Genomic DNA, 57,671 nt, shown 5'->3' with positions numbered 1-57,671 from the left:
TGCCGCATTTCTTACAGCGGCGTTTGGCGCGCAGTGCGTTGGTCTCCGCATCGTCACCTTCCAGCACGTTGAGAACTTCGTTCTCCGGCACGAGGTTGATGGTGGTTTTGCAACGCTCTTTCGGCGACAGCGCATAGCCAGAGCAACCGAGGAACACGCCCGTGGTCGCGGTACGGATCCCCATTTTACGGCCACAGGTTGGGCAGTCGATGCTCGTCAGTACCATCTGGTTAGGCAGCATGCCGCCCTCTTCAGGATCTTTCTCGGCTTTCTCAAGCTGATTGGTAAAATCGCTGAAGAAGCTGTCGAGAACTTTCTTCCATTCTGCCTTATGGCTGGCAACCTCATCGAGGCTGTCTTCCATCTGCGCGGTGAAGTCATAGTTCATCAACTCACGGAAGTTCGCTTCCAGACGGTCGGTGACAATCTCACCCATTTTTTCAGCATAGAAACGACGGTTCTCGACGCGAACGTATCCACGATCCTGAATGGTCGAAATAATTGACGCATAGGTGGACGGGCGACCGATGCCGCGTTTTTCCAGCTCTTTCACCAGCGATGCTTCGCTGAAGCGCGCAGGTGGCTTGGTGAAGTGCTGAGCCGGGACCAGATCAACCAGCGACAGCTCGTCACCTTTGTTGACTGAAGGCAGCGTTCTGTCTTCATCACCTTTACGCAACGCTGGCATCACTTTTGTCCAGCCGTCGAAGCGCAGAATGCGGCCGCGCGCTTTCAGGCGGAAATCACCCGCGCCGACGGTCAGCGTGGTGGAGTCGTATTTCGCTGGCGTCATCTGGCAGGCTACGAACTGGCGCCAGATCAGCTGATACAGCTTCTGGGCGTCCGCTTCCATATCTTTCAGCGATTCAGCCAGAACGGAAACGTCAGAAGGACGAATCGCTTCGTGCGCTTCCTGAGAATTCTCTTTGCTGGCGTACTGATTAGGCCCGTCCGGCAGGTATTTCTTACCGAAGTTGTCCTCGATATAGCCACGCACCATGTTGACAGCGTCCTGGCTCAGGTTGGTGGAGTCAGTACGCATGTAGGTGATGTAACCCGCTTCATACAAGCGCTGGGCCATCATCATGGTTTTCTTCACGCCGTAACCCAGACGGGTACTTGCCGCCTGCTGGAGAGTTGACGTGATAAACGGTGCGCCAGGCTTGCTGCTGGTTGGTTTATCTTCACGATCCAGAACCTGATAACGCGCTTTTTCCAGCAGCGCCACGGCGGCCATGGTCTGATCGCGATTTTCAGGACGGAACGGTTTGTCGTTGTGATGGCTCACCTGCAACGGCAGCGCATCGCCGCCCGGCGTGGTGACATTCGCATCCACTTCCCAGAACTCTTCCGGGACGAACGCTTTGATCTCGCGTTCACGCTCAACAACAAGACGAACAGCCACAGACTGCACACGCCCCGCAGACAGGCCGCGAGCGACCTTTTTCCACAGCAACGGCGAGACCATGTAGCCTACAACGCGGTCCATAAAGCGACGCGCCTGCTGAGCGTTAACACGGTCGATATTCAGTTCACCCGGCTTTTCAAACGCCTGACGAATCGCATTCTTTGTAATTTCGTTGAACACTACACGGCTGTAGCGTTTGTCATCACCCCCGATCACTTCCCGCAGGTGCCATGCAATGGCCTCCCCTTCGCGGTCAAGGTCGGTTGCGAGATAAATGTGGTCTGCTTTTTCAGCAAGCTGTTTCAGCTCGTTAACGACTTTTTCTTTGCCTGGCAGCACTTCGTAATGTGCATCCCAGTTGTGCCATGGGTTAACACCCATGCGGTTGACAAGCGCGCTACGTTCATCCTTTTTAGGCTTTTTAGCCCCTTTGGTGGAGGTAGAGTCTGCGCTCTTTTTGCTGGCTGAGCCACTGGTCGGCAAATCGCGAATGTGACCAACGCTGGACTTAACCACGTAGTCATTGCCCAGATATTTATTGATCGTTTTGGCTTTTGCCGGGGACTCAACGATGACGAGAGCTTTACCCATATTCACCTTTACCTAATTTAATTCTTCCAGGAATACGCCGCACGTTGATTTCCCTTCCGCTGACGACGAGCCATTGATATTGCGACATCGTCAGGGGATATCAACCCCTATGTGTTACCGAACGTCAGAATGGCGACATCCAGGTCATTGAGTTTTCGGGTATTTTTCTCACATCAAAGTTCATTCGTGACGAATTCCCGGTCGAATGTCAAGCAATTCTGTTGCCAGAATGACGAAAGCGCACACTGTACCTGATAAAATTCGTTACGCAACTTTATTAGCATGCAAAAGCAAATCCCGCCAGCCAGCCCCTGTTTCTTATCCCCTCGGATAACAGGGAAAATTTGCCCCCGAAGCGACCCAGGCGTAGACTATTGTCACTGTTTAAGGAGTGGAATATGCAGAATACGACCCAACCCATTGACCGAGCTTCATTGCTTATCGAAGCAAACAAACTCATTCGCGACCATGAAGACACCCTGGCGGGAATTGAAGCGACTGGCGTGGAACAACGTAATGGCGTGCTGGTGTTCAGCGGTGAATACTTCCTTGATGAACAAGGGCTACCCACCCCGAAAAGCACCGCCGTGTTTAACATGTTTAAATACCTGGCGCATACCCTCTCAGAGAAGTACCACCTGGTCGATTAAAACGAAAACGCGAGGCATCTGCCTCGCGTTTTTCTTTACAGCAGCGGCTTTTGGCCGCGCTGCAACCAGCGTAGCAGCAGGCGATCCGCGCTTTCTGCCGCGCTATTGGTAAAACGGTCGAGCAGGCGCTTGCGTCGGGTGAAGCGCACCCCCACCAGCTCACGGCCTTCCATCAGGTTGAGCAGGAGGTCGTCGCTGGTACCCACTTCATCCACCAGCCCTTTCTCCTGCGCCTGCGTGCCGTACCAGTGCTCGCCCGTAGCCACCTGCTCAATGTCCAGCGTTGGGCGCATGCGGTGCACGAAATCTTTGAACAGATGGTGGGTTTCGTTCAGATCTTCCCGGAATTTCTGCCGTCCCTCTTCGGTATTTTCGCCGAGCAGCGTCAGCGTACGTTTGTACTGACCCGCCGTATGCAGTTCGATGTCGATCTCTTTATTTTTCAGGAAACGATTGAAGTTAGGGATCTGCGCGACCACCCCAATCGAGCCGATAATGGAGAACGGTGCCGCGACGATTTTATCCGCCACGCACGCCATCATATAGCCGCCACTCGCCGCGACCTTATCTACCGCAACAGTGAGCGGGATCTGTTTATCCCGCAGACGTTGTAACTGCGAAGCCGCCAGTCCATACCCATGCACTACGCCGCCCGGGCTTTCAAGGCGTACCACCACCTGATCCTGGGCTGTCGCCACGGCCAGCACCGCCGTCACTTCTTCACGCAGAGAGGAGACTTCATGCGCATCCATGCTACCTTTAAAATCGAGCACATAGACGCGCGGTTTTGCGTCAGCCTGTGGCGTGGCGAGCTTAGCTTTCGCCTTCGCGGCTTTGGCGTCCTGCTTATGTTTTTTCTTCTGGGCTTTTAGCCACAGCTTCTGTTGATGGTCGTCAAGCAGCGCCAGAGACATCTCCTCCTGCATCTCTTTATACTGCTCGCTCAGGCGGGTAATGCGTAACTCACCACGCTGACGCTTACGCTGCGTCAGGTTGACAATCAGGACGGCAATCACCGCGACAGCAATAACCACCGTCGCGATTTTGGCCAAAAACAACCCATACTGAGAAAGTAATTCCACGCGTTCCACCTTGATTTAACCACGAATCTTTCACGCCAGTGTACAACAGCCCTGCGCAGGCGTCTCGCTCTGGACATTACCTCTGCGAGGCGGCTTCAGGAATCCCCCGCTTCTGGTTTAAATCTTTGCAAATTGTTAATTTCCCAGCGTTCTGTCCTGTAGACTGATTGAATTCTGACGCTGTTTCGGGCATAAAGCCGAAAAGTCATAAATAAAGGTGCAAGTCACGCCCAATGCGCCTGAGGAGCCACCGTGCATTATCAGCCACAAAAAAACCTTCTACAGAACCGCATCATTCTGGTTACCGGTGCCAGCGACGGGATTGGTCGCGAAGCGGCGCTGACCTATTCTGAATACGGTGCGAGCCTTATTCTGCTGGGACGTAATGAAGAAAAGCTCAAGGCCGTCGCCCGTGAAATCGAAAACGCCGGCGGTACCCCCACGCCCTGGTATACGCTCGATCTGCTGACCTGCACGCCAGCGTCATGTCAGGCCCTTGCCCAGCGGATCAGCACACATTATCCGCGTCTGGACGGCGTACTGCACAACGCGGGGTTACTGGGCGAAGTGCGCCCGATGGATGAACAGGATCCGGAAATTTGGCAACAGGTGATGCAGGTTAACGTCAACGGGACGTTTTTCCTGACCCAGGCCTTGCTTCCTTTATTACTCAACTCCGATTCCGGCTCGCTGGTATTTACCTCCTCCAGCGTGGGGCGTCAGGGGCGTGCGAACTGGGGGGCTTACGCCGTCTCAAAATTTGCCACCGAAGGAATGATGCAGGTGCTGGCCGAAGAGTACCAAAGCCGCCACCTGCGGGTTAACTGTATTAATCCAGGCGGTACGCGCACCAAAATGCGCGCCAGCGCCTTCCCGACAGAAGATCCGCAGAAGCTTAAAACCCCGGCCGATATCATGCCCCTTTACCTGTGGCTGATGGGTGACGACAGCCGTCGCAAAACCGGAATGACCTTCGATGCCCAGCCAGGCCGCAAACCGGGGATATCGCAATGAGTGATGATCGTCATCAGCAGCGCCAGCAGCGTCTGAAAGAACAGGTTGATGCACGCGTGGCGGCCGCTCAGGACGAGCGCGGTATCCTAATCGTGTTCACCGGCAACGGCAAAGGCAAAACCACCGCCGCATTTGGGACCGCCACCCGCGCAGTCGGGCATGGGCAGAAAGTGGGCGTGATCCAGTTTATCAAGGGTGAATGGCCCAACGGCGAGCGTAATCTGCTCGAGCCGCATGGCGTTGAGTTTCAGGTAATGGCAACCGGTTTTACCTGGGATACCCAGAACCGGGAAACCGATACCGCAGCCTGCCTCGCCGTCTGGGAGCATGCCAAAAGAATGCTTTCAGACCCGTCGCTGAACATGGTGTTGCTGGATGAGATCACCTATATGGTGGCGTATGACTACCTGCCGCTGGAAGCCGTGCTGGAGGCCCTCAGGAACCGCCCTGCACACCAGACGGCGATTGTCACGGGGCGCGGGTGTCATCGGGACATTCTGGAGCTGGCCGATACCGTCAGCGAGCTGCGTCCGGTTAAGCATGCGTTCGATGCGGGTATCAAAGCGCAAATTGGGATTGATTACTGAAAAAAAAAGCCCGGTATATTCACCGGGCTTTTCAATTAACCGTTGTTATTACGGCTGCCAGAGCGGCGATTGCTGCTGACCTGGCTGTGACGTTTCACCGCACGGCGGATTTGATTCGCCTTCATGCGACGACGATCTTTCTCTACCGCCACTTTCGACGTGGTTTCTGGCGTCAGGCCAACCAGATCGCGCAGGTAGTTGGTTTGCGTCAGATCCAGTTCGGTATAGCCGCCACGTGGCAGGCCTTTCGGCAGCAGAATGTCGCCATAGCGGACGCGAATCAAGCGACTCACCTGGACACCGACCGCTTCCCACAGTCGACGCACCTCGCGGTTACGTCCCTCTGTCAGGGTAACGTTGTACCACTGGTTAATGCCTTCACCACCGGTAAACTTGATGGTTTTGAACGCCGCAGGGCCGTCCTCCAGCTGAACGCCACGCGACAGGTCGCGCAGTTTATTCTCATCAACCTGGCCGAAAACACGAACGGCGTATTCACGTTCCACTTCACGACTCGGGTGCATCAGACGGTTTGCCAGTTCACCATCGGTGGTGAACAGCAGCAGGCCGCAGGTGTTCACGTCCAGACGCCCTACGGCAATCCAGCGGGCGCCACGCAATTTTGGCAGACGGTCAAACACCGTCGGGCGACCTTCCGGGTCGTTGCGGGTACACAGTTCGCCTTCCGGCTTGTAGTAAGCCAGTACGCGGCAGATCTGTTCAGCAGACTCTTTCACGGAGATAAGATGGCCGTCAATGCGGATCTTCAGCCCCGGTACGATTTCAACGCGGTCACCGAGCGTGGCGATTTTACCGTCCACACTCACGCGGCCTGCTTCAATAATGGCTTCGATTTCACGGCGCGAACCGTGGCCGGCGCGCGCCAGCACTTTCTGTAACTTCTCGCTCATTGAGCTTCCTCAGGTGTCGCCTTCACAGGCGTCGAATCAGGTCAAAAACAGGGCGGCGCCCTGCTTTGATGGCCGCGTAGTATATCTGCTTACACCCTTACAAGAAAGGCTTAACATCGCCCACGCCTTCACGAATCACTTCTGGCGCGTCTTCGGTGAGATCCACCACGGTGGTCGGCTGCTGGCCAAGATAGCCGCCATGAATAATCAGCTCCACCACCTTCTCCAGACGATCTTTGATCTCTTCCGGGTCGGACTCGGTAAACTCACTGCCCGGCAGCATCAGCGATGTGGAGAGCATCGGCTCGCCGAGGGTTTCCAGTAGCGCCTGGGCAATCGGGTTCGACGGCACGCGCATGCCGATGGTTTTACGTTTTTCCTGCAACAGACGACGCGGCACCTCTTTTGTCCCCTTCAGAATGAAGGTGTAGTTACCCGGCGTGTTGTTTTTAATCAGACGAAAGGCCACGTTATCAACATAAGCATAGGTCGACAGCTCAGAGAGATCGCGACACATCAGGGTGAAGTTGTGGCCATCCGGCAGCTGGCGGATGCGACAGATGCGCTCCATCGCCCCTTTATCCTCAATTTTACAGCCCAGCGCGTAGCCAGAATCGGTTGGGTAGACAATAACGCCGCCTTTGCGGACGATCTCCACGGCCTGATTAATCAGACGTGGCTGGGGGTTATCCGGATGGATATAGAAAAACTGACTCATACTTCCCTCTCTTCAATTTGCTGTGGCTGTTCCCAGAGCTGCCAGACAGGCTCAACGCCCGCGGGTAACCAGAGCTTGCGCCCCAGTTCAATCCACGCGCAGGGCTGATGGAAATCTGAACCCTGTGACCCAAGCAGACCAAACTGACGGGCGTAGGTCGCAAGCTGCGAACGCTCATTGGGTGCCTGCTGACACTGGGCAACTTCCATCGCCTCACCGCCGCAGTCGGCAAAGTGTGCCAGCAGTCTTTTCAGCCATTTAGCAGAAAGATTATACCGCCCCGGATGGGCCAGCACGGCCTTACCGCCAGAATGATGAATCACATCAATAGCTTGTTTTATTGTACACCACTGTGGGGGAACGTATCCGGTTTTCCCGCGCGCCAGATACTTTTTAAAGACATTCGCCATGGTCGTCGCCTTACCGGCATCCACCAGAAAACGGGCGAAATGGCCGCGCGTCACCGCCCCACCGTTCGCCAGCGTTCGCGCGCCTTCCAGCGCACCGGGAATATGCGCTTTTTCCAGACGTTCGCCAATCATCTCCGCGCGTTGATTGCGGCGTGTTTTTTGTTCTTGCAAAAAAGCACGCATGGCCGGATGTTCTGTATCGATATTCAGGCCAACGATATGAATTTCGTGGTTTTCCCAGACCGTCGAGATCTCAACCCCGGCCACCAGATCCAGCGCCAGTCCGCTGCGGGCAATCTCGGCGCGCGCGGCGGGAATGCCGTCAGTGGTATCGTGATCGGTTATTGCCAGCGTGCCGACACGCATTTCAACGGCGCGATGGACCAGGGCTTCGGGTGTCAGCAGGCCATCTGAAGCCTGCGTATGGCTGTGTAAATCATAAATTACGGCGTAGGTGGTATCGCTCAAAGCACTTCCCATAACAGGTTGGAGACATCCGAAGCCCCTATGATACCGACTAACCGTGAAATACTGAAATCAGGGGTTGACAACACGCCATCGAACTAGTTAACTAGTACGCAAGTTCACACGAGAAAGGTATCTGAAAATGACAGCACATTTCGCTCTGCACGGTTGGTGGCGTACTTCCTGATCTTCGGGCAGTGTCACGCGTCTGCGAAATGCAAACAGATACCCGGCCCGCTACCCAGCGGGCTTTTTTTTGAACAGAATATGAGAACAACAACATGCAAACAGCCAAACCTCATCTCGAACTGCTGACCTGCGAGGCGGCCTATCGCCATAACCCTACCGCGCTGTTTCATCAGGTGTGCGGCGCACGTCCCGCGACGCTGCTGCTGGAGTCAGCTGATATCGACAGTAAGGACGACCTCAAAAGCCTGCTGCTGGTTGACAGCGCGCTGCGCATTACCGCGTTAGGTGACACCGTCACTATCAGGGCGTTGTCTGACAATGGCGCGTCGCTCCTGCCGCTGCTGGATGCGGCGCTGCCTTCAGGCATTGAAAATGAACGCCACCCGGACCTGCGTATTCTGCATTTCCCGCCGGTGAGCCAGCTGCTGGATGAGGATGCCCGCCTCTGCTCGCTCTCCGTTTTTGACGCCTTTCGCCTGCTGCAAAATCTGGTGGCCGTGCCGGAAGTTGAGCGCGAAGCAATGTTTTTTGGCGGGCTGTTTGCTTACGACCTGGTTGCTGGCTTTGAAGATTTACCGGAAACCGAGCAGGGAAACCGCTGCCCGGACTACTGTTTCTACCTGGCCGAAACCCTGCTGGTGATCGACCATCAGAAAAAATATACCCGCATCCAGGCCAGCCTGTTCACGCCGTCTGAGTCTGAGAAAAATCGCCTCGCGCAGCGCATCGCCCAACTGCAACAGCAGATGTCAGAAGCACCGCCCGCGCTCCCGGTGCAGCGTGTTGAAAAGATGACCTGCGAGGTGAGTCAGACCGACGATCAGTACGGCGCGGTGGTACGTCAGATGCAAAAAGCGATTCGTGCCGGGGAGATTTTCCAGGTAGTGCCGTCCCGTCGCTTCTCACTGCCCTGCCCGTCGCCGCTGGCGGCTTACGATGTGCTGAAAAAGAGCAACCCAAGCCCGTACATGTTCTTTATGCAGGACAATGATTTCACCCTGTTTGGCGCGTCGCCGGAAAGCTCCCTCAAGTACGACGCCACCAGCCGCCAGATTGAGATCTACCCGATAGCGGGAACCCGTCCACGCGGCCGTCGTGCCGATGGCTCCCTGGACCGCGATCTCGACAGCCGCATCGAACTGGAAATGCGTACCGACCATAAAGAGCTCTCCGAACACCTGATGCTGGTTGACCTGGCGCGTAACGATCTGGCACGCATTTGTACGCCTGGCAGCCGCTACGTGGCGGACCTGACCAAAGTCGACCGCTACTCCTTCGTCATGCACCTGGTCTCCCGCGTGGTGGGTGAACTGCGCCACGACCTCGACGTTCTGCATGCCTACCGCGCCTGCATGAACATGGGCACCCTGAGCGGCGCGCCGAAAGTCCGCGCCATGCAGCTGATCGCCGAAGCGGAAGGACGCCGTCGCGGCAGCTACGGTGGTGCAGTGGGCTATTTCACCGCTCACGGTGACCTTGATACCTGCATCGTGATCCGCTCCGCCTACGTTGAGGACGGCATTGCGACCGTCCAGGCCGGGGCCGGGATTGTGCTGGATTCTGTTCCGCAGTCGGAAGCCGACGAAACCCGCAGTAAGGCGCGCGCGGTACTGCGCGCTATTGCTACCGCACACCATGCACAGGAGATTTTCTGATGGCTGACATTCTGCTGCTCGATAATATCGACTCCTTTACCTACAACCTGGCAGATCAGCTGCGTGCGAATGGTCACAATGTCGTTATCTATCGCAACCACGTTCCGGCCCAGACGCTAATTGACCGTCTGGCGACCATGCAAAACCCGGTGCTGATGCTCTCCCCGGGCCCAGGCGCACCGAGCGAAGCAGGCTGTATGCCTGAGCTGTTGACCCGTATGCGCGGCAAGCTGCCGATTATCGGCATCTGCCTCGGCCACCAGGCGATTGTCGAAGCCTACGGCGGTTACGTGGGTCAGGCGGGGGAGATCCTCCATGGTAAAGCGTCAAGTATTGAACATGACGGTCAGGCGATGTTTGCCGGTCTGCCGAACCCGCTTCCGGTAGCGCGTTACCACTCGCTGGTCGGCAGCAACATTCCGGCCGGGCTGACCATTAACGCCTCGTTTGAAGGGATGGTGATGGCGGTGCGTCACGATGCGGATCGCGTCTGCGGGATGCAGTTCCACCCGGAATCTATCCTGACGTCCAACGGCGCGCGTCTGCTGGAGCAAACGCTCGACTGGGCGCTACAAAAGCTGGAGCAGACCAACACCCTGCAACCGATTCTGGAAAAACTGTATCAGGCTCAGACCCTGAGCCAGCAGGAGAGCCATCAGCTGTTCTCCGCCGTCGTGCGCGGCGAGCTGAAGCCTGAGCAGCTGGCCGCTGCGCTGGTGAGCATGAAGGTACGCGGCGAAAGCCCGCAGGAGATCGCCGGCGCGGCAACCGCGCTGCTGGAAAATGCCGCCCCGTTCCCGCGCCCGGACTATCCGTTTGCCGATATTGTCGGGACCGGTGGCGACGGCAGTAACAGTATCAATATTTCCACCGCCAGCGCCTTTGTGGCCGCGGCATGCGGTCTGAAGGTGGCGAAACACGGCAACCGCAGCGTGTCTAGCCGTTCAGGATCGTCCGACCTGCTGGCGGCTTTCGGTATCAACCTGGACATGAACGCCGAGCGTTCCCGTGAAGCGCTGGATGACCTGGGCGTCTGTTTCCTGTTTGCGCCGAAGTATCACACCGGTTTCCGCCACGCGATGCCGGTTCGCCAGCAGCTCAAAACCCGCACGCTGTTTAACGTGCTCGGTCCACTCATTAACCCGGCGCACCCGCCGCTGGCGCTGATTGGCGTTTACAGCCCGGAACTGGTCCTGCCGATTGCGGAGACGCTGCGCGTCCTCGGTTACCAACGCGCCGCCGTGGTACACAGCGGCGGGATGGATGAAGTTTCCCTGCATGCGCCCACGCTGGTGGCGGAACTGAATAACGGCGAAGTGCTGAACTATCAGCTTGAGGCCGCTGACTTCGGGTTGACCCCGTACCATCAGGACGCCCTGGCGGGCGGCACGCCGGAAGAAAACCGTGACATTCTCACGCGCTTATTACAAGGTAAAGGTGAGGCCGCCCATGAGGCCGCCGTGGCGGCCAACGTAGCCATGCTGATGCGTTTACATGGCGAGGAAGATCTGAAAGCCAACGCCCAAAAAGTTCTGGACGTACTGCGCTCCGGTGCAGCTTACGATCGCGTTACCGCACTTGCGGCAAGAGGGTAAATAATGCAGACCGTTTTAGCGAAAATCGTCGCCGATAAGGCCATCTGGGTGGAAGCCCGTAAGCAACAGCAGCCGCTCGCCAGTTTTCAGAATGACGTCGTTCCGAGCAGCCGTCGTTTTTATGATGCGCTCCAGGGCGCGCGTACCGCGTTTATTCTGGAGTGTAAAAAAGCGTCTCCGTCCAAAGGCGTGATCCGCGACGATTTCGACCCGGCGCGTATTGCCGGTATCTACAAGCATCATGCGTCTGCCATTTCTGTGCTGACGGATGAGAAATATTTCCAGGGCAGCTTCGATTTTCTGCCCGTTGTCAGCGGCATCGCGCCGCAGCCGATTCTGTGCAAAGACTTTATTATCGACCCGTATCAGATCTGGCTGGCGCGCTTTTACCAGGCAGATGCCTGCCTGCTGATGCTCTCCGTTCTGGATGACGAGCAGTATCGCCAGCTCTCCGCCGTCGCGCACAGCCTGAATATGGGCGTGCTGACCGAAGTGAGCAACGAAGAGGAGCTGGAGCGCGCCATCGCGCTGGAAGCCAAAGTGGTCGGCATTAACAACCGCGACCTGCGCGACCTGTCGATTGACCTCAACCGTACGCGCCAGCTTGCGCCGCGTCTGGGCGCGGGCGTCACGGTGATCAGCGAATCCGGGATTAACAGCTACGCTCAGGTGCGCGAACTCAGCCACTTTGCCAACGGTTTCCTGATCGGCTCCGCGATGATGGAACACGACGATCTTAATGCGGCCGTGCGCCGCGTGCTGTTGGGTGAGAACAAAGTCTGCGGCCTGACCCGTGAACAGGATGCGCAGGCCGCATATGAAGCGGGCGCAATCTATGGTGGTCTGATCTTTGTCGAGTCCTCTCCTCGCACAGTAAATGAAGAACAGGCGCGCAAGGTGATCGCGGCTGCGCCACTGAGCTACGTGGGCGTGTTCCGCAATGCGGATATTAACGACGTTGCGGCAAAAGCGGACGCGTTATCCCTGAGCGCGGTCCAGCTGCACGGCGATGAAGATCAGGCGTACATCGATGCTCTGCGACATGTTCTGGCGCCTCAGGTTCAGATCTGGAAAGCGCAAAGCGTTGGCGCCACCCTGCCCGCGCGTAACCTGAAGCATGTTGATAAATACGTGCTCGACAACGGCCAGGGCGGCACGGGGCAGCGTTTTGACTGGTCACTGCTGCGTGGCGAAGTGCTGGACAATGTCCTGCTGGCAGGGGGATTAAGCCCCGATAACTGTGTGGAAGCGGCCAAAACCGGCTGCGCAGGCCTCGATTTCAATTCAGGCGTAGAGTCCCAACCGGGCATTAAAGACGCCAGCAAGCTGGCATCGGTATTTAAAACTCTGCGTGCATATTAAGGAAGAGAAGATGACGACATTACTTAACCCGTATTTTGGTGAGTTCGGTGGGATGTATGTCCCACAAATCCTGATGCCCGCGCTGCGCCAGCTGGAAGAAGCGTTCGTGAGCGCACAGAAAGATCCGGCGTTTCAGGCGGAGTTTACCGACCTGCTGAAAAACTACGCCGGTCGTCCGACGGCGCTGACAAAGTGCCGCAACCTGACCGAAGGCACTAAAACTACGCTGTATCTTAAGCGTGAAGATCTGCTGCACGGTGGCGCGCATAAAACTAACCAGGTGCTTGGCCAGGCGCTGCTCGCGAAGCGGATGGGTAAAACCGAAATCATCGCCGAAACCGGCGCGGGACAGCACGGTGTGGCCTCAGCGCTCGCCAGCGCCCTGCTCGGTCTGAAATGCCGCATTTACATGGGGGCGAAGGACGTTGAGCGCCAGTCGCCAAACGTGTTCCGTATGCGTCTGATGGGGGCGGAAGTGATCCCGGTGCACAGCGGTTCTGCCACGCTGAAAGATGCCTGTAATGAAGCGCTTCGCGACTGGTCTGGCAGCTACGAAACCGCCCACTACATGCTCGGTACCGCCGCGGGCCCGCACCCGTTCCCGACCATCGTGCGTGAATTCCAGCGCATGATCGGCGAAGAGACTAAAGCGCAGATCCTCGAAAAAGAGGGTCGCCTGCCGGATGCGGTGATCGCCTGCGTTGGCGGCGGATCTAACGCCATCGGCATGTTTGCCGATTTTATCGACGAAACCAGCGTTGGGCTGATTGGCGTTGAGCCTGCCGGCCACGGTATTGAAACAGGCGAGCATGGTGCGCCGCTGAAGCATGGCCGCGTGGGGATCTACTTCGGCATGAAGGCCCCGATGATGCAGACCGATGAAGGGCAGATTGAAGAGTCTTACTCAATCTCTGCCGGGCTGGATTTCCCGTCCGTAGGGCCGCAGCACGCGTTCCTCAACAGCACCGGCCGCGCGGATTATGTCTCCATCACCGATGACGAAGCGCTGGAGGCCTTCAAAACGCTGTGCCGCAATGAAGGGATCATCCCGGCGCTGGAGTCTTCCCACGCGCTGGCGCACGCGCTGAAAATGATGAAGGAAAACCCGGAAAAAGAGCAGCTGCTGGTGGTAAACCTTTCCGGTCGCGGTGACAAAGATATCTTCACCGTTCACGATATTCTGAAAGCACGAGGGGAAATCTGATGGAACGCTACGACAACGCATTTGCACAACTGAAAGCTCGCCAGGAAGGCGCCTTCGTTCCCTTCGTGACGCTGGGCGACCCCGGCCCGGAGCAGTCGCTGAAGATTATCGACACCCTGATTGATGCCGGTGCCGACGCGCTGGAGCTCGGTATTCCGTTCTCCGATCCGCTGGCGGATGGCCCGACCATTCAGAACGCAACGCTACGCGCGTTTGCCGCGGGCGTGACGCCGAGCCAGTGCTTTGAAATGCTGGCGGCGATCCGTCAGAAGCACCCGACCATTCCGATCGGCCTGCTGATGTACGCCAACCTGGTGTTCAGCCGCGGTATTGATGCGTTTTACGCAGAGTGCGCCCGCGTGGGCGTTGACTCCGTGCTGGTGGCTGACGTGCCCGTTGAAGAGTCTGCGCCGTTCCGTCAGGCGGCAATGCGCCACAACGTCGCGCCGATTTTCATCTGTCCGCCGAATGCCGATGACGATCTGTTGCGCCAGATTGCCTCTTACGGACGGGGTTACACTTACCTGCTCTCCCGTGCGGGCGTCACCGGTGCGGAAAATAAAGCCGCGCTGCCGCTGCATCATCTGGTGGAGAAGCTGGCAGAATACCATGCTGCACCGCCGCTTCAGGGCTTTGGCATTTCTTCACCGGATCAGGTTACTGCGGCGATTGATGCGAAAGCCGCCGGGGCTATTTCCGGTTCGGCTATCGTGAAAATCATCGAGAAGAACGTGGATAAACCAGAGCAGATGCTGGCTGAGTTACACGCATTCGTCACATCTATGAAAGCGGCCACGCGCAAGGCGTAACCGTTAACACCGTCTGGCCCCGGCGTCAGGCGGTTTTCCCTTCTCTCTTCCTGAAAGAAGCAGGTCAAAATTGATCCTGTCGATATTTTCGGTGTGAATGACTTTCCAAACTTTCGCGTAAGCGTATGATCTGGGCTCTTTTTAGCGTTACCCTTCTGAGTTCAGAGGTTATTCATGTCATGGCATTCCTTCAAACAGACTTATCTGGTTAAGTTCTGGTCACCTGTTCCGGCCGTTATCGCGGCAGGCATTCTTTCTACCTATTATTTCGGTATTACCGGCACCTTCTGGGCTGTTACGGGCGAGTTTACCCGCTGGGGTGGGCAGCTATTACAGTTGGCTGGCGTTCATGCCGAAGAGTGGGGCTACTTCAAACTGATCCATCTTGAGGGCACTCCGCTGACCCGCATCGACGGGATGATGATCATTGGCATGTTCGGCGGCTGTTTTGCGGCTGCGCTGTGGGCCAACAACGTTAAGTTGCGCATGCCGAAAAGCCGCATCCGCATTTTGCAGGCCGTGGTCGGCGGCATCATTGCCGGGTTTGGCGCCCGCCTGGCGATGGGCTGTAACCTTGCCGCGTTCTTTACCGGCATTCCGCAGTTCTCGCTGCATGCCTGGTTCTTTGCCGTCGCCACCGCCATGGGCTCCTACTTCGGTGCTAAATTCACCCTGCTGCCGCTGTTCCGCATTCCGGTGAAAATGACGAAAGTTAGCGCTGCCTCTCCGTTAACGCAAAAACCCGATCAGGCGCGTCGTCGCTTCCGCCTCGGTATGCTGGTCTTTTTTGCCATGGTTGCCTGGGCGATTTGCACGGCAATGAATCAGCCCAAACTCGGCCTGGCCATGCTGTTCGGCGTCGGCTTTGGTTTGCTGATTGAACGTGCGCAGATCTGCTTTACCTCCGCATTTCGCGATATGTGGATCACCGGACGCACCATGATGGCGAAGGCGATCATTGCTGGTATGGCCGTGAGCGCAATTGGCATCTTCAGCTATGTTCAGCTCGGCGTGGAGCCGAAAATCATGTGGGCGGGCCCAAATGCCGTCATTGGCGGACTGCTGTTTGGTTTTGGCATTGTGCTGGCGGGCGGGTGTGAAACCGGCTGGATGTATCGCGCCGTGGAAGGCCAGGTGCATTACTGGTGGGTGGGTCTGGGTAACGTGATTGGCTCTACAATTCTGGCCTACTACTGGGATGACGTCTCGCCGGTACTGGCAACAAACTGGGACAAGGTCAACCTGCTGAAAACCTTTGGTCCACTCGGGGGACTCCTGGTGACCTACGCCCTGCTGCTCATCGCCTTCTTACTGGTTGTTGCACAAGAGAAGCGCTTTTTCCGACGCGCCACCGCCAAAACTGAAACTCAGGAGAATGCCGCATGAAAGAGATCGTGCCTGATTATCGTCTCGATATGGTGGGTGAACCTTGTCCTTACCCGGCCGTCGCCACGCTTGAAGCGCTACCGCAGTTAAAGAAAGGCGAAATTCTGGAAGTGGTGAGCGATTGCCCCCAGTCGATCAATAACATTCCGCTTGATGCCAAAAATCACGGCTATACCGTGCTGGATATCCAGCAGGACGGACCAACCATTCGTTATTTAATTCAGAAGTGATTTCACGATCGAAAAAGGCCTCTCTGAGGCCTTTTCTAGTTTACTGGCTTTGGCCATCGCCGTCGTCTGAGCTTCGGCAGGCATGAATGAATGGTGAGACGTGTTCCGCAAACGGAACAGATAGCACCGTGAGGTAGGCTATGTGCTGGGCTGAACGTCGTGAACTGAAACTGTTTACCTGCACAAACCGGACACTCAAATTTGATGTTGGGGATATCCCCTCCAGCCAGGTGTGTGGAACAACCACCATACAGCAATCACCGACTGGCAGGGGATATATCTTCTGTCAGAAACGATAGCCGGCTGAGAACATAAATACCCACGGATCCAGACGGGTATTGATACTTTGCTGCTGGCCGCCCGCTTTAAAGCGCACGTCCGTATCAATGTCCATATACCAGACCGAGGCGTTGATCAGCCAGTCACGGTTAATCAGATAATCCAGACCAACCTGCCCCGCCATGCCCCACGAGTCTTTCAGGCTGAGATCGGAGAGCCCGGCCTCTTTACCGGTATCGTTAAATTTCTCATCAAAGAAGGTGGTGTAGTTAACCCCTGCACCAATATAAGGGCGCACCTTGCTGCTGGAATCGCCGAAGTACCACTGCGCCATCAGCGTTGGTGGCAAATGGTGCACCGTGGCAATGTCCCCGGTCGGTCCTAAACCGACGCGGTGACGGAATGGCGTGGCGGCTAAAAGCTCGACGCCAACGTTATCCGTTGCCATATACGTAAACGTCAGGCCTAACTGGGTGTTATTGCTGACGTTAAACCCGCCCATATCCAGTACATTATCGGACCCTTCCGTTGGACGTACCGTTGCCGAACCGGCACGAATAAAGAATTCGCCTGCTTCATGCGCGTACGCGCCGCCAGAGAGACTGCTTAAGATAAGGGCTGCCACCGCTAATTTTTTCATATCCGCTCCATCGTTGTGGTTTTAATTGCGGAGGAGAATATACTCACAAATGAGTAATAAGTGATCTAACACAGATCACATTAAAACCAGTAAGTTAACATTCATTGATCTAGGTTAATTTTTGGTGACGCCTCATAAAGCAATAAGTTGTTACCGCGTCAATTTTTGGCATTTCATGGTTACAAAATTTTCTGTCTTCCCTCTCTTGCGCTTCCTGTAGCGGCTGGATAATTTATCGCTCTCACAATGTGATTTGATGCGTTCTACTTTTGCAGGTGTGCCATGAGTGATCATAACCCGTGCATGACGTGCGGAGCCTGTTGTGCGTATTTTCGAGTCTCTTTCTACTGGGCTGAAGCCAGCGATGGCGGCGGCACCGTTCCGGTTGATCTCACTGAACCCTTAACCCCTTTTCTGCGCTGTATGCGCGGCACCAACCAAAAACAGAGCCGCTGTGTGGCACTGCAAGGTGAGCCTGGGGTATCCACCCGCTGTTCCATTTACGCGGATCGCCCCAGCCCGTGTCGCACTTTCGCGATGTCGGGAGAGGATGGGCAGGTCAATGAGGCATGCAATCGCGCCCGCGCCCGCTATGGATTACCGCCGCTTTACAAAGATATGCTTTTCCATACAAGCCTTGATGCTGCCACCAGCGTGTTATCCGGTGTACAATTGCCGGCTAATTAACACCTGCAATACTCAAGGAGAGTGCATGTCTATCACGGCGAAGTCTGTCTACCGTGACACGGGAAATTTTTTCCGCAATCAGTTCATTACCTTTTTACTGATCGCGTTGTTGTGCGCCTTTATTACGGTGGTGCTGGGTCATGCGTTCTCACCCAGTGATGAACAGATTGCCACGCTGAGCCAGGGGGAAAATCTTGCAGGCAGCGCAGGGTTGTTTGACCTTGTGCAGAATATGACGCCAGAGCAACAGCAAATCTTGCTGCGCGCATCTGCGGCATCTACCTTCTCGGGCCTGATTGGCAACGCCATTCTGGCGGGTGGCGTGTTGCTGATGATCCAGCTGGTGTCTGCCGGCCAACGCGTCAGCGCGTTACGTGCAATCGGGGCCAGCGCTCCGGTGCTACCAAAACTGTTTATCCTCATCTTCCTGACCACGCTGCTGGTCCAGATGGGGATAATGTTGGTTGTCGTTCCGGGCGTGCTGCTGGCTATCGTGCTTTCATTCGCGCCAGTAATGGTTGTGCAGGACAAAATGGGCATTTTCACCGCCATGCGCAGCAGCATCAGGCTCGCATGGGCCAATATGCGACTGGTCGCCCCGGCCGTTATCAGCTGGCTGCTGGCCAAAACTCTGCTGTTGCTGTTTGCGCCGAATTTTGCGGTGTTAACGCCAAACGTCGGAGCGGTTGTCGCCAATACGCTGAGCAATCTGATTTCAGCCGTGCTGCTGGTCTATTTGTTCCGCCTGTACATGTTAATTCGTCAGTAACTGGGATCGCAGAATGAAGCAGTTTCTTGATTTTTTACCGCTGATCGTATTTTTCGCTTTTTATAAGCTGTACGACATTTATGCCGGCACGCTGGCGCTGATTGTGGCAACGGCTGTGGTGCTGATTTACAGCTGGGTTCGCTATCGCAAAGTTGAAAAGATGGCGCTCATCACCTTCCTGATGGTGGCGGTGTTTGGTGGTCTGACGTTGTTCTTCCACAATGATGAATTTATCAAATGGAAGGTCACGGTGATTTACGGCCTGTTTGCGGGCGCACTCCTCATCAGCCAGTGGGTGATGAAGAAGCCGCTGATCCAGCGCATGCTGGGGAAAGAACTGACCCTGCCGCAGGCTGTGTGGGGGCGTCTGAATATCGCCTGGGCACTATTTTTTATTCTGTGTGGTCTGGCGAATATCTATATCGCATTCTGGATGCCGCAGAATATCTGGGTCAACTTCAAGGTGTTTGGCCTGACGGCGCTGACTCTTATCTTCACCCTGCTCAGCGGCGTTTATATTTATCGCCACATGCCGCAGGATGACAAGCACTGATCCTTCTGGCCAGATCGCCACGCGGTCTGGCCTCTTTTCCCGCCTTCTCTTTTCTCTACATCCTTCCTGCGAAAATGTCTGAATCATGAAGATTTTATGGAGATTGCTGCCACCTTATTGTAATGATAATGACTATCATTAATATTCGTCATCGCATTTTTAACAAATGGAAATGAGTTGATGAATAACATAATAAGATTTGCCCCGGCTACACTTACGCTCGCCATTCTTTCAACGCTTTATCAGAGCGCACACGCAGCGGAAGATCCTCTCGCCGATGGTGAAACAATGGTTGTTCAGGCCACCGCTGAAGAGGCGCTGAAGCAACAGCCGGGGGTTTCCATCATCACAGCAAAGGACATAGAAAAGGATCCACCGGTTAACGATCTTTCTGAAATTATTCGCAAAATGCCCGGGGTTAACCTCACCGGAAACAGCGCGACAGGCAGCCGCGGTAACAACCGCCAGATCGACATCCGCGGTATGGGGCCGGAGAACACGCTGATTCTGATTGACGGTGTGCCGGTGACGTCACGTAACTCGGTGCGCTACAGCTGGCGCGGGGAGCGCGACACCCGCGGGGATACCAACTGGGTTCCGCCAGAGATGGTTGAGCGCATTGAAGTGCTCCGGGGACCTGCTGCCGCCCGCTATGGTTCGGGGGCGGCCGGCGGCGTCGTCAACATCATTACCAAACGCCCGACCAACGACTGGCACGGCTCGCTCTCCCTGTACACTAACCAGCCTGAAAATGATAAAGAGGGAGCGACGAAACGCGCTAATTTTGATCTGAGCGGCCCCCTTGCGGGCGATGCGTTAACGATGCGCCTGTACGGGAATATCAACAAAACTGACGCAGATGCTCAGGACATCAACACCGCGCAAAACGGCTCTTACGCCGCCGGACGTGAAGGCGTGCGCAACAAGGACATTAATGCCCTGCTCTCCTGGAAACTCACGCCACAGCAGATTATCGATTTCGACTACAGCTACAGCCGCCAGGGCAATATCTACGCGGGTGATACTCAATACAGCAACAGCAACGTCAGCCCTGACGGTCTGGTGTCGTCCCTGTATGGACACGAAACGAACCGAATGTACCGCCAGTCCTATGGCATTACGCACAACGGCATCTGGGACTGGGGCCAGTCTAAGTTCGGTGTTTATTATGAAAAGACCAACAACACCCGCCTGGAAGAAGGCTCTACGGGCAAAGTTGAGGGTATGATCAATAGCGATAAATACGATACCAGCCGGCTGGAGTCATACCGTTCAACGGGTGAACTGAACATTCCTTTCTTCTGGCTGGTCGAACAGACGCTAACCGTGGGTGCAGAATGGAACCGTGATGAACTGAACGATCCGGCCTCAATGCAGGCGACAAATGTGTCGGGAGAAGTGATTAACGGCGTTCCCGGTACGGCTTCTGAGCGCAACAGCAAAAACAGCGCTGACCTCACTGGCATCTATCTTGAGGACAATATTGAAGCGCGCCAGGGCACCAACCTGATCCCAGGGCTCCGCTTTGATTATCACAATCAGTTTGGCAGCAACTGGAGTCCTAGCCTGAACCTCTCTCAGGATTTGGGTGACATGTTCAAAGTTAAAGCGGGTATCGCTCGGGTATTTAAAGCGCCAAACCTGTATCAATCCAGCGAAGGCTATCTGCTTTCCACCCGCGGCAATGGCTGCCCGAACAACGTTTCCGAAGGAAGCTGTTACCTGTTAGGTAATCCGGATCTGGATCCTGAAATCAGCGTGAACAAAGAGATTGGCCTGGCCTTTGCGCTGGAAGGCTACGAGGCTGGCATAACCTGGTTCCGCAACGATTACAAAAACAAGATTGTTTCAGGAACGGACGTGCTGGGCCAGACAAGCAGCGGCGCAAATATCCTTCAGTGGCAGAACGGAGGAAAGGCTGTTGTTGAGGGGCTGGAAGGCAACCTCACCGTCCCGGTTATCCGCGACACGCTAACCTGGCGTACCAATGCGACGTATATGATTCAGTCTGAAAGTAAGGACACCGGCAACCCTCTGTCGATTATCCCAAAATATACCGTCAACACGATGCTCGACTGGCAGGTTAACAGCAAACTTTCAGCGAACCTTAGCTGGACGATGTATGGCCGCCAGAAGCCAAGAGAAAATGCTGAAATCCGCAAAGAGCAGAATGCAATGTCAGATAAAGAGATTGGCGCCTATTCCATCGTTGGGATCGGTAGTAACTATCAACGGACAAAAGATCTCCGCCTGAATGCCGGGATCAGCAACCTCTTTGATAAGCAGATTTACCGAGAAAATGACGGTGCATCGACCTATAACGAACCAGGCCGTGCGTATTACGCCGGCGTGACCCTGTCCTTCTGACCCTAAGGCGCCTGCTCGGCGGGCGCTAACCCTATTCTCTCCAGCCAGAAATCATAGTAGCATCCCGCCTGAAGTCTTCAGTTACGAGTTTAAAACAATGACAACAAATGACGCCCCACAGGGCGAACTAGTTTTACGCACACTGGCAATGCCTGCGGATACGAATGCCAATGGCGATATTTTTGGCGGCTGGTTGATGTCGCAGATGGATATGGGCGGTGCAATCCTGGCAAAAGAGATTGCACACGGGCGCGTGGTGACAGTCCGGGTCGATGGCATGACCTTTCTGCGCCCTGTCGCGGTGGGGGACGTGGTGTGCTGTTACGCACGCTGCGTAAAACGCGGCAATACGTCTGTCTCCATCAACATTGAAGTATGGGTGAAAAAAGTCTCTTCTGAGCCGATTGGTCAGCGCTATAAGGCGACGGAGGCATTATTCATCTATGTGGCGGTGGATAGCGACGGTAAGCCCCGCCAGCTCCCACGGAGCTGATCCTCAGGTAAAAAAAAGCCTCCTTGCGGAGGCTTCTTTTATTCCATCTGTGCCCCGCCGTTCAGGCGGAAGACAATGTTCACAATCAACCCATTGCCGGGTTTACCGGCTTCATAGCGCCACCTGCGCATGGCCGATTTAACTTCGCGTTCAAACATATTCGCCGGCTGTGCGGACAGGATTTCCACGTTATCGACACGTCCATCGGCCGTAACGTCGAATTTCACCCGTACACGCCCTTCAATACGTAACGCCTGAGCACGTGCCGGGTACTGCGGCTGGTTACGGCTCAGCGCGCGCGGGCCCGCGGGCGCCGTTACCGTCGGTTTTGTCGCGGTCGTGGTGTTATTCATCAGCGGACGTGACGGGGCGGCATTTTCAACCGGCTGCGTGGCGCGTGGCTCAACCGGACGCACTTCGCGTTTCGGACGCTCTTCCACCTTTTTGACCGGCTTGGGTTTTGGCTTCGGCTTAGGTTTCGGCTCCGGCTTATGGATCACTACCGGCGCTTCTTTCGGCGGTTCAGGAACCGGCTCGGGCTCTGGCTCCGGCTCGGGTTCAACAACGGGCTGTGGCGGCGGCGGCGCAACCTGCGGCGGCTCAAGATCCGCAGGCGATACCATGGTCACAGAAATTGGCTGCGCTGGCGCCGGCATTTCAATAACCTGATGAACCGAGGTATAGAGCAGACCCGCCACGACAGCACCGTGAATAACGACGGAAAGCAGCGTCGGCCATGGAAAGCGGCGAGGTAAATCAAGGGTCATCGAAGTCATAATCATCAACGTTAAAAAACCGAACCTCGATTTTAAATGCAAATAGCAATCATATTCAATAAGACACTTTGTCCTGGCGCAATTTAAGCGTACATGAGGGCAAAAAAGGGGCATCCAGATCAGGGTTTTAACATTGTTATTATCTTTACATTGCAGTCATTTGTGCTTTCACATAACGTAATTGTCACTTTTACCGGTTAAGGAGCTTTGCCGTGCTTTACGTGATTTACGCTGAAGATGTACCTGATTCTCTGGAAAAACGTCTTTCCGTTCGCCCTGCTCATCTGGCGCGTTTACAGTTGCTACAGGATGAAGGTCGGTTGCTGACCGCAGGCCCGATGCCTGCCGTTGACAGCAACGATCCGGGCGCGGCGGGTTTTACCGGCTCCACGGTGATTGCCGAGTTTGAATCTCTGGAAGCCGCGCAGGCCTGGGCAGAAGCAGACCCGTACGTCGCAGCCGGCGTGTACGAGAAAGTCACGGTTCGTCCGTATAAAAAAGTATTCTGAAACGAAAGGCTCCCTCGGGAGCCTTTTCTTCATTCAGTGCAGCGACGCCAGCCTCGCCGCAAATCCGACAAACAGCAGACCTATCAGCCCGTTCCCCAGCTTCGCCAGTTTCTTTTTGGTTTTCAGGTAACGCGTGACAAACGCGCCTGAGAAAATCAGGAAGCTCATGTACATGAAGCTGATCAGCTCAAGCGTTGTGGCGAGGATCAGGAACGACGTGCCGGTATTCTTCGCATTGACATCAATGAACTGCACGAAGAACGACACGTAAAAGAGAATCGCTTTCGGGTTCGTCAGGCTCAGCACCAGCGAACGCTTAAGGATTGCGCTTGCCGGTTCGGCGCTACTTTCGTGCGCATTTTTTTGACGCGTTATAACGGACCAAAGCATTTTCCCGCCCAGCCACATCAGATAAAACGCGCCCAGATAGCGGACAATATTAAATAATACCGGAGTGGTCTGGATCAACGCGGCGACGCCCGCCCAGGCCAGAAACATCAGCACGGCATCACCAATAAACACACCGGTGGCTGCCAGATAGCCTTTCTTAACGCCGTGGCCAATCCCTGTTTTCAGCACAAACAAGGTGTTCGGTCCCGGAACCAGCACGATAAAAAATGCGCCGACAACATAGGTCCAGAAATTCAGTACACCAAACTCCGCAAACACGTCTTACTCCTTTCGCTCAAAAACAGCGGGGATACCGGTAATTACGGTATCCCCTGAATCAGTTGCGCTATTGTACGCCGTTATAGCCATCAAGATAAGTCGCGGCCAGTTCGTTACCAAATAACAGGGCGTCTTTACTGTCCATGTCCGAAGACCATTTATCCTTCGCGTTGCCTGCGAACAATTCCTGCGACTTCGCATTTTCTTTTAGCTGATCGCGAATGCTTTGCGCGTATTCACTGGCTTCAGCCTCAGTCCGCCCTTCCGCGCGGTCAGCTTTGCCCCGGGCATAAAGCTCGCGGAACTGCGCCACGTTCAGCTGATAATTTTTCTGCACGCTGGAGGTGTAATTGCCGCCAGTAAAGCTGGACTGATGCGACACGAAATAAAACGCGTGCCGTTCGGGTGAGGTTTTGCTGCTGGCACAACCGCTTAATACCGCAATCCCAAAGAGTGCTGCCATTACTTTTCCGTTCATCCTTTTTTCCTTTAATAAAGCCAATGTATTCCCCATGCGAAAACATAATCTGCCAATGAGGAAAATGACGAAAGTCCTAAATCTTCCCTGAGCGCATCCAGCGCCAAAAGTACAATAAAAATCCAGAGATAAGGATTCATCTTTTAATATCATGACGTTATGGGAAGTTAGTATATCGCGGAAGCAGATGGGAAGAGACTGCAAAAATTGATAGCCTGGATGTTTAATGGGCACCTTTACGGTGCCCTTCATGCTTTTCAGATGTCCTGGACCGCGAACAACAGCGCGTTACGGTGTCTGTTCAGGCCACATTTTCTGATGGCGTGGATACGCATATTGCGGCGGGATTGTGCTTCCAGCCAACGAGCCTTACGACGACTCACCTGTCGCAACATGCGCCAGCGCCCAACTTCAGTTCTACTGCGCTTCATGTCTACAACTCTTTCTCTAACAGAGATGCCATTATATGCCTAAGCAGGCGGCAAACCAGCGCTTTTATCTGCCGTTTTTATTTGCCAGATGAATCCTGATGCGTAAACTCATAACAATACGCTTTCAAAAGGATTTTTTATTTATGACAACCTTCTACACCGTGGTGAGTTGGCTGGTCATTTTAGGATACTGGCTGTTAATTGCCGGGGTGACGTTGCGCATTCTGATGAAACGCAGAGCGGTACCTTCCGCCATGGCCTGGCTTCTGATTATCTACATTCTGCCGCTGGTGGGCATCATCGCCTATCTCTCTTTCGGTGAACTTCATCTGGGTAAACGCCGCGCCGAACGCGCCCGCGCCATGTGGCCCTCCACGGCGAAATGGCTTGCCGACCTTAAAGCCTGCAAGCATATCTTCGCTGAAGAGAACAGTAGCGTGGCCGCATCTCTGTTCAAGCTGTGCGAACGCCGCCAGGGGATTGCTGGGGTAAAAGGCAATCAGCTGCAACTGATGACCTCTTCTGATGATGTGATGCAGGCGCTGATCCGTGATATCCAGCTCGCCCGGCATAATATCGAGATGGTGTTTTATATCTGGCAGCCGGGCGGCATGGCGGACCAGGTCGCCGAATCGCTAATGGCCGCTGCACGTCGCGGTATTCACTGCCGCCTGATGCTGGACTCCGCCGGCAGCGTGGCCTTTTTCCGTAGCCCGTGGGCAGGCATGATGCGCAACGCCGGTATCGAGGTGGTCGAGGCGCTGAAAGTGAATCTTTTCCGCGTCTTTCTGCGCCGCATGGATCTCCGCCAGCACCGGAAAATGGTTCTGATCGATAACTACATCGCCTACACCGGCAGCATGAACATGGTTGACCCCCGCTTCTTCAAGCAGGATTCCGGCGTGGGGCAATGGATCGATCTGATGGCGCGGATGGAGGGACCGATCGCGACCTCAATGGGCATCGTCTACTCCTGCGACTGGGAAATTGAAACCGGTAAACGCATTCTTCCCCCGCCGCCGGATGGCAATATCATGCCGTTTGAGGAAGCCAGCGGGCACACTATCCACACTATCGCCTCCGGTCCTGGCTTCCCGGAAGATCTGATCCATCAGGCACTGCTGACCGCCGCGTACTCCGCGCGGGAATATCTGATCATGACCACGCCCTATTTCGTTCCCAGCGACGACCTTCTGCATGCCATCTGTACAGCGGCACAGCGCGGAGTGGATGTGAGCATTATTATGCCGCGCAAGAACGATTCGCTGCTGGTGGGATGGGCAAGCCGCGCGTTCTTTAGTGAGCTGCTGGCCGCAGGCGTTAAAATTTATCAGTTCGAAGGCGGGCTGTTACACACCAAGAGCGTGCTGGTGGACGGAGAGCTGAGCCTGGTGGGTACCGTCAACCTCGATATGCGCAGTCTGTGGCTGAATTTTGAAATTACGCTGGTCATTGATGACGCCGGGTTCGGTGGCGATCTGGCGGCGGTTCAGGACGATTATATCTCCCGCTCACGCCTGCTGGACGCCAGACTGTGGGCGAAACGTCCGCTATGGCAGCGAATTGCCGAACGACTGTTTTACTTCTTTAGTCCGTTGCTGTAAAACGTGCCCAACGATGTTTAACAGGTAGTCATCATGGAAATGGATCTGAACAATCGCCTGACCGAAGACGAAACGCTCGAACAGGCCTACGATATTTTTCTCGAGCTGGCGGTCGATAATCTCGACCCTGCTGACGTCATTCTTTTCAACCTGCAATTCGAAGAGCGTGGCGGTGCTGAGCTGTTCGATCCGTCTGAAGACTGGGCCGAACACGTCGATTTTGATCTCAACCCGGACTTCTTCGCCGAGGTGGTGATTGGCCTGGCAGATGAAGACGGCGGAGAAATTAACGACATCTTTGCCCGCGTCCTGCTGTGCCGCGAGAAAGATCACAAACTGTGCCATATTCTCTGGCGCGAATAATAAAAAAGGCTGCCCGCGCAGCCTTTTTTATTTAATCCGGTAAGGCATTTCCACAGCGGTGACAAAACCGCGCGCCGGGTTCATGATTCCCCTGCTGACAATTCGGACATTTGCGTTGCTGCTTGCTGTTCTGGAAAGCGCTACTCATATGGGTGGTAATTAACCCCGTCGGAATCGCTATCACCGAATAGCCGATCAGGATAAGAACCGATGCCACAATACGTCCGAGCGGCGTATGCGGGGTAATATCGCCATAGCCCACGGTGGTCACCGTGACGATAGCCCAGTAAACAGACGCATTAAGCGTGGTAAACCCGTATTTCGGCCCTTCGATTAAATACATCAGGGAGCCAAAAACGATCATCACGATAGCAATAAACGAATAGAAGAGAATCAACTGGTGGCGGGCGCTGACAATGGCAACCCAAAAAACCCGCAGCGACGGCATAAAGCGCAGCAGTTTGAGAATCCGTAACACACGAATCGCCCGCATTGCACGCCAGGCAAACACATAATTCAGGCTGATCTCAGGCCACAGCCACATGACATACAGCGGCAGGATGGTGGCTAAATCAATAAATCCCCAGAAGCTGAAAACGTATTTCGCCGGATTTGGCCAGCTAATGACCCTCAGCACATATTCCGCAGTAAACACCAGAGTGACAATCAATTCCAGCCAGACGAAAACGTGCCACTCCTCATACGTCATGTGGTACTGCGTTCCGGCGCCGGATTCGATAAAGATAATAATGACGCTAATCAGCGCAAATAAACCACACAGACCTTCGAAGCGGCGACCGGAAACCGTTTCAGGATCAAATAAAAGGTGATACAGCCGCTGACGGGCCGACGTGAATAATCGCGACACATTAACCTCGAAAAATAAGGGCTGACATCATGTCAGCCCTTGCGATTATAACGGGTCTACTTTCAGGCAGGAAACCGCATGTCGGAAACTGCCCTCCAGAACCGGCCGTGTTTTTGCACATTCTGGCCCGGCTATTGGGCATCGAGTACGGAATACGCAGCCTGAAGGCGGGTTGATTGGCGAAGGCAGTTCACCTTCCAGAAGCTGAATGGTTTTATTTTTTTCCAGATCGGGGTCCGGAACGGGAACCGCAGACATCAGCGCTTTGGTATAAGGGTGCAGAGGATTGTGGTACACCTCATCATACGTGCCCAGCTCCACGGCGTGGCCCAGATACATGACCAGCACACGGTCCGAAATGTGTTTTACCACCGCCAGATCGTGGGCGATGAAGATCAGCGACAGCCCCATTTCCCGTTGCAGTTTCTGTAGCAGGTTAACCACCTGGGCCTGGATGGAAACGTCCAGCGCCGAAACCGGCTCATCACAGATAATCAGTTTTGGTTCAAGGATCAACGCGCGTGCGATACCGATACGCTGGCACTGACCGCCGGAAAACTCGTGTGGGTAGCGGTTGATGAGGTTAGGCAGCAGACCCACCTTGAGCATCATCGCTTTCACCCGATCGCGAATTTCCTGGCGCGGCATCTTCGGATGATAGGTGCGCAGCGGCTCGGCAATGATTTCGCCAATGGTCATACGCGGGTTCAGGGACGCAAGTGGATCCTGGAAAATCATCTGGATGTCGCTGCGCACGTCGCGCCATTCATCCGGCTTCATCCCCAGCAGATCTTTGCCAAGCCAGGCCACTTTCCCGTCGGTGGCCTTCACCAGGCCGATGATCGCCCGCGCAAACGTCGATTTGCCGCAGCCGGATTCGCCTACCACGCCCAGGGTCTCGCCTTCGTACAGGCGTAGCGTGACGCCATCCACCGCTTTCAGGGTTTTGGCAGGCTGCCAGAACCACTGTTTACCGTCTTTGATATCGAAATGGACCTTCAGGTCAGCGATTTCGAGCAGCACATTTCTTTTTTCGTCGATTGCGTTCATACCAGCTCCTCCAGCGGCTTAAAGCAGGCACGCAGACGGCCTGGGGCAAACGCTTCCAGCGGCGGTGCGCTGTTACAGATTTCCATCGCATGCGGACAACGCGGCTGGAACGGGCAGCCTTTTGGCAGACGCAGCAGGTTAGGCGGGTTACCCGGGATAGTCAGCAGCGACTCCCCTTCCGCATCAAGACGCGGAACGGCATTCAGCAGCCCGATAGAGTACGGATGGGCTGGCTGGTAGAACACATCGCGGGCATTACCGTATTCCATCGTGCGGCCTGCATACATGACTAACACTTTGTCGCAGATCCCGGCAACGACGCCTAAATCGTGGGTGATCATAATGATGGCGGTGTTGAACTCGCGCTTCAGCTCGTTCAGCAACGTCATGATCTGCGCCTGAACGGTCACGTCCAGGGCGGTGGTTGGTTCATCAGCGATCAGCAGTTTTGGCCGGCAAAGCAATGCCATCGCGATCATAACGCGCTGACGCATACCGCCGGAAAACTCGTGCGGATACATGCGCATGCGCTTGCGTGCTTCAGGCATTTTCACCGCATCCAGCATTTTGACGGACTCTTCAAACGCTTCGGCTTTACCCAGCCCCTTGTGAAGCATCAGCACTTCCATCAGCTGTTCGCCCACCCGCATATAGGGGTTCAGGGACGTCATCGGATCCTGGAAAATCATTGAAATCTGCTCGGCGCGCAGCTTGTTCAGCTCATGTTCCGGCAAATTCAGGATCTCTTTCCCGTTAAACGTCGCCGAACCGCCGATCACGCCGTTTGACGCCAGCAGGCCCATCAGCGCGAATGCGGTCTGGGATTTACCGGAACCGGATTCGCCCACAATGCCCAGCGTTTCACCGGCACGCAGGTCGAAGTTGAGATCGTTAACGGCAGTAACATCACCGTCGGGGGTTTTAAACGTCACGCGGAGGTCTTTAACGTCCAGCAGTGCGCTGGTCCGCTGTTGCGCCTGTGGCGCGGTTGCCGTTTCAATAATGGTCATGACGGCGCTCCTTAACGGTCTTTCGGGTCGAGGGCATCACGCAGGCCATCGCCGATAAAGTTGAAACAGAACAGGGTGACGACCAGGAAGCCCGCCGGATACAGCAGTAACCACGGTGACACTTCCATGGAGTTTGCGCCATCACTTAACAGAGCGCCCCAGCTACTCAACGGCTCTTGCGTACCTAATCCCAGGAAGCTCAGGAAAGATTCAAACAGGATCATACTTGGCACCAGCAGGGAGGCGTACACCACCACCACGCCCAGCACGTTAGGAACGATATGACGCACCACAATATTGGCGGTAGAAACGCCACCAACCTGTGCGGCTTCGATAAACTCCTTACGTTTAAGGCTCAGCGTCTGGCCGCGCACAATACGCGCCATATCCAGCCAGGACACCATCCCGATCGCCACGAAGATCAGCAGGATATTTTGACCAAAGAAGGTCACCAGCAGAATGACGAAGAACATGAACGGGAAGGAGTTCAGGATTTCTAGCAGACGCATCATCACGGAGTCCACTTTCCCGCCGAGGTAACCGGAAAGCGAGCCGTAAAGCGTGCCGACAATCACCGCCACCAGCGCCGCCGCGATGCCAACCATCAGGGAGATACGGCCGCCAATCGCCACACGCACCAGCAAATCACGCCCGGAGGAGTCGGTGCCGAAATAGTGCCCGGATTCCATATCCGGCGCGCTGGACATCATGCCCCAGTCCGTATCGAAATAGGTGAACTGGGAGAGCATTGGTGCCAGGGTTACGAACAGCGCGATAAGCACCAGCACGACCAGGCTGGCAACGGCGGCACGGTTATGCATAAAACGACGGCGGGCGTCCTGCCAAAGGCTACGACCTTCGACCTCCAGCTTTTCACTGAAGTTTTCCAGCGCCTCGCTGTTTTTCTTACTCAACATCATGGCGTGCTCCAGTTAGTAACGGATTTTCGGGTCGATAACGGCATATAGCACATCGACAACGGCATTAAACAGAATGGTCAGCGCGCCCACGAGGATCGTCAGGCTCAGCACCAGCGAATAGTCACGGTTAAGCGCCCCGTTAACAAACAGCTGCCCGATGCCCGGCAGGCCATAAATGGTTTCAATCACCATTGAACCCGTGATAATGCCGACAAAAGCCGGACCCATATAGGAGAGTACCGGTAACAGTGCAGGCTTGAGGGCATGACGGAAAATAATCCGGCGCATCGGCAGCCCTTTCGCACGGGCGGTACGGATGAAGTTCGAGTGCAGGACTTCAATCATTGAACCGCGGGTAATACGGGCGATGCTGGCGATGTAGGCCAGAGATAATGCCACCATCGGCAATATCATGAACTTCAGCGCCCCGCCGTTCCAGCCGCCCCCGGGAAGCCATTTCAGGGTTATGGCGAATATCATGACCAGCAACGGCGCGACAACGAAGCTGGGGATAACCACCCCGGTCATTGCGACCCCCATTACGGCGTAATCCCATCGGGTATTTTGTTTTAGCGCAGCGATAACGCCCGCAGTGACACCGAGAACAACGGCCAGGATAAATGCAGCAGCCCCTAATTTAGCCGATACCGGGAAGCTGGACGCCACCAGGTCGTTAACGGAATAGTCTTTATATTTAAATGACGGACCAAAATCACCGTGTGCAAGCTGCTTCAGATAGTTGAAGTACTGCGTGGTGATAGGATCGTTTAAATGGTATTTCGCTTCGATGTTGGCCATAACTTCTGGCGGAAGCGTGCGTTCACCGGTAAAAGGACTGCCCGGTGCAAGACGCATCATGAAGAAGGAAATTGTAATTAGAATAAATAACGTTGGAATCGCTTCAAGACAGCGACGCAGGATAAATTTCAACATTGCCCGTACCTTCTGGCGTGTGCCTGATGAATGTTACAAAATAGACACAGTGGGGCAAGCTCGCTCGCCCCACGTATTGCCATTAATGCTTGATAATATAAAGATTCTTAACGGAAATATTATCCAACGGGTCTTTACCGGTATAACCCCCTACCCATGGTTTCACCAGGCGGGCGTTAACGTAGTAGTAAACCGGAACGATCGCAGAGTCTTTATCGAGCTGTTGTTCTGATTTCGCGTACAGATCGGCGCGCTGGGCGTCATCTGCCACCTTCAGGGTTTCGCCAATCAGCTTATCAAACGCCGGGCTCTTATAGTGTGCGGTATTGTTCGAACTGTCGCTCAGCATGGTGTTCAGGAATGAGGTCGGTTCGTTATAGTCCGCACACCATCCTGCACGAGCCACGTCAAAGGTTCCCTGGTGGCGCGTATCGAGGAAGGTTTTCCATTCCTGGTTTTCCAGCTTCACGTTCACGCCGAGGTTTTTCTTCCAGATTGACGCGACGGCAATAGCCAGCTTTTTATGCAGATCGGAGGTGTTGTACAGCAGGCTAAAGGTCAGCGGCTTGTCGGCGGTATAGCCAGCTTCAGCCAGCAGTTTTTTCGCTTCTTCGTTACGTTTTTCCTGGGACCATTTGAACCATTCAGGTTCAACCAGCTTCATACCGTCGGTGTAAGGCGGGGTGTAGCTGTAAGCCGGCAGGTCGCCCTGATTCTTCACTTTATTCACGATAATGTCGCGATCCAGAGCCAGCTTCAGTGCGGTACGAACACGTACATCGGTGAACGGTGCTTTCTGGTTGTTAATTTCGTAATAGTAGGTGCACAGATACGGATCGACGTGAACTTCTTTAGGTATCTCTTTTTTCAGCTTCTGGAACAGTTCAATCGGCATATTGTTATAGGTCATGTCGATTTCACCGCTGCGGTAGCGGTTTACGTCCGTCACTTCAGAAGAGATTGGCAGGTAGGTGACCTGATTGATAACGGTCTTCGCATTATCCCAATACTGCGGGTTGCGCTCCAGCACCATACGTTCGTTAACGACCCAGTCCTTCAGCTTATATGCACCGTTGGTCACGATATTCGCAGGCTGCGTCCATTTTTCACCAAATTTTTCTACTGCGGATTTTGGTACCGGGGAGACGGACGGGTGAACCAGCAGCTTATAGAAGTACGGAACAGGTTCGCTCAACGTCACTTCAAAGGTGTTGGCATCGATGGCTTTTACGCCCAGGTCGGTAACTGGCTTTTTACCCGTGATGATGTCATCGATATTGGCAATATGGCCATACTGGAGGTAACTCGCATACGGGGAGGCGGTATTCGGATCCGCCAGACGCTGCCAGCTATAGACGAAATCTTCGGCGGTAACCGGCGTACCGTCGGACCATTTCGCATCTTTACGCAGATGGAAGGTCCAGACTTTAAAATCTTTGTTGTCCCATTTTTCCGCCACGCCCGGAGCCGGGTGGCCGTCTACGTCAGTCACCAGCAGACCTTCAAACAGATCGCGGTTAACGTTAGACTCTGGAACACCTTCAATTTTGTGCGGATCAAGAGACTGCACTTCCGCACCGTTATTACGTACCAGCGTTTGCTTCTCAGCCAGCTGAACACCAGCAGGAACGTCCGCAGCCATTGCAGCGTTGCCCGCGATTAGCGCAGTTAAAATCCCCGCCGCTACCAGACTTTTTTTTGTGATGATGGACATTGTGTTGATACTCCACTCATTATAATGACCGGCCTTCGCCAGTTGTGTAATCCCCTGTTGGGGCCTGTACAGCGCAGGAGTTTTTTTTGCTACTGTCAGGTTCTTTTTTTACTTCTTGCTATCACCGACTTCATTATTACTGACCGCTCGTACGGCGGTCTTGCGTCGATTCTTTACACCTCTCCCCTGTCAGAGAGATGCGTTGGATATCTTATGTGAGGGCTATATGAAAATAGTTCTCATCAACTTGTTTAATGCTGCAAAATATAAGGCCGGAAAGTACCAAATGGTGCCATCTCTCGCCAATACATTTTGCAAATTTGTTAAGCATTTCTCTTTTACGATGGCTGGCATAACTATGGTGCCAACCCTGGCTTACGCCGAAATCAACAAAAAGAGATGTAATTCATACAGATAAGAAATTTTGTTGCTACAAACGCGACGACAAAGCTTAGCTGAACGATTTTTCACGATAATTTAACAATTGATTATTATTTAGCACATTCGTCTGAGTCAGCGTCGAAATTACTAATATCATTTCGGTTATCTGTCAGCAAGCCCCAGAGTATCATGTGAGTAAAATAACAGAGGGTTTGAGGGATTTATGCGCGGCAAGGGGAAATGAAAATAAACAACCCCTTGAAAAACAACAGAAGAGGATTATTAGTAGAACTTATTATGACTGGCGCCTATTTCAACTTTATTTATATGATTTGCAGATAATCACGTAAAAAAAACGGAGCCGCTGGCTCCGCTCTTTCAAATGAAAGTCAGTGTACTAACCCGGGGAATATACTTTTAATACCGGTAACGATAAATTCGATGCCCAACGCCATTAACAACAGACCCATGATACGGGTAATCACGTTGATGCCCGTTTGTCCCAGCAAGCGAACCAGCCATGGCGCCATACGAAATACACCCCAGCAGCACAGCGCGAACAGCGCAATAGCGACGGAAAAGCCAATCAGGTGCATCAGGCTGTGGTAGCGCGTTCCCCAGACAATAGTGGAACTGATCGCCCCCGGGCCCGCCATCAGCGGCAGTGCCAGTGGCACGACCCCGATGCTCTCGCGGATAGCTGTCTCTGATTTTTCCTGCTTGTTCTGTTTATCCTCCCCCAGCTTGCCGCTGATCATCGACATGGCAATCGTCACCACCAGGATCCCGCCTGCTATACGGAACGAATCAATCGAGATGCCGAAGACCTGAAGAATGGCGTCCCCGAGATAAAGAGAGGTAAGTAGGATGATCGCCACCGACAGGTTTGCCGTCAGGTTGGTTTTATTTCGTGCCGCAGCCGTCTGATAGCTGGTCATACTAATGAAGACAGGGATGATCCCTACCGGGTTAACCAGAGCAAACAAGCCGATAAAAAACTTGAAATATGTAGGGAAATCAAAGAGCGTTTGAATCACATTAAGCTCCGCAATTGAGCATGGCCAGGGAGAAACTGCATGTCATGATAAATCCGCGCTGAAGATACGCTTTTTAGCCGCATACTTCACCAGAAATCTGTTCTTAAACGTTATCAATTCATGATGTTAAACATTTGTGTAATCAATGATATCGCTGCTTCCAATAGTTACTTAATTATTTAACAGTAGAATAATTAGCACAAAATAACCCTGCTGAAAGGTATCAGCTTAGGACAAAATTGATCTCGATCATAATTTTCGTACTCAGAAGTGAGTAATCTTGGTTACGCCGCCAGGGAGATCACCTATCAAAAAGGTATGATGCTAAGGTAAGGCTCTTTTAGTAAATTAGTGAGCTGGAGCAGTGAGTAATCCTTTGTTTTACTGTGTGTTACGCAAGTGGGATCGGCTCTGACTATACTGTCAGACGTATCGAGCGCTGGTTTACTAAAAGAGTTTAAACATTATCAGGAGAGCATTATGGCTGTTACCAATATCGCTGAACTGAACGCCCTCGTCGAGCGCGTAAAAAAAGCCCAGCGTGAATATGCCAATTTCACCCAAGAACAGGTTGATAAAATCTTCCGCGCGGCCGCTCTGGCTGCTGCTGATGCTCGAATCCCTCTCGCTAAAATGGCTGTTGCCGAATCCGGCATGGGTATCGTTGAAGATAAAGTGATCAAAAACCACTTTGCTTCAGAGTATATCTACAACGCCTATAAAGATGAGAAAACCTGCGGTGTGCTGTCAGAAGACGATACTTTCGGCACCATCACCATCGCAGAACCGATCGGCATCATTTGCGGTATCGTTCCAACCACTAACCCAACCTCTACCGCCATCTTCAAATCTCTCATCAGTCTGAAGACACGTAACGCAATCATTTTCTCCCCGCATCCACGTGCGAAGGACGCCACCAACAAAGCAGCAGATATCGTGCTTCAGGCTGCCATTGCGGCGGGTGCGCCAAAAGATCTCATCGGCTGGATCGACCAACCTTCTGTTGAACTGTCCAACGCCCTGATGCATCACCCGGACATTAACCTGATTCTGGCGACCGGTGGTCCTGGTATGGTTAAAGCTGCGTACAGCTCCGGTAAACCAGCCATCGGCGTAGGCGCAGGTAATACCCCTGTGGTGATCGACGAAACGGCTGATATCAAGCGTGCTGTTGCCTCTGTGCTGATGTCTAAAACCTTCGATAACGGCGTTATCTGTGCATCTGAACAGTCTGTTGTCGTGGTTGATTCGGTATACGACGCCGTTCGTGAACGTTTCGCCAGCCACGGCGGCTACCTGTTGCAAGGTAAAGAACTGAAAGCCGTTCAGGACGTGATTCTGAAAAATGGTGCGCTGAACGCGGCTATCGTAGGTCAGCCTGCGTATAAAATCGCTGAGCTCGCTGGCTTTAGCGTCCCTGCTACCACCAAGATTCTGATTGGTGAAGTGAAAGTCGTTGATGAAAGTGAGCCGTTTGCTCACGAGAAACTCTCCCCGACGCTGGCAATGTACCGTGCGAAAGATTTCGATGACGCGGTAGATAAAGCAGAGAAGCTGGTGGCGATGGGCGGTATCGGCCACACCTCTTGCCTGTACACCGACCAGGATAACCAGCCTGAGCGTGTTGCTTACTTCGGTCAGAAGATGAAGACGGCACGTATCCTGATCAACACCCCTGCTTCTCAGGGTGGTATCGGTGACCTGTACAACTTCAAACTCGCACCTTCCCTGACTCTGGGTTGTGGTTCCTGGGGTGGTAACTCCATCTCTGAAAACGTTGGTCCAAAACACCTGATCAACAAGAAAACCGTTGCTAAGCGAGCTGAAAACATGTTGTGGCACAAACTTCCGAAATCTATCTACTTCCGCCGCGGCTCTCTGCCAATCGCGCTGGATGAAGTGATTACTGATGGCCACAAACGTGCGCTCATCGTGACCGACCGTTTCCTGTTCAACAATGGCTATGCAGACCAGATCACCTCTGTTCTGAAAGCGGCTGGCGTCGAAACTGAAGTCTTCTTTGAAGTTGAAGCTGACCCAACCCTGAGCGTTGTACGTAAAGGCGCTGAACTGGCGAACTCCTTCAAACCTGATGTGATCATCGCACTGGGTGGCGGTTCCCCAATGGACGCCGCGAAAATTATGTGGGTGATGTACGAACATCCGGAAACTCACTTCGAAGAACTGGCGCTGCGCTTTATGGATATCCGTAAACGTATCTACAAGTTCCCGAAAATGGGTGTGAAAGCGAAAATGATCGCCGTCACCACCACTTCCGGTACTGGTTCAGAAGTGACGCCATTTGCCGTTGTGACTGATGACGCAACCGGTCAGAAATACCCGCTGGCTGACTACGCACTGACGCCAGATATGGCTATCGTTGACGCCAACCTGGTCATGGAGATGCCGAAATCACTGTGTGCGTTCGGTGGTCTGGATGCGGTAACTCACGCTCTGGAAGCTTACGTTTCCGTACTGGCTTCTGAGTTCTCTGACGGTCAGGCTTTGCAGGCGCTGAAACTGCTGAAAGAAAACCTGCCAGCTTCTTACAACGAAGGTTCGAAAAACCCTGTTGCGCGTGAACGTGTACACAGTGCGGCAACCATCGCGGGCATTGCGTTTGCTAACGCCTTCCTGGGTGTCTGTCACTCCATGGCGCACAAGCTGGGTTCACAGTTCCACATTCCTCACGGTCTGGCGAACGCCCTGTTGATCAGCAACGTTATCCGCTATAACGCCAACGACAACCCAACCAAGCAGACTGCATTCAGCCAGTACGACCGCCCACAGGCGCGCCGTCGTTATGCTGAAATCGCAGATCACCTGGGTCTGAGCGCACCGGGCGACCGTACTGCCGCGAAGATCGAGAAACTGCTGGCATGGCTGGAGAGCCTGAAGGCTGAACTGGGTATTCCTAAATCTATCCGCGAAGCAGGCGTTCAGGAAGCTGACTTCCTCGCTCACGTAGATAAGCTGTCTGAAGATGCATTCGATGACCAGTGTACTGGTGCTAACCCGCGCTACCCACTGATTTCCGAACTGAAACAGATCCTGCTGGATACTTATTACGGTCGTAACTTCACTGAAAGCGATGTCGCTGCCGTAAAAGTTGAAATCCCCGCAGTTGTAAAGGCTGACAAGAAAGCGAAGAAAAATGCTTGATTGACAGTATGATAAAAAAACCCGCCGCTGGCGGGTTTTTTTATATCTGAGGATCCGTAAAACATTCTTATTATTTTCGATTGTCGCCCTGTAACGCCGTCAGCGAGCCTACAGCCAGCGCCTCTTTATAATGCTTACGGCAGACCGAGACATAACGTTCATTGCCTCCTATCACCACCTGCTCGCCATCAGCATAGGGTTTACCCGACTGGTCCAGGCGAAGAACCATACTTGCCTTGCGGCCACAAAAGCAGATTGTTTTCAGCTCAACCAGCTTATCCGACCAGGCGAGCAGATACTGACTGCCGGCAAATAACTCCCCACGAAAATCGGTACGTAATCCATAGCAAAGAACGGGAATATCCAGCTCATCAACGACCTCTGAAAGCGCATGGACCTGCTCTCGGGTCAGGAACTGGCTTTCATCTACCAGCACGCAATGGACAGGCTTAGAGGCATGCTCGGCACGAATGTCCTCCAGCAGGTCCGTTTCAGGGTTAAACAGCCTTGCAGGCGACGAGAGCCCTATTCTTGAGCTCACCTTCCCTGCCCCAAAGCGATCGTCGATTTCGGCGGTATAAACAACGGTACGCATCCCCCGCTCCTGATAATTGTATGAGGATTGCAGTAACGCCGTCGATTTCCCTGCATTCATTGCCGAATAGTAGAAATAAAGTTGTGCCATTGGCCGAAGAACCCTAATCAATGTGTAATATTCCCGATGGATCATTGTACCATATTTTGTACCGTCATCAGCGGCGGGCTGCGCTCTCCAGCCTGCCATGCATCAGTAAATCCTTCGCGAGTGGCGCAAAATAATGCGTTAAAACAGGCAGTAAAGGCATTAAACACTGACAATAAGATGAGTCCGCAACCAGAGATAACACTTCTTTTTATAGTGTCTTCTTCGTTCATTAAAATTCACTATTTATTAACTATTCTTGTCTTCGCTGCGCTTACTCGGGGTAATACAAAAGGCTGATATTTATCAACCGCAACTATAATTCCTGAGGTAAAAGTCACAAAACATACACGCAAATGACGCGCTTTTGCCGTTTGAAACGATATCTCACAGACCCAACAAACAATGAAATTTAAGTTAGCGTAATTAATAATAGCGTCGTTTATTTTGTATTTTTTGAATTCCTTACATTCCCACCTATTGCACAAGTGAAATTAAGGCTCTATTATTAGGACAACAAACCCACCCCCATTATAAGTTTGAGATTACTACAATGAGCGAAGCACTTAAAATTCTGAACAACATCCGTACTCTTCGTGCGCAGGCAAGAGAATGTACCCTTGAGACGCTTGAAGAAATGCTCGAAAAATTAGAAGTTGTAGTTAACGAACGTCGTGAAGAAGAAAGCGCTGCTGCGGCTGAAATCGAAGAACGTACACGTAAACTGCAACAGTATCGTGAAATGCTGATTGCCGATGGTATCGATCCAAACGAATTGCTGAACAGCATGGCTGCGGCTAAAACCGGTACCAAAGCAAAACGCGCGGCACGTCCTGCTAAATATAGCTACATCGATGAGAACGGCGAAGAGAAAACCTGGACCGGCCAGGGCCGTACTCCTGCTGTAATCAAGAAAGCAATGGACGAACAAGGTAAACAACTGGATGACTTCCTGATCAAGGATTAATCTGGAAAGATTCTGAAAAATCCCGCTTAATGCGGGATTTTTTATGCCTGTAATATTCGCCCGAACATCTCCTTACATTCTGTCATATTGTGAGGCTCCCTATTTAACGTCCTTGACAATCCCCCGCCAATTACGGAGCGACAGGCATAAAAAAACCGGTGGACATCGCTCCACCGGTCTTGTTCACTGGGCTGTGAGTTTATTACTTAATACCCACGCTACCTTTGAGCCAGGCTTTAAATTCTTCACCCAGGCTGTTATGGCGAATACCATATTCGACGAATGCCTGCATATAACCGAGCTTATTCCCGCAGTCATGGCTCTTACCTTTCATATGGTAGGCTTCCACGGTCTCTTTCTCGATCAGCATATCGATAGCATCCGTCAGCTGGATTTCATCGCCCGCACCCGGAGGCGTTTTCGCCAGCAGAGCCCAAATTTCAGCGCTCAGTACGTAACGACCAACGACAGCAAGGTTAGACGGCGCGACGTCCGCTTTAGGTTTTTCAACAACGCCAACCATCGGTACGCTTTCGCCAGGCTGCAGGTCAACGCCTTTGCAGTCAACCACGCCGTAAGCGGTCACGTCGTCGACTGGCTCAACCATAATCTGGCTGCTGCCGGTTTCGTCGAAGCGTTTAATCATTTCCGCCAGGTTTTCCTGGGAAAGATCGGACTCGTACTCATCAAGAATCACGTCAGGCAGAATAACCGCGACCGGCTCATCACCCACTACCGGGTGTGCACACAATACTGCGTGCCCCAGGCCTTTCGCCAGGCCCTGACGAACCTGCATAATGGTAACGTGTGGAGGGCAAATAGACTGCACTTCCTCCAGCAACTGGCGCTTAACGCGTTTTTCCAGCATTGCTTCGAGTTCGAAACTGGTATCGAAATGGTTTTCGATAGAGTTTTTAGATGAATGCGTCACCAGCACAATTTCGGTGATACCTGCTGCAATACATTCATTCACGACATACTGGATTAATGGCTTATCAACCAGAGGCAGCATCTCTTTTGGGATTGCCTTCGTCGCTGGCAACATCCTGGTACCCAATCCCGCCACCGGGATAACGGCCTTTCTGACTTTCGAATTAAGGGCAGCCATTGAAATTCTCCTGAACTGTTCAAGTTTTGAACTTTTATGCATTGAATAACGCGTTGAGTATACAGTCTCAGCCACTAATACGGGTCTGAAAAGAACGCGTTGCCGATCAATTAAGACAAATACGCATGAAACTTGCAGCGATAGTAGCACTGCCAGCAAAAACACAGGTAAAGCAATCTGAAAAATAAAATCTGACTGCTTACTCCGTGGACAACATTAAGCGTAACCGCCCTCCGGCACCCCAAATTTGGCACTGCCAGGAGGTGCAGCGATGGCTAATTTGATTAAGGTAAGTATTTCCCAGCGTACCCAACGGCACGCCGTTACTCACCTGAATATGGTGTTCGCCAGTATTCAGCGTGGCATTTAAACCCGCAGAGACCAGAATAAGGTTATTCAACCCGCTGTGATAATAGCCAACCAGAAGCGGGAACTGCCCCGGCAAATTGGCCTGGCGAAAAAGTTGGTTGACCTGTTTTAGTAAACTGCCTAACTCAGGAAGTCGTTGCCCCTGATGGGATAATTGTTCCTGTAGCAATCCATTAAACAGCGCACGGAGTAATAAGGCCGCCAGAACGCCGTTATCTCCCGCCCGGGTAACATCCAGGCAATAAAAAGCGAGGTCAGAATCTGATAGCGGCGCAATATCCAGCACCAGTCCAGGCTGGTCAGCCGCTACCAGCTGGCGATAATTTACTCTGCAATGAGAGATATTTTGCTGCACCGGCGGCTGAAGTTCCTGAAGCAGCTTCGCGGCCGCGAGCGGATTACTGACTAAAGCATCCCAGTCCTGGAAAAGACGTTCTTCTTCTTCCACCCGGGAATTAAACATATTGGGATACAGGCAGGCCAACACCGTTTCACGCAGACGGTTCAAATCTTTAACCGGTTTGAGCAGAATATCCTGCACACCTAAACGCAACGCCTTAGCAATATCCGCCATATTTTCGGTGGCCGAGATCACCAGTATCGGTGTCTGATAACCTTCATTACGCAGGTTTTCCACCAGCATTAATCCGTCCATGCGCGGCATCTCAAGGTCGCAGATCATCAGATCAGGCGCCATGCTGGCCATTTTTTCCAGTGCCTCGACCCCATCTTCGGCAAGGGACGTGGTTGCACCCAGTGAGGATAACCACGAATCCAGTAGCGATCGGAAAACGGGCTCGTCTTCTACTATCAAAATATGTTTTCCGGCCAATGGCTGTGTCATGGTTCCTCCCCTGGCTGACAGTTACTCAATAGTGGCATGCTATTGGTACTATCGCCTGTCAGATTTTGCTGAAGTAATCAAAAAAGTGCTCAACGTGCTGTACGCACAAAAGGCAACAGTTCATCTATTTTCTTTTCGACGGCTAACGAGCCCGCTGCTATGGCGGCCTCAGCCCGGTGGAAATCAAGGGTAGAGATTTGTGGACAATAGGGTTGAATAAGAATATCCGGAGGATCGCCAGCCATACGGTTTCGCTTCAGGCGATTCTCAAGGATCTGAATAGAGGTCGTCATGATTTCAATGGCGTTCGGCGCGGTCACCGCGCGACGGGCGGTCAGGCGCCCTATTCTGCCGCGTAATCGCGCATGCCAGGCAAGTTTCTCTTCTTCCGCATCATCGCTCTGAAGATTAACCGGCATCAAATCTTGCTGCATAAGGTGTGCGTCGTGCTGTAAATCCACGGCAATAACGATATCCGCCCCCATGGCGCGGGTCAGAGAGATGGGTACAGGATTCACTACGCCCCCATCAACGAGCCAGTAGCCGTTGTGAGGCACAGGCGCCATTAACCCCGGCATGCTACAGGATGCGCGAACGGCGAGATGAATATCCCCTTCAGTGAGCCATAACTCCCTGCCCGTACTGAGGTTGGTTGCAACGGCACCGAAAGGCATTTGGCAGTGGCTGAAGTCAGCGAGGGGCATTATCTTACGAAACTGATTGAACACGCGTTCGCCGCGCAGCAGGCCGCCACGCTGCCAGGAGAGATCCATCAGGCGCAGCACATCCCAGTAACTGAAGGAGCGCACCCAGCTTTCAAGCTCCGGGAGCTTACCGCAGGCGTACGCGGATCCGACCAGCGACCCGATTGAACATCCTGCGACAATATCAACGTCAATCCCCATCTGGTTTAAGGTATTGATAACGCCAATATGTGACCAACCCCGGGCTGCACCTGAGCCCAACGCCAGTCCAATTTTTACCTTTCTCATTAGCCCTGTTTTACTTCCCCTGGATTCCCGACATAGCGTCAACGCACCTGCTCAGTTAACATATTGCTACCTTAAGCGTTTAACGCCTTATTTTTTATTCCAGGAAGAGAATCGTGTCTCAACTCTGCCCCTGTAGTAGCGCTCTGGAGTATAGCCTATGTTGCCAGCGATATCTTTCTGGCGAGCAGGTTGCACCAGACCCGTCACACCTTATGCGCTCGCGGTATACTGCTTTTGTGATCAAAAACGCAGACTACCTGATTAGAACCTGGCATCCGTCCTGCCATGCTGCCGATTTTCGCCAAGAGATTGAAGCCGGATTTGCCAACACCGTCTGGCTGGGCCTCACCGTCTTTGAAGCCGCTCCCGGGCGCGATGCCAACGAGGGCTATGTCAGTTTTGTCGCCCGCTTTAGCGAACAAAACAAACCCGGTGCCATCATTGAACGCTCACGGTTCTTAAAGGACAGCGGGCAATGGTATTATATTGACGGCACACGTCCGCAATTCGGTCGTAACGATCCCTGCCCCTGTGGTTCAGGAAAAAAATTTAAAAAGTGTTGCGGCAGTAATGCCTGACAACTCAGACTTCGCAAATACATAAACAGGATTTCCCGGCGATGCAATCATTACAACGTAAAGTTCTGCGCACTATCTGTCCCGATCAAAAAGGGCTGATCGCACGAATTACCAACATTTGCTACAAGCATGAACTGAATATCGTGCAGAACAACGAGTTCGTTGACCACCGTACCGGTCGCTTCTTTATGCGTACCGAACTGGAAGGCATTTTCAACGACACAACCCTGCTTGCCGATCTGGACAGCGCCCTGCCGGAAGGCTCGGTGCGCGAGCTTAACCCGGCGGGCCGTCGCCGCATTGTCATTCTGGTCACCAAAGAGGCGCACTGCCTGGGCGATCTGCTGATGAAAGCCAACTACGGTGGCCTGGACGTCGAAATTGCCGCCGTCATTGGCAACCATGAGACGCTGCGTACGCTGGTTGAACGTTTTGACATTCCGTTTGAGCTGGTCAGTCACGAAGGCTATACCCGTGAAGAGCACGACAACCTGATGGCAGCTGCGATTGAAGCGCATAACCCGGACTACGTGGTGCTGGCGAAATATATGCGCGTGCTGACGCCATCCTTCGTGGCGCGCTTCCCGAACAAAATTATCAACATCCACCACTCCTTCCTGCCAGCCTTTATTGGCGCGCGTCCGTATCACCAGGCATACGAGCGTGGGGTGAAGATCATTGGCGCAACCGCGCACTACGTGAATGACAATCTGGACGAAGGTCCAATCATCATGCAGGACGTGATCCACGTGGATCACACCTATACGGCAGAAGATATGATGCGTGCTGGCCGTGACGTTGAGAAGAATGTACTGAGCCGTGCGCTGTATCAGGTACTTGCTCAGCGCGTCTTTGTGTACGGCAACAGAACGATTATTCTTTAATCCCTCGGAAAATGAATTGATTAGCTTTACGCCTTTACGGATAAAAAGCAGGCAAACAGCTTCATTTTCCTAAAGGAATGCTTTACAGGGGCGTCTCATTTGATATGATGCGCCCCGCTTCCAACAGGAAGCAGGCCAGTTAAAAGTATTACCCCGTGGTGGGGTTCCCGAGCGGCCAAAGGGAGCAGACTGTAAATCTGCCGTCATCGACTTCGAAGGTTCGAATCCTTCCCCCACCACCATCTCCAGCTTTACCTCAAAATATGAATTATCCCTGGTGGGGTTCCCGAGCGGCCAAAGGGAGCAGACTGTAAATCTGCCGTCATCGACTTCGAAGGTTCGAATCCTTCCCCCACCACCATCACTTCCAGATTCTTAAGCACTCACTCAAGCACAATGCTCCATATTTCTCGATGCCGGGAGTAATCCTTCCCTGCCTGTTTTCTCCGGTGGCGCTTCGCTTACCGGGGCTACGAATAGGGTCTGTAGGCCGGGTAAGGCGCAGCCGCCACCCGGCATCCGCACGCCCCCCTGGATCGGGGACAAAAAAAACCCCGCAAATGCGGGGTTGTATTAATACAGCGAATCAGCGACGAGCACGCACAACCTGATATTTGCGCGTCAGGTACTCCACCGGCGCACTCCAGATGTGCACCAGGCGAGAGAACGGGAACAGCACAAACAGGGTCATACCCAGCACCAGGTGAACGCGGAAGATAAACGCCACGCCGTCCAGATGCTCAGAAGCGCCCCCGCGGAAGGTCACGACAGACTGCGCCCATCCCACCAGCTTCATCATCTCGCTGCCGTCCATATGCTGCGCAGAGAATGGAATGGTCAGCAGACCAAGCGCACACTGCACCATCAGCAGGGAGAGGATCAGGATGTCCGCTCCGGTCGTGGTAGCCCGCACGCGTGGGCTGAACAGACGTCGTTTCAGCAGCAACAGACCACCCACCAGGGTCATCACGCCACAGGCGCCGCCGGCAATCATCGCCATCTTCTGCTTCACTTCAATCGGCAGCCACGCTTCGTACATCCAGTGCGGGGTCAGCATCCCCAGGAAGTGGCCGGCGAAAATTCCCAAAATCCCGATGTGGAACAGGTTTGACGCCAGGTTCATCCCTTTACGATCCAGCATCTGGCTGGAGGCAGCACGCCAGGTGTACTGGCCATAGTCATAACGCAGCCAGCTTCCCACCAGGAACACGGTGCCCGCGATATACGGGTAAATGTCAAAGAAGAACATATTCAGGAAGTGCATTAGTGCTGTCCTCCGTTAGAGATATTCAAATATTGCGGAGCCACCGCTCCGGCAAAACGACGCTGATGCGCGGAGATTTCAGATTCGCCACAGCTCTGGTCAGCAAAGAATTTCACCTGCTCCTCTTCCCAGACGGCATCCAGTGCTTGTGGGGTATCGTCACGGGCTTCATCCGCGATTTTTTCCGCCACTTTTTGACTGTCAACCGAGGCGTTAGCCAGTTTCACCAGCAGATCGAACAGGACTGCATAGCTGCTCTCACGTTGCTGGAGACGCGCGCCGAGCAACGCCAGAATGGGAGCAATGTCCTGCAACCCGCCCAGCGCTTCCTCTTTCGGCAACTGCGCCAGATATTCCAGATACAGCGGCAGGTGATCCGGCAGCTCGCGGCTGTCGAGTTGCAAACCGTGCTGCTCGTACTGGCCCATCAGATCCACCATCGCCTGACCACGGTCGCGGGATTCACCGTGAACGTGTTCGAACAGCAGCAGAGACGTGGCACGGCCCCGGTCAAACAGCTGGCTGTAGTCCGCCTGCGCATCAAGAAGATCGCGTGCCAGCAGATCGCGGAGGAAAACGCCCAGCTTCTGGGCATCCTCTTTATCCAGGTTTTCAGATGACGCGAGTGCATCAAAGAGTTCCTGTTGATGCTGCACAAGCGCAGCATCAGGGTACTCGAGCAGACGCGAAACAATGACGAGTTCAATCATTGGTGCGGCTCCGTTTTGCTGGTCACATCCATCGCGTCAATGCGGCGGCTGTTGAACAGGTTGAATTTGCTGTCTGACCCGTGGCAACCGTCGCCAAAGGTAAAGCCACACCCACTTTTCTCCGGGAAGGCCTCGCGAGCCAGTTCACGGTGGCTGCTCGGCACCACGAAACGATCTTCGTAGTTAGCGATTGCCAGATAGCGGTACATCTCCTGCGCCTGCGCTTCGGTCAGACCAACCTCCTCCAGCGCGCGGGTATCGTTAACGCCGTCAACGGTTTCGGCACGTTTGAAGTGACGCATCGCCAGCATACGTTTCAGCGCGAGCAGTACCGGCTGGGTATCCCCTGCGGTGAGCAGGTTGGCCAGATACTGAACCGGGATACGCAGGCTTTCCACGTCCGGCAGAATGCCGTTGCTGCCCAGTTCACCCGCGTCCGCCGCAGACTGAATCGGAGACAGTGGCGGCACGTACCAGACCATCGGCAGCGTGCGGTATTCCGGGTGCAGCGGCAGGGCCAGCTTCCAGTCCATCGCCATTTTGTACACCGGGGACTGCTGTGCGGCGTCAATCACGCTCTGCGGAATACCGTCTTTCAGCGCCTGCTCAATAACCTTCGGATCGTTTGGATCGAGGAAGACGTCCAGCTGACGCTGATACAGATCTTTCTCGTTCTCGGTGCTTGCGGCATTTTCAATCGCGTCCGCGTCGTACAGCAGCACGCCGAGGTAGCGGATACGACCTACGCAGCTTTCTGAGCAGACTGTCGGCATACCGGCTTCGATACGCGGGTAGCAGAAGATGCACTTCTCAGACTTACCGCTCTTCCAGTTGAAGTAGATTTTTTTGTACGGGCAGCCGGTGATGCACATACGCCAGCCGCGGCACTTGTCCTGGTCGATCAGCACAATGCCATCTTCTTCACGCTTGTAGATGGCGCCGCTTGGGCAGGTCGCCACACACGCCGGGTTAAGGCAGTGTTCGCACAGGCGCGGCAGGTACATCATGAAGGTGTTTTCGAACTGGCCGTACATCGCCTTCTGCATGTTCTCGAAGTTCTGGTCTTTGGCGCGTTTTTCAAACTCGCCGCCCAGAATCTCTTCCCAGTTTGGACCGCTGGTAATTTTGTCCATGCGCTGGCCGGTGATCAGCGAGCGAGGACGGGCGATCGGCTGGTGTTTGCTTTCCGGCGCGTTGTGCAGATTCTGGTAGTCGTAATCAAACGGCTCGTAGTAATCATCAATGCCCGGCAGATGCGGGTTAGCGAAGATTTTTCCCAGCAACATGGCACGGTTACCCATGCGCGGTTGCAGTTTGCCGTTGATTTTACGGATCCAGCCGCCCTTCCACTTCTCCTGGTTTTCCCAGTCGGTCGGGAAGCCGGTGCCCGGCTTACTTTCCACGTTGTTGAACCAGGCGTACTCCATACCTTCACGGCTGGTCCAGACGTTTTTACAGGTGACTGAGCAGGTATGACAGCCGATGCATTTATCCAGATTCAGCACCATGCCGACTTGTGAACGAATTTTCATTTTACGCTCTCCTGTACCTGGTCATTACCTTCGCCATCTAACCAGTTAATATTCTTCATCTTACGTACCACCACGAACTCATCGCGGTTCGATCCTACGGTGCCGTAGTAGTTAAAGCCGTAGGCCAGCTGGGCATAACCACCGATCATGTGGGTCGGCTTCGGCGTAATACGGGTCACGGAGTTGTGAATACCGCCGCGCTGCTCGGTGATCTCAGACCCCGGCAGGTTAACGATACGTTCCTGCGCGTGGTACATCATGGTCATCCCGGCCGGTACACGCTGGCTCACCACCGCACGTGCCGTCAGGGCGCCGTTGCTGTTGAACACTTCGATCCAGTCGTTATCTTCGATACCCAGATCTTTGGCGTCCGCTTCGCTCATCCAGACGATTGGCCCCCCGCGCGACAGCGTCAGCATCAGCAGGTTGTCGCTGTAGGTGGAGTGGATACCCCACTTCTGGTGCGGCGTCAGGAAGTTCAGCGCCTTCTCAGGGTTACCGTTCGATTTCGCGCCCATCACCGCTTTCACGGAGCGGGTGTCGATTGGCGGACGGTAAACCAGCAGGCTTTCACCGAAGTCACGCATCCACTGGTGATCCTGATACAGAGACTGACGGCCAGAAAGCGTGCGCCATGGGATCAGCTCGTGAACGTTGGTGTATCCGGCGTTATAGGACACATGTTCATCTTCGAGGCCAGACCAGGTCGGGCTGGAGATAATCTTGCGCGGCTGGGCCTGAATATCGCGGAAGCGGATTTTCTCTTCCTCTTTATTCTTCGCCAGGTGCGTGTGGTCACGACCGGTAAACTCGCTCAGGGCCGCCCACGCTTTCACCGCCACGTGGCCGTTGGTTTCCGGGGCCAGGGTCAGGATCATCTCTGCCGCATCAATTGCCGTGTTCAGCATCGGCTGGCCTTTCGCCGGGCCGTCTGCTTTGGTGTAATTGAGCTTGCGCAGCAAATCCATTTCGCTCTGGGTGTTCCAGGCGATGCCTTTACCGCCGTTACCGATCTTCTCCATCAGCGGGCCGATAGAGGTAAAGCGTTCGTAAGTTGCCGGGTAATCACGTTCAACCGGAATAATGTGCGGCGCGGTTACGCCCGGGATCAGATCGCACTCGCCTTTTTTCCAGTCCTTCACGTCCAGCGGCTGAGCCAGTTCGGCAGCGGAGTCGTGCTGGATTGGCAGCGTCACCACGTCGGTCTCTTTGCCCAGGTGCCCTACACAGACTTCAGAGAATTTCTTCGCGATGTCTTTGTAAATTTCCCAGTCGCTTTTTGATTCCCACGCCGGGTCAACGGCCGCCGACAGCGGATGAATAAACGGATGCATATCCGACGTATTCATGTCGTCTTTTTCGTACCAGGTGGCAGTAGGCAGCACGATGTCGGAGTACAGGCAGGTACTGGACAGACGGAAGTCCAGCGTCACCACCAGATCCAACTTGCCGTCGAGACCGTTGTCTTTCCACTCCACTTCTTCCGGCTTCACGCCGCCCTGCTTGCCGAGATCTTTACCCTGAATACCGTTTTCGGTACCGAGCAGGTATTTCAGCATGTACTCGTGGCCTTTACCGGAAGAACCCAGCAGGTTAGAGCGCCAGATGAACAGGTTACGCGGATGGTTTTTACCGTTCTCCGGCTGTTCTGCCGCGAAGCGGATTGAGCCGTCTTTGAGGGATTTAACGGTGTAGTCCACCGGTGACATGCCCACTTGCTTCGCCGCTTCCGCAATACGCAGCGGGTTCGTACCCAGCTGCGGCGCAGACGGCAGCCAGCCCATACGCTCAGCGCGCACGTTGAAGTCAATCAGGTGGCCGCTGTAGCGGGATTTATCCGCCATCGGCGACAGCAGTTCCTGGGCGGTAACCGTCTCGTAGCGCCACTGGCTGGAGTGGTTATAGAAGTAGGAGGTGCTGTTCATGTGACGAGCCGGACGCTGCCAGTCAAGGGCAAACGCCAGCGGTTGCCAGCCGGTCTGCGGACGCAGTTTTTCCTGGCCCACGTAGTGCGCCCAGCCGCCGCCGCTCTGCCCGACGCAGCCGCAGAAGATCAGCATGTTGATCAGGCCACGATAGTTCATATCGAGGTGATACCAGTGGTTCAGACCGGCACCGACGATGATCATGGAGCGACCGTGGGTTTTGTCGGCGTTTTCCGCAAATTCGCGGGCGATACGGGTGATCTGGGCGCGTGGCACACCGGTGATCTGCTCCGCCCAGGCTGGGGTATAAGCCTTCACGTCATCATAGCTGGTCGCGCAGTTTTCGTCGTTCAGGCCACGCTCCAGGCCGTAGTTAGCCATGGTCAGATCGTAGACGGTAGTGACCAGAGCAGTAGAACCGTCCGCCAGTTGCAGGCGCTTCACCGGCAGCTTGTGCATCAGAACGTTTTGCAACTCAACCTTGTTGAAGTGCTCGGAACCTTCACCACCAAAGTACGGGAAGCCGACATCGGCGATCTCATCCTGGCTGCCCAGCATGCTGAGACGCAGCTCCGTCTCTTCACCCGTGGTGCCGTTACGCTGCTCCAGGTTCCATTTGCCTTTTTCCCCCCAGCGGAAGCCGATAGAACCGTTTGGCGCCACCAGCTCGCCGTTGCTGTTGCAGGCGACCGTTTTCCACTCCGGGTTGTTTTCCTGACCCAGCGCGTCCACCAGATCCGCGGCACGCAGCATACGGCCTGCGGCGTAATAGCCGTCACGCTCTTCGAGCATCACCAGCATTGGCATGTCGGTGTAGCGACGCACGTAATCGGTGAAATACTGGCTTGGCTTGTCGAGGTGGAATTCACGCAGCATGACGTGGCCCATCGCCAGCGCCATTGCGGCATCGGTACCCTGTTTCGGCGCCAGCCACAGGTCGCACAGTTTGGCGATTTCGGCGTAGTCCGGGGTCACGGCGACGGTTTTGGTCCCTTTGTAACGTACTTCGGTAAAGAAGTGCGCATCCGGGGTACGGGTCTGCGGAACGTTAGAGCCCCAGGCGATGATGTAGCTGGAGTTATACCAGTCGGCGGACTCCGGCACGTCGGTCTGCTCACCCCAGGTCTGTGGTGACGCTGGCGGCAGGTCGCAGTACCAGTCGTAGAAGCTCAGGCAGGTACCACCGATGAGTGACAGGTAGCGCGCGCCGGAGGCGTAAGAGACCATCGACATCGCCGGGATTGGCGAGAAGCCTGCCACACGGTCAGGACCGTAGGTTTTCACGGTGTAGACGTTGGAAGCCGCAATCAGCTCGTTCACCTCTTTCCAGGAAGAGCGAACGAAACCACCGCGACCACGCGCCTGCTTGAAGCTTTTCGCTTTGTCGGCATCTTCAATGATGGAGACCCAGGCATCAACCGGATCGCTGTGCTGCACTTTCGCTTCACGCCACATTTTCATCAGGCGTTTACGCATCAGCGGGTATTTCAGACGGTTGGCGCTGTAGAGATACCAGGAGTAGCTGGCCCCACGCGGGCAGCCGCGCGGCTCGTGGTTCGGCATATCCGGACGGGTACGCGGATAATCGGTCTGCTGCATTTCCCAGGTCACCAGACCGTTTTTAACGAAAATCTTCCAGCTACATGAGCCAGTGCAGTTTACGCCGTGGGTAGAACGGACAACTTTGTCATGCTGCCAGCGTTGACGGTAACCGTCTTCCCAGTCCCGGTTGGTATCCAGAACCTGGCCGTGCCCATCGGCAAAAGTTTCACCCTTCTGTTTGAAGTAGCGAAACCGGTCCAAAAATTTGCTCATCGGGTATCTCCTGTGTGGAGCCTGTGGCTCTCTAAATCGACATTGCTGATTTGCAGCGAAGGTAACGCTATGAAAGATGGTGAGAATTGATAACGATCAAGACGAAGGGGGACTCTGAGGGGGGGGTATTAGATCAAATACCACCAAAGCGGTAGCCGTTAATATTTTTTAACTTTATGATTTATATAGATATATTTTATTTATCGTACAATAAGTGAGGCAAAATTTAACATCTTAGGTATTAAGGGGTAGAAACACCTGTAAAGCGATGGCGATCACAGCGTTACCTGCGTATGACCACAGGAAAAGCTATTAGTATGTTGTAACTATTTAGCGATTAAAAAAAGCGCGGCACTCAGGCCGCGCAAACGGATAATCAAGCTTACTTGTTTTTCTTGGTATTACGGCCATATACCAGCCAGGTGATGACCACGCAGGCGATATAGAAGACGAGGAATATTTTCATCGCACCCGCCGGAGAGCCGGTCAGATCCAGTGAGATACCGAACGCTTTTGGAATAAAGAAGCCGCCAATCGCGCCAATCGCAGAGATAAACCCAAGCGCCGCAGCGGTATCGGTGGCGGCTTCACGCATTGCCTGCTCATCGCTCCCGCCCTGCGCTTTCACGCGGTCCATGGTCAGCTTGCGAAAGATGACAGAGATCATCTGGAAAGTAGACGCACTGCCCAGCCCGGCGGTCAGGAACAGCACCATGAATACGCCGAAGAAGGCAAAGAAGTTACCCCCCTCACCACCCGCAGGCAGCGTCAGGAACAGCAGCGCACAGAAGATGGCCATCACAACAAAGTTCACCAGCGTAACGCGCGTTCCCCCCAGACGGTCGGAGATCATCCCGCCCAGCGAACGTGCCAGCGCGCCGATAAACGGACCGAAGAAGGCAAACTGAAGGATCTGCACGTCCGGGAACTGGGTTTTAGACAGCATGGCAAAGCCTGCTGAGAAACCGATGAACGAGCCGAAGGTCGCCAGATACAGCAGCGCCATCACCCACAGGTGGCCACGCTTCAGCACCGGCAGCTGCTCGCTCAGTGACGCTTTGGACGCGGACAGATCGTTCATGAAGAACCACGCCGCCAGGGTAAAGACCACCAGGAACGGTACCCAAATCCAGGAGGCGTTTTGCAGGAACAGCACGGAACCGTCGGGCTGCGTCACACCGCCGCCGCCAAAGGCCGCAAAGATGGAGACAGAGATCGCCAGCGGGGCAATCAGCTGCATCACGCTCACGCCCATATTACCGAGGCCGCCGTTAATGCCCAGCGCACCACCCTGCTTCGCTTTCGGGAAGAAGAAGCTGATGTTTGCCATACTGGACGCAAAGTTCGCCCCCGCAAAACCGCACAGCAGAGAGATAATCACGAATACGCTAAACGGTGTGGAGGTATCCTGCACCGCAAAACCGAGCCACACGCACGGTACGATCATGATCCCGGTACTGAAAGCCGTCCAGCGACGACCACCAAAGACCGGCACCATAAACGCGTAAGGAACGCGCAGCAGTGCGCCTGAAAGCGACGGCAACGCGGTCAACATAAACAGCTGATCGGTAGTAAAGGTAAAGCCCACTTTTGGAAGGTTAACCGCAACCGCACTAAACAACATCCAGACGCAAAACGCCAGTAACAGACATGGAACGGAAATCCACAGATTACGACTTGCTACACGGTGGCCGCGCTGTTGCCAGAACGCCGGATCCTCTGGACGCCAGTCTGTAATAACGGCACCAGTTTCCCTTTCGGGAGCGGAAGAGTGACTCATAGACACCTCTGATTCTCGAATGATGCTGCAAACATTAGGGCTTTAGAGCGGCGGTAAGTTGATATAAATCAAAGGAAAAGTGGGAGGTTTTGCGGCGAAAAAAAAGCCATCACTCTTAATGAGTAGATGCAAAACGTAAAAAAGGTGTGTTTTTTCACGGTGCTGACGCATCCCTGCTTCGTCCACCCACTAACCGTTACCCCTCTGGCAATTTAGAGGTAATCCTTTATTGGTATGGGTATACTCCAGGGTATGCACCAGAATAGCGCCATTCCTGCAATCAGGTCACGTCAGGAGCCCGGCAACTCTATGTTAAAAAGATGTTTATCTCCGCTGACGCTGGTTAACCAGCTGGCGCTTATTGTTCTGCTGTCCACCGCTATCGGCGTGACCGGCATGGCTATTTCTGGCTGGCTGGTACAGGGTGTACAGGGTAACGCGCATGCCATCAACGAGGCAGGCTCGCTACGTATGCAGAGTTACCGGCTGCTGGCGTCGGTGCCGCTGACGCAGGCTGACCAACCGCTTATCGACGAAATGGAGCGTACCGCATTCAGCCCTGAACTGGAAAGAGCCGCCATCCGTGACGGTCAGCAATCTCAGCTTAAGGCGCTTCAGGGCTACTGGCATACCCAGCTGGAGCCTGGGTTAAAGCGGGCGGAAGACCGGGAAACGGTCGCCCGGGACGTCGCCGGGTTTGTGTCACGCATCGATCATCTTGTCTCCTCATTCGATCGCACCACAGAGTTACGCATTGACCGTGTGGTGATGGTTCACCGCGCAATGGCGCTGTTTATGGGTTTGCTGCTGATTTTCACGGTTATCTGGCTACGCGCGCGGTTGCTTAATCCCTGGAAACAGCTCCTGGCGATGGCCCGCGCCGTCACACAGCGCGATTTTACCCAGCGCACGCACATCAGCGGGCGCAACGAAATGGCGATGCTCGGCGAGGCGCTCAACACCATGTCGGCAGAGCTATCAGAAAGCTACGCGGTACTGGAACAACGCGTCCAGGAGAAAACCGCCGGGCTTGAGCAGAAAAACGAGATCCTCTCTTTCCTCTGGCAGGCGAACCGTCGCCTGCATATGCAGGTCCCGCTTTGCGAACGTCTCTCGCCGGTACTGAACGGCCTGCAAAATCTGACTCTGCTCCGCGATCTTGAGCTTCGGGTTTACGACGTTGAGGATGAGGAAAACCATCAGGAATTTACCTGTCAGTCGGACATATCCTGCGACGATAAAGGGTGTCATCTGTGCCCGCGCGGCTTGCCGCCGCTTACCACCAGCGGCACGACCCTCAAGTGGCGGCTGATGGACAGCCATACCCAGTACGGTATTTTGCTGGCCACCCTGCCCGCCGGACGTCACCTGAGCCACGACCAGCAGCAGCTGGTCGATACGCTTGTTGAGCAGCTCACGGCCACGCTGGCGCTCGACCGCCACCAGGAGAAACAGCAGCAGCTGATCGTGATGGAGGAGCGTGCCACCATCGCCCGCGAGCTTCACGACTCCATCGCCCAGTCCCTCTCCTGCATGAAGATGCAGGTGAGCTGCCTGCAAATGCAGGATGAAGGCATGCCCGAGAGCAGCAAACAGCTGCTCAGCCAGATCCGCAACGAGCTTAACACCTCGTGGATTCAGCTTCGCGAGCTGCTGACCACCTTCCGTTTGCAGCTCACAGAGCCGGGGCTGCGCCCTGCGCTGGAATCCAGCTGTCAGGAGTTTAGCGCCCGGCTGGGCTTCCCGGTGAAGCTGGATTACCAGCTGCCACCGCGTTTTGTCCCCTCTCACCAGGCGATCCACTTGCTGCAAATTGCCCGCGAAGCCCTGAGCAACGTGCTCAAGCATGCCGAGGCGACGGCCGTCACGGTCACCGTCAGCTGCCAGGATAATCAGGTGAAGCTCAGGGTTCAGGATAACGGCCGCGGCGTGCCGGAAAATGCCGAACGAACGAACCACTATGGTTTAATTATTATGCGAGACCGCGCGCAAAGCCTGCGCGGTGATTGCCAGGTTCGCCGGGGAGAGTCAGGTGGCACCGAAGTTGTGGTCACCTTTATACCCGAAAAGCCCCTCATAACTGCTCAAGGAGAAAACCATGACTAATCAGGAACCGGCATCTATCCTGTTGATTGACGATCATCCGATGCTGCGCACTGGCGTTAAACAGCTTGTCAGCATGGCGCCAGATATCACCGTCGTCGGGGAAGCCAGTAACGGCGAACAGGGTATTGAACTTGCCGAATCGCTCGATCCTGATTTGATCTTGCTCGATCTCAACATGCCGGGCATGAATGGCCTGGAAACCCTCGACAAGCTGCGGGAGAAATCCCTCTCTGGCCGGGTGGTGGTCTTCAGCGTCTCAAACCATGAAGAAGACGTGGTCACCGCCCTCAAGCGAGGGGCAGACGGCTATCTGCTGAAAGATATGGAGCCGGAAGATCTGCTCAAGGCGCTGCAACAGGCTGCCGCAGGCGAGATGGTGCTGAGTGAAGCGTTAACGCCGGTACTGGCCGCCAGCCTGCGTGCGAACCGCGCCACGTCTGATCGTGACGTCAGCCAGTTGACCCCGCGTGAGCGTGACATTCTGAAGCTGATTGCCCAGGGGCTGCCGAACAAAATGATCGCCCGCCGTCTGGACATCACCGAGAGCACGGTCAAAGTGCATGTCAAACACATGCTGAAAAAAATGAAGTTAAAATCCCGCGTCGAAGCCGCCGTCTGGGTGCATCAGGAGCGCATTTTTTAACTTACTCATCCGGCAGCAACTTCCACCGTGGATCGTCGGCAGGCATTGCGACGAGCGGTTGCACCACGGAAAGCGTGATCTCATTGGAGGAGACACGCTGCCCATCCTTATCTTCCACCACGGCCGTAAGCCGCCATGTATTTTTCGCCCCTTCCGAATCATCCCATGCAGGCATGATCACACTCCAGCCATCGCTGCTGTTGCCGTTTGCCGGTGAGGTCAGGCTGAGCGCCTGGGTATCTCCCAGCCAGTGGATCTGCCGGATACCGTGCGTGCTGCGAATTTGCAGCTTCAGCATCACCGTTTCGCCTGGCTTAAGATCCCACGGCGGCGTGGCCAGATATACCGAGAGGGTTTTGCGCTGACGGAATTCCATCACGGGCAGATTATCGCGATCGGGTGAATCATAGCGGCTGCCCCGCAGCGAGCGCGTCGCCGCCACTTCCCCGGCGGAAAGCTGTTTCGCCAGCGGCACGCCAAAACGATAGTTGAGCTTAAGCCCGAGGTTATTCTGGCTAACGCCGCTCTCCCCCTGCTTATGGGCAGCCGTCAGGGTGACCAGCGGTACGGGGGTATAGTTCAGCCCCAGGTTGACCGCAACCGGGTTGTGATACCCCGTACCGCTGTTAAACAGATCGACGTTATCGCCAAAATACTGTTCAAAGCTGACGCTGGTGTTCAGGTGGTGAAACCAGGGAAGCCAGGCTTTGGCCGTTACGTCGTATCCGCGCGCCATGCGCTGCTCGCGGATGTCGGAACGCGGCTGCCAGCCAGCGAACGGCTGGTAGTAATTGGCCGACAGGCGCAGGTTTTCACCCCACGCCTCTGCGCCCAGCCCGGCACGTTGCAGGTTGTCTTCCAGCAGGTTGTCGTAAAAAGTGTTGTAGCCCAGCAGCCAGTTTCCGGCAACCCAGCGCTGACCTGCCCCGACGTTACTCACCAGCCCGTCTGTCTGCTGCGTCAGCCCAAGCTGGCTCCAGCTCAGATAGCGGGTATTGTCGTTCCAGGGGATAAACCAGCTTCCGCTGCTGCCGTTAAAGTTGCCGTCGTCATCCACCAGCACATTGACGTTGGCGTTTCCCCAGGGTGAAAGCCAGGATTCAATCTGCTCGTTGACTTCCCCGCTCACGGCATCCCGCACCTTGCCAAACGCGAACTGTCGCGCCTGCTGCCCGGCCGTCAGGCCGTTATCGGTCATACTGGCTTCACCGAAGGCCTTAGCCATTTCAGCCAGATGCTTTTCGCCTTCGCTGGTCGGTTGCGCCATGCCGAGATCCGGCAGACTATCGCCGTTGTTATCAAACGGATTTTGCGCCTGCTGCACGAAGGATTTCGGCGCACCATGAACGGCTCCAGCCGTAAAAAGGGGGAGTAACAGCAAAAAACGGATGCGGGACGATACAGCCTTCAACGTCGTCAATCAGAACCTGTGTTTATGAACAAACACTTATTATGTTAACGCCATAAGCCCTGAAAACCAGTCTTAAGAGAAATTTCAGGAATATCCTGAAAA

The 57,671-nt window shown here is 54.2% G+C and carries 54 protein-coding genes, 2 tRNA genes and 1 other annotated feature (1 of these 57 running past the window's edge); of the genes, 27 read left to right on the top strand and 29 right to left on the bottom strand.

Annotated features, from left to right (window positions below; genetic code table 11):
- On the bottom strand, positions 1–1,999 hold the 5' portion of the coding sequence (topA, locus tag ACWKXX_RS09065) for a type I DNA topoisomerase (protein ID WP_017384217.1). It extends 599 nt beyond the left edge of the window; the window shows 1,999 of its 2,598 coding nt (coding positions 1–1,999); the start codon lies at positions 1,997–1,999; its stop codon lies off the left edge, out of view.
- A gap of 398 nt (positions 2,000–2,397) precedes the next feature.
- Between topA and ACWKXX_RS09060 the strand changes: the two genes are divergently transcribed.
- Positions 2,398–2,649: a YciN family protein gene (locus ACWKXX_RS09060; protein WP_003856804.1), complete on the top strand. Its 252-nt coding sequence runs from the start codon at positions 2,398–2,400 to the stop codon at positions 2,647–2,649.
- A 35-nt stretch (positions 2,650–2,684) separates the two neighbouring features.
- Here the strand turns inward: ACWKXX_RS09060 and sohB are convergent, their stop codons facing one another.
- Positions 2,685–3,731 (bottom strand): protease SohB, encoded by a 1,047-nt coding sequence (gene sohB, locus ACWKXX_RS09055; protein WP_023296716.1) that lies wholly within the window; start codon positions 3,729–3,731, stop codon positions 2,685–2,687.
- A gap of 252 nt (positions 3,732–3,983) precedes the next feature.
- Between sohB and ACWKXX_RS09050 the strand changes: the two genes are divergently transcribed.
- Positions 3,984–4,745 carry a YciK family oxidoreductase gene (locus ACWKXX_RS09050; RefSeq protein WP_017384219.1) on the top strand — a complete coding sequence of 254 codons (762 nt, stop codon included), beginning with the start codon at positions 3,984–3,986 and terminating at the stop codon, positions 4,743–4,745.
- Positions 4,742–5,332: a cob(I)yrinic acid a,c-diamide adenosyltransferase gene (gene cobO, locus ACWKXX_RS09045; protein ID WP_015570385.1), complete on the top strand. Its 591-nt coding sequence runs from the start codon at positions 4,742–4,744 to the stop codon at positions 5,330–5,332. The genes ACWKXX_RS09050 and cobO overlap by 4 nt, the downstream gene beginning before the upstream one ends.
- 35 nt (positions 5,333–5,367) lie before the next feature.
- On the opposite strand, the gene rluB is transcribed toward cobO, so the two are convergent.
- The 3 genes from rluB to rnm all read right to left on the bottom strand — a co-directional run bounded on the left by rluB (position 5,368) and on the right by rnm (position 7,851).
- Positions 5,368–6,243, bottom strand: a complete 876-nt coding sequence (rluB, locus tag ACWKXX_RS09040; protein WP_003856794.1) for a 23S rRNA pseudouridine(2605) synthase RluB — start codon at positions 6,241–6,243, stop codon at positions 5,368–5,370.
- Between the two features lie 97 nt (positions 6,244–6,340).
- A complete protein-coding gene (locus ACWKXX_RS09035) occupies positions 6,341–6,961 on the bottom strand; it encodes an L-threonylcarbamoyladenylate synthase (protein ID WP_003856793.1) in 621 nt (206 codons plus the stop codon).
- Positions 6,958–7,851: an RNase RNM gene (gene rnm, locus ACWKXX_RS09030; RefSeq protein ID WP_023296717.1), complete on the bottom strand. Its 894-nt coding sequence runs from the start codon at positions 7,849–7,851 to the stop codon at positions 6,958–6,960. The genes ACWKXX_RS09035 and rnm overlap by 4 nt, the downstream gene beginning before the upstream one ends.
- A 127-nt stretch (positions 7,852–7,978) precedes the next feature.
- Between rnm and trpL the strand changes: the two genes are divergently transcribed.
- From trpL to yedF, 8 genes are all read left to right on the top strand, one after another.
- Positions 7,979–8,023: a trp operon leader peptide gene (gene trpL / locus ACWKXX_RS09025; protein WP_071524153.1), complete on the top strand. Its 45-nt coding sequence runs from the start codon at positions 7,979–7,981 to the stop codon at positions 8,021–8,023.
- Positions 8,000–8,094: a sequence feature (Trp leader region), on the top strand. It overlaps the preceding gene by 24 nt.
- Positions 8,095–8,117: 23 nt before the next feature.
- Positions 8,118–9,680 (top strand): anthranilate synthase component 1, encoded by a 1,563-nt coding sequence (locus ACWKXX_RS09020; RefSeq protein ID WP_015570383.1) that lies wholly within the window; start codon positions 8,118–8,120, stop codon positions 9,678–9,680.
- Positions 9,680–11,275: a bifunctional anthranilate synthase glutamate amidotransferase component TrpG/anthranilate phosphoribosyltransferase TrpD gene (gene trpD / locus ACWKXX_RS09015; protein ID WP_017384223.1), complete on the top strand. Its 1,596-nt coding sequence runs from the start codon at positions 9,680–9,682 to the stop codon at positions 11,273–11,275. Before ACWKXX_RS09020 ends, trpD begins: the two co-directional genes overlap by 1 nt.
- Before the next feature lie 3 nt (positions 11,276–11,278).
- Complete coding sequence (gene trpCF / locus ACWKXX_RS09010; protein WP_045329971.1) at positions 11,279–12,637, top strand: bifunctional indole-3-glycerol-phosphate synthase TrpC/phosphoribosylanthranilate isomerase TrpF; 1,359 nt, start codon at positions 11,279–11,281, stop codon at positions 12,635–12,637.
- A gap of 10 nt (positions 12,638–12,647) precedes the next feature.
- Positions 12,648–13,841, top strand: a complete 1,194-nt coding sequence (gene trpB, locus ACWKXX_RS09005; RefSeq protein WP_003856780.1) for a tryptophan synthase subunit beta — start codon at positions 12,648–12,650, stop codon at positions 13,839–13,841.
- A complete protein-coding gene (gene trpA, locus ACWKXX_RS09000; RefSeq protein ID WP_015570379.1) occupies positions 13,841–14,650 on the top strand; it encodes a tryptophan synthase subunit alpha in 810 nt (269 codons plus the stop codon). Before trpB ends, trpA begins: the two co-directional genes overlap by 1 nt.
- Positions 14,651–14,824: 174 nt before the next feature.
- Positions 14,825–16,036, top strand: a complete 1,212-nt coding sequence (gene yedE, locus ACWKXX_RS08995; RefSeq protein WP_261666201.1) for a selenium metabolism membrane protein YedE/FdhT — start codon at positions 14,825–14,827, stop codon at positions 16,034–16,036.
- Positions 16,033–16,266 carry a sulfurtransferase-like selenium metabolism protein YedF gene (gene yedF, locus ACWKXX_RS08990; RefSeq protein ID WP_003856774.1) on the top strand — a complete coding sequence of 78 codons (234 nt, stop codon included), beginning with the start codon at positions 16,033–16,035 and terminating at the stop codon, positions 16,264–16,266. Before yedE ends, yedF begins: the two co-directional genes overlap by 4 nt.
- Before the next feature lie 286 nt (positions 16,267–16,552).
- Here the strand turns inward: yedF and ompW are convergent, their stop codons facing one another.
- Positions 16,553–17,185 carry an outer membrane protein OmpW gene (ompW, locus tag ACWKXX_RS08985; protein ID WP_261666200.1) on the bottom strand — a complete coding sequence of 211 codons (633 nt, stop codon included), beginning with the start codon at positions 17,183–17,185 and terminating at the stop codon, positions 16,553–16,555.
- Positions 17,186–17,467: 282 nt separating this feature from the next.
- On the opposite strand from ompW, the gene ACWKXX_RS08980 reads away from it, so the two are divergent.
- The 5 genes from ACWKXX_RS08980 (at position 17,468) to yciA (ending at position 22,054) form a co-directional block, all read left to right on the top strand.
- A complete protein-coding gene (locus ACWKXX_RS08980; RefSeq protein ID WP_017384228.1) occupies positions 17,468–17,872 on the top strand; it encodes a YkgJ family cysteine cluster protein in 405 nt (134 codons plus the stop codon).
- A gap of 25 nt (positions 17,873–17,897) precedes the next feature.
- On the top strand, positions 17,898–18,641 hold the full coding sequence (locus ACWKXX_RS08975) for a YciC family protein (protein ID WP_015570376.1): 744 nt from the start codon (positions 17,898–17,900) through the stop codon (positions 18,639–18,641).
- Positions 18,642–18,654: 13 nt separating this feature from the next.
- Entirely contained in the window at positions 18,655–19,194 is a 540-nt protein-coding gene (locus ACWKXX_RS08970; RefSeq protein WP_261666199.1) for a septation protein A, read from the top strand.
- 180 nt (positions 19,195–19,374) lie between these two features.
- Positions 19,375–21,561 carry a TonB-dependent siderophore receptor gene (locus ACWKXX_RS08965; RefSeq protein ID WP_454540804.1) on the top strand — a complete coding sequence of 729 codons (2,187 nt, stop codon included), beginning with the start codon at positions 19,375–19,377 and terminating at the stop codon, positions 21,559–21,561.
- Between the two features lie 97 nt (positions 21,562–21,658).
- Positions 21,659–22,054, top strand: coding sequence for an acyl-CoA thioester hydrolase YciA (gene yciA / locus ACWKXX_RS08960; RefSeq protein ID WP_003856759.1), 396 nt, complete (start codon positions 21,659–21,661; stop codon positions 22,052–22,054).
- Positions 22,055–22,092: 38 nt separating this feature from the next.
- Here the strand turns inward: yciA and tonB are convergent, their stop codons facing one another.
- Positions 22,093–22,821 (bottom strand): TonB system transport protein TonB, encoded by a 729-nt coding sequence (tonB, locus tag ACWKXX_RS08955; protein WP_017384230.1) that lies wholly within the window; start codon positions 22,819–22,821, stop codon positions 22,093–22,095.
- A 221-nt stretch (positions 22,822–23,042) separates the two neighbouring features.
- Between tonB and ACWKXX_RS08950 the strand changes: the two genes are divergently transcribed.
- Complete coding sequence (locus ACWKXX_RS08950; RefSeq protein ID WP_003856755.1) at positions 23,043–23,339, top strand: YciI family protein; 297 nt, start codon at positions 23,043–23,045, stop codon at positions 23,337–23,339.
- 33 nt (positions 23,340–23,372) lie between these two features.
- On the opposite strand, the gene leuE is transcribed toward ACWKXX_RS08950, so the two are convergent.
- From leuE to ACWKXX_RS08930, 4 genes are all read right to left on the bottom strand, one after another.
- Positions 23,373–24,008 (bottom strand): leucine efflux protein LeuE, encoded by a 636-nt coding sequence (gene leuE, locus ACWKXX_RS08945; RefSeq protein WP_261666198.1) that lies wholly within the window; start codon positions 24,006–24,008, stop codon positions 23,373–23,375.
- A 67-nt stretch (positions 24,009–24,075) separates the two neighbouring features.
- Positions 24,076–24,486: an Exc2 family lipoprotein gene (locus tag ACWKXX_RS08940; protein ID WP_045347763.1), complete on the bottom strand. Its 411-nt coding sequence runs from the start codon at positions 24,484–24,486 to the stop codon at positions 24,076–24,078.
- Positions 24,487–24,497: 11 nt separating this feature from the next.
- A complete protein-coding gene (locus tag ACWKXX_RS08935) occupies positions 24,498–24,626 on the bottom strand; it encodes a KPN_01571 family protein (RefSeq protein ID WP_208985927.1) in 129 nt (42 codons plus the stop codon).
- Between the two features lie 117 nt (positions 24,627–24,743).
- Positions 24,744–24,917 (bottom strand): YciY family protein, encoded by a 174-nt coding sequence (locus tag ACWKXX_RS08930; RefSeq protein WP_017384232.1) that lies wholly within the window; start codon positions 24,915–24,917, stop codon positions 24,744–24,746.
- A 143-nt stretch (positions 24,918–25,060) separates the two neighbouring features.
- Between ACWKXX_RS08930 and cls the strand changes: the two genes are divergently transcribed.
- Together cls and ACWKXX_RS08920 are read left to right on the top strand one after the other, a co-directional pair.
- The gene (gene cls, locus ACWKXX_RS08925; protein ID WP_003856750.1) at positions 25,061–26,521 is read left to right on the top strand and encodes a cardiolipin synthase; all 1,461 of its coding nucleotides are present in this window, start codon (positions 25,061–25,063) and stop codon (positions 26,519–26,521) included.
- A gap of 33 nt (positions 26,522–26,554) precedes the next feature.
- Positions 26,555–26,884 carry an HI1450 family dsDNA-mimic protein gene (locus ACWKXX_RS08920; protein WP_006810881.1) on the top strand — a complete coding sequence of 110 codons (330 nt, stop codon included), beginning with the start codon at positions 26,555–26,557 and terminating at the stop codon, positions 26,882–26,884.
- Between the two features lie 31 nt (positions 26,885–26,915).
- On the opposite strand, the gene ACWKXX_RS08915 is transcribed toward ACWKXX_RS08920, so the two are convergent.
- The 7 genes from ACWKXX_RS08915 to ACWKXX_RS08885 form a co-directional block, all read right to left on the bottom strand.
- The gene (locus tag ACWKXX_RS08915) at positions 26,916–27,752 is read right to left on the bottom strand and encodes an ion transporter (RefSeq protein WP_003856745.1); all 837 of its coding nucleotides are present in this window, start codon (positions 27,750–27,752) and stop codon (positions 26,916–26,918) included.
- A 45-nt stretch (positions 27,753–27,797) separates the two neighbouring features.
- Positions 27,798–28,802 (bottom strand): murein tripeptide/oligopeptide ABC transporter ATP-binding protein OppF, encoded by a 1,005-nt coding sequence (gene oppF, locus ACWKXX_RS08910; RefSeq protein WP_017384233.1) that lies wholly within the window; start codon positions 28,800–28,802, stop codon positions 27,798–27,800.
- Positions 28,799–29,812 carry an ABC transporter ATP-binding protein gene (oppD, locus tag ACWKXX_RS08905; protein ID WP_017384234.1) on the bottom strand — a complete coding sequence of 338 codons (1,014 nt, stop codon included), beginning with the start codon at positions 29,810–29,812 and terminating at the stop codon, positions 28,799–28,801. Before oppD ends, oppF begins: the two co-directional genes overlap by 4 nt.
- 11 nt (positions 29,813–29,823) lie before the next feature.
- Positions 29,824–30,732, bottom strand: a complete 909-nt coding sequence (gene oppC / locus ACWKXX_RS08900) for an oligopeptide ABC transporter permease OppC (RefSeq protein ID WP_003856740.1) — start codon at positions 30,730–30,732, stop codon at positions 29,824–29,826.
- A 12-nt stretch (positions 30,733–30,744) separates the two neighbouring features.
- Positions 30,745–31,665 (bottom strand): oligopeptide ABC transporter permease OppB, encoded by a 921-nt coding sequence (oppB, locus tag ACWKXX_RS08895; RefSeq protein ID WP_003856738.1) that lies wholly within the window; start codon positions 31,663–31,665, stop codon positions 30,745–30,747.
- A gap of 82 nt (positions 31,666–31,747) precedes the next feature.
- Positions 31,748–33,379 carry an oligopeptide ABC transporter substrate-binding protein OppA gene (gene oppA, locus ACWKXX_RS08890; protein ID WP_003856736.1) on the bottom strand — a complete coding sequence of 544 codons (1,632 nt, stop codon included), beginning with the start codon at positions 33,377–33,379 and terminating at the stop codon, positions 31,748–31,750.
- A 770-nt stretch (positions 33,380–34,149) separates the two neighbouring features.
- Positions 34,150–34,797, bottom strand: a complete 648-nt coding sequence (locus tag ACWKXX_RS08885) for a YchE family NAAT transporter (RefSeq protein WP_017384236.1) — start codon at positions 34,795–34,797, stop codon at positions 34,150–34,152.
- Between the two features lie 480 nt (positions 34,798–35,277).
- Here ACWKXX_RS08885 and adhE point away from each other — a divergent pair, with 480 nt between their 5' ends.
- Positions 35,278–37,959 carry a bifunctional acetaldehyde-CoA/alcohol dehydrogenase gene (gene adhE / locus ACWKXX_RS08880; RefSeq protein WP_032103375.1) on the top strand — a complete coding sequence of 894 codons (2,682 nt, stop codon included), beginning with the start codon at positions 35,278–35,280 and terminating at the stop codon, positions 37,957–37,959.
- Positions 37,960–38,029: 70 nt separating this feature from the next.
- Here adhE and tdk read toward each other — a convergent pair whose 3' ends face one another.
- Positions 38,030–38,644, bottom strand: a complete 615-nt coding sequence (tdk, locus tag ACWKXX_RS08875; RefSeq protein WP_003856726.1) for a thymidine kinase — start codon at positions 38,642–38,644, stop codon at positions 38,030–38,032.
- 41 nt (positions 38,645–38,685) lie between these two features.
- Positions 38,686–38,874 carry a hypothetical protein gene (locus tag ACWKXX_RS08870; RefSeq protein WP_261666197.1) on the bottom strand — a complete coding sequence of 63 codons (189 nt, stop codon included), beginning with the start codon at positions 38,872–38,874 and terminating at the stop codon, positions 38,686–38,688.
- Between the two features lie 320 nt (positions 38,875–39,194).
- On the opposite strand from ACWKXX_RS08870, the gene hns reads away from it, so the two are divergent.
- Positions 39,195–39,608, top strand: a complete 414-nt coding sequence (hns, locus tag ACWKXX_RS08865; RefSeq protein WP_003856724.1) for a histone-like nucleoid-structuring protein H-NS — start codon at positions 39,195–39,197, stop codon at positions 39,606–39,608.
- A gap of 202 nt (positions 39,609–39,810) precedes the next feature.
- Here hns and galU read toward each other — a convergent pair whose 3' ends face one another.
- The 3 genes from galU to rssA all read right to left on the bottom strand — a co-directional run bounded on the left by galU (position 39,811) and on the right by rssA (position 42,921).
- Positions 39,811–40,716: a UTP--glucose-1-phosphate uridylyltransferase GalU gene (gene galU, locus ACWKXX_RS08860; protein WP_003856723.1), complete on the bottom strand. Its 906-nt coding sequence runs from the start codon at positions 40,714–40,716 to the stop codon at positions 39,811–39,813.
- Between the two features lie 199 nt (positions 40,717–40,915).
- On the bottom strand, positions 40,916–41,929 hold the full coding sequence (gene rssB, locus ACWKXX_RS08855; protein WP_003856721.1) for a two-component system response regulator RssB: 1,014 nt from the start codon (positions 41,927–41,929) through the stop codon (positions 40,916–40,918).
- 89 nt (positions 41,930–42,018) lie between these two features.
- Positions 42,019–42,921 carry a patatin-like phospholipase RssA gene (gene rssA / locus ACWKXX_RS08850; protein ID WP_017384239.1) on the bottom strand — a complete coding sequence of 301 codons (903 nt, stop codon included), beginning with the start codon at positions 42,919–42,921 and terminating at the stop codon, positions 42,019–42,021.
- A gap of 113 nt (positions 42,922–43,034) precedes the next feature.
- Between rssA and ACWKXX_RS08845 the strand changes: the two genes are divergently transcribed.
- From ACWKXX_RS08845 to ACWKXX_RS08830, 4 genes are all read left to right on the top strand, one after another.
- On the top strand, positions 43,035–43,499 hold the full coding sequence (locus ACWKXX_RS08845) for a YchJ family protein (protein ID WP_261666196.1): 465 nt from the start codon (positions 43,035–43,037) through the stop codon (positions 43,497–43,499).
- A 41-nt stretch (positions 43,500–43,540) separates the two neighbouring features.
- Positions 43,541–44,383, top strand: coding sequence for a formyltetrahydrofolate deformylase (purU, locus tag ACWKXX_RS08840; RefSeq protein ID WP_015570366.1), 843 nt, complete (start codon positions 43,541–43,543; stop codon positions 44,381–44,383).
- A gap of 157 nt (positions 44,384–44,540) precedes the next feature.
- Positions 44,541–44,625: transfer RNA gene (locus tag ACWKXX_RS08835), tRNA-Tyr, on the top strand.
- Between the two features lie 34 nt (positions 44,626–44,659).
- Positions 44,660–44,744 (top strand) — tRNA-Tyr (locus ACWKXX_RS08830).
- Between the two features lie 225 nt (positions 44,745–44,969).
- Here the strand turns inward: ACWKXX_RS08830 and narI are convergent.
- From narI to ACWKXX_RS08805, 5 genes are all read right to left on the bottom strand, one after another.
- The gene (narI, locus tag ACWKXX_RS08825) at positions 44,970–45,647 is read right to left on the bottom strand and encodes a respiratory nitrate reductase subunit gamma (RefSeq protein ID WP_015570365.1); all 678 of its coding nucleotides are present in this window, start codon (positions 45,645–45,647) and stop codon (positions 44,970–44,972) included.
- On the bottom strand, positions 45,647–46,357 hold the full coding sequence (narJ, locus tag ACWKXX_RS08820) for a nitrate reductase molybdenum cofactor assembly chaperone (protein ID WP_017384242.1): 711 nt from the start codon (positions 46,355–46,357) through the stop codon (positions 45,647–45,649). Before narJ ends, narI begins: the two co-directional genes overlap by 1 nt.
- Entirely contained in the window at positions 46,354–47,889 is a 1,536-nt protein-coding gene (narH, locus tag ACWKXX_RS08815) for a nitrate reductase subunit beta (protein WP_017384243.1), read from the bottom strand. Before narH ends, narJ begins: the two co-directional genes overlap by 4 nt.
- Complete coding sequence (locus ACWKXX_RS08810; RefSeq protein ID WP_261666195.1) at positions 47,886–51,629, bottom strand: nitrate reductase subunit alpha; 3,744 nt, start codon at positions 51,627–51,629, stop codon at positions 47,886–47,888. Before ACWKXX_RS08810 ends, narH begins: the two co-directional genes overlap by 4 nt.
- 382 nt (positions 51,630–52,011) lie before the next feature.
- Complete coding sequence (locus ACWKXX_RS08805; RefSeq protein ID WP_017693303.1) at positions 52,012–53,409, bottom strand: NarK family nitrate/nitrite MFS transporter; 1,398 nt, start codon at positions 53,407–53,409, stop codon at positions 52,012–52,014.
- 309 nt (positions 53,410–53,718) lie between these two features.
- Here ACWKXX_RS08805 and narX point away from each other — a divergent pair, with 309 nt between their 5' ends.
- Both narX and narL read left to right on the top strand, forming a co-directional pair.
- On the top strand, positions 53,719–55,515 hold the full coding sequence (gene narX / locus ACWKXX_RS08800) for a nitrate/nitrite two-component system sensor histidine kinase NarX (RefSeq protein ID WP_032669674.1): 1,797 nt from the start codon (positions 53,719–53,721) through the stop codon (positions 55,513–55,515).
- Positions 55,508–56,158 (top strand): two-component system response regulator NarL, encoded by a 651-nt coding sequence (gene narL, locus ACWKXX_RS08795; RefSeq protein WP_003856701.1) that lies wholly within the window; start codon positions 55,508–55,510, stop codon positions 56,156–56,158. The genes narX and narL overlap by 8 nt, the downstream gene beginning before the upstream one ends.
- A gap of 1 nt (position 56,159) precedes the next feature.
- On the opposite strand, the gene ACWKXX_RS08790 is transcribed toward narL, so the two are convergent.
- Positions 56,160–57,578 carry a YchO/YchP family invasin gene (locus ACWKXX_RS08790; RefSeq protein WP_017384247.1) on the bottom strand — a complete coding sequence of 473 codons (1,419 nt, stop codon included), beginning with the start codon at positions 57,576–57,578 and terminating at the stop codon, positions 56,160–56,162.
- Between the last annotated feature and the right edge of the window lie 93 nt (positions 57,579–57,671).

The sequence above is a fragment of the Enterobacter sp. UPMP2061 genome, from assembly GCF_053709615.1.
Note: the sequence above shows the minus strand (reverse complement) of the source record. Positions and strands in the feature narration are given on the sequence as shown.

Bases quoted from the DNA above. Each gene is read 5' to 3' on its own strand.
- cobO (WP_015570385.1), top strand. From the start codon at position 4,742: ATGAGTGATGATCGTCATCAGCAGCGCCAGCAGCGTCTGAAAGAACAG.
- ACWKXX_RS09035 (WP_003856793.1), bottom strand. From the start codon at position 6,961: ATGAGTCAGTTTTTCTATATCCATCCGGATAACCCCCAGCCACGTCTG.
- narH (WP_017384243.1), bottom strand. From the start codon at position 47,889: ATGAAAATTCGTTCACAAGTCGGCATGGTGCTGAATCTGGATAAATGC.
- ACWKXX_RS09020 (WP_015570383.1), top strand. From the start codon at position 8,118: ATGCAAACAGCCAAACCTCATCTCGAACTGCTGACCTGCGAGGCGGCC.
- galU (WP_003856723.1), bottom strand. From the start codon at position 40,716: ATGGCTGCCCTTAATTCGAAAGTCAGAAAGGCCGTTATCCCGGTGGCG.
- oppD (WP_017384234.1), bottom strand. From the start codon at position 29,812: ATGACCATTATTGAAACGGCAACCGCGCCACAGGCGCAACAGCGGACC.
- hns (WP_003856724.1), top strand. From the start codon at position 39,195: ATGAGCGAAGCACTTAAAATTCTGAACAACATCCGTACTCTTCGTGCG.
- trpA (WP_015570379.1), top strand. From the start codon at position 13,841: ATGGAACGCTACGACAACGCATTTGCACAACTGAAAGCTCGCCAGGAA.
- ACWKXX_RS08975 (WP_015570376.1), top strand. From the start codon at position 17,898: ATGTCTATCACGGCGAAGTCTGTCTACCGTGACACGGGAAATTTTTTC.
- rssA (WP_017384239.1), bottom strand. From the start codon at position 42,921: ATGAGAAAGGTAAAAATTGGACTGGCGTTGGGCTCAGGTGCAGCCCGG.
- ACWKXX_RS08870 (WP_261666197.1), bottom strand. From the start codon at position 38,874: ATGAACGAAGAAGACACTATAAAAAGAAGTGTTATCTCTGGTTGCGGA.
- rluB (WP_003856794.1), bottom strand. From the start codon at position 6,243: ATGAGCGAGAAGTTACAGAAAGTGCTGGCGCGCGCCGGCCACGGTTCG.
- trpD (WP_017384223.1), top strand. From the start codon at position 9,680: ATGGCTGACATTCTGCTGCTCGATAATATCGACTCCTTTACCTACAAC.
- ACWKXX_RS08965 (WP_454540804.1), top strand. From the start codon at position 19,375: ATGAATAACATAATAAGATTTGCCCCGGCTACACTTACGCTCGCCATT.
- narL (WP_003856701.1), top strand. From the start codon at position 55,508: ATGACTAATCAGGAACCGGCATCTATCCTGTTGATTGACGATCATCCG.
- oppF (WP_017384233.1), bottom strand. From the start codon at position 28,802: ATGAACGCAATCGACGAAAAAAGAAATGTGCTGCTCGAAATCGCTGAC.
- trpB (WP_003856780.1), top strand. From the start codon at position 12,648: ATGACGACATTACTTAACCCGTATTTTGGTGAGTTCGGTGGGATGTAT.
- tonB (WP_017384230.1), bottom strand. From the start codon at position 22,821: ATGACCCTTGATTTACCTCGCCGCTTTCCATGGCCGACGCTGCTTTCC.
- ACWKXX_RS08970 (WP_261666199.1), top strand. From the start codon at position 18,655: ATGAAGCAGTTTCTTGATTTTTTACCGCTGATCGTATTTTTCGCTTTT.
- narI (WP_015570365.1), bottom strand. From the start codon at position 45,647: ATGCACTTCCTGAATATGTTCTTCTTTGACATTTACCCGTATATCGCG.
- adhE (WP_032103375.1), top strand. From the start codon at position 35,278: ATGGCTGTTACCAATATCGCTGAACTGAACGCCCTCGTCGAGCGCGTA.
- purU (WP_015570366.1), top strand. From the start codon at position 43,541: ATGCAATCATTACAACGTAAAGTTCTGCGCACTATCTGTCCCGATCAA.
- trpCF (WP_045329971.1), top strand. From the start codon at position 11,279: ATGCAGACCGTTTTAGCGAAAATCGTCGCCGATAAGGCCATCTGGGTG.
- rssB (WP_003856721.1), bottom strand. From the start codon at position 41,929: ATGACACAGCCATTGGCCGGAAAACATATTTTGATAGTAGAAGACGAG.
- ACWKXX_RS08980 (WP_017384228.1), top strand. From the start codon at position 17,468: ATGAGTGATCATAACCCGTGCATGACGTGCGGAGCCTGTTGTGCGTAT.
- ACWKXX_RS08805 (WP_017693303.1), bottom strand. From the start codon at position 53,409: ATGAGTCACTCTTCCGCTCCCGAAAGGGAAACTGGTGCCGTTATTACA.
- ACWKXX_RS08810 (WP_261666195.1), bottom strand. From the start codon at position 51,629: ATGAGCAAATTTTTGGACCGGTTTCGCTACTTCAAACAGAAGGGTGAA.
- yedE (WP_261666201.1), top strand. From the start codon at position 14,825: ATGTCATGGCATTCCTTCAAACAGACTTATCTGGTTAAGTTCTGGTCA.
- oppA (WP_003856736.1), bottom strand. From the start codon at position 33,379: ATGTCCATCATCACAAAAAAAAGTCTGGTAGCGGCGGGGATTTTAACT.
- rnm (WP_023296717.1), bottom strand. From the start codon at position 7,851: ATGGGAAGTGCTTTGAGCGATACCACCTACGCCGTAATTTATGATTTA.
- tdk (WP_003856726.1), bottom strand. From the start codon at position 38,644: ATGGCACAACTTTATTTCTACTATTCGGCAATGAATGCAGGGAAATCG.
- ACWKXX_RS08935 (WP_208985927.1), bottom strand. From the start codon at position 24,626: ATGAATCCTTATCTCTGGATTTTTATTGTACTTTTGGCGCTGGATGCG.
- ACWKXX_RS08940 (WP_045347763.1), bottom strand. From the start codon at position 24,486: ATGAACGGAAAAGTAATGGCAGCACTCTTTGGGATTGCGGTATTAAGC.
- oppB (WP_003856738.1), bottom strand. From the start codon at position 31,665: ATGTTGAAATTTATCCTGCGTCGCTGTCTTGAAGCGATTCCAACGTTA.
- yciA (WP_003856759.1), top strand. From the start codon at position 21,659: ATGACAACAAATGACGCCCCACAGGGCGAACTAGTTTTACGCACACTG.
- ompW (WP_261666200.1), bottom strand. From the start codon at position 17,185: ATGAAAAAATTAGCGGTGGCAGCCCTTATCTTAAGCAGTCTCTCTGGC.
- ACWKXX_RS08930 (WP_017384232.1), bottom strand. From the start codon at position 24,917: ATGAAGCGCAGTAGAACTGAAGTTGGGCGCTGGCGCATGTTGCGACAG.
- yedF (WP_003856774.1), top strand. From the start codon at position 16,033: ATGAAAGAGATCGTGCCTGATTATCGTCTCGATATGGTGGGTGAACCT.
- oppC (WP_003856740.1), bottom strand. From the start codon at position 30,732: ATGATGTTGAGTAAGAAAAACAGCGAGGCGCTGGAAAACTTCAGTGAA.
- narJ (WP_017384242.1), bottom strand. From the start codon at position 46,357: ATGATTGAACTCGTCATTGTTTCGCGTCTGCTCGAGTACCCTGATGCT.
- cls (WP_003856750.1), top strand. From the start codon at position 25,061: ATGACAACCTTCTACACCGTGGTGAGTTGGCTGGTCATTTTAGGATAC.
- ACWKXX_RS08920 (WP_006810881.1), top strand. From the start codon at position 26,555: ATGGAAATGGATCTGAACAATCGCCTGACCGAAGACGAAACGCTCGAA.
- narX (WP_032669674.1), top strand. From the start codon at position 53,719: ATGTTAAAAAGATGTTTATCTCCGCTGACGCTGGTTAACCAGCTGGCG.
- ACWKXX_RS09060 (WP_003856804.1), top strand. From the start codon at position 2,398: ATGCAGAATACGACCCAACCCATTGACCGAGCTTCATTGCTTATCGAA.